The 57,671-nt window shown below is 41.4% G+C and carries 49 protein-coding genes, 2 tRNA genes and 1 pseudogene (2 of these 52 cut by a window edge); 27 read left to right on the top strand and 25 right to left on the bottom strand.

The window, feature by feature from the left end:
- A protein-coding gene (locus V7K35_RS22360) for a PAS domain S-box protein (RefSeq protein WP_335081717.1) crosses the window boundary here: on the top strand, nt 1–4,283 show its 3' portion. Its footprint begins 769 nt before the window's first position; only the last 4,283 of its 5,052 coding nucleotides appear in the window; its start codon lies off the left edge, out of view; the stop codon is at nt 4,281–4,283.
- Nucleotides 4,284–4,307: 24 nt separating this feature from the next.
- On the opposite strand, the gene V7K35_RS22355 is transcribed toward V7K35_RS22360, so the two are convergent.
- Nucleotides 4,308–4,916: a hypothetical protein gene (locus tag V7K35_RS22355; RefSeq protein ID WP_335081715.1), complete on the bottom strand. Its 609-nt coding sequence runs from the start codon at nt 4,914–4,916 to the stop codon at nt 4,308–4,310.
- Between the two features lie 140 nt (nt 4,917–5,056).
- Nucleotides 5,057–5,644: a thylakoid membrane photosystem I accumulation factor gene (locus V7K35_RS22350; RefSeq protein WP_335081713.1), complete on the bottom strand. Its 588-nt coding sequence runs from the start codon at nt 5,642–5,644 to the stop codon at nt 5,057–5,059.
- Between the two features lie 744 nt (nt 5,645–6,388).
- Here V7K35_RS22350 and V7K35_RS22345 point away from each other — a divergent pair.
- Nucleotides 6,389–7,726, top strand: coding sequence for a Mur ligase family protein (locus V7K35_RS22345; RefSeq protein WP_335081711.1), 1,338 nt, complete (start codon nt 6,389–6,391; stop codon nt 7,724–7,726).
- A gap of 133 nt (nt 7,727–7,859) precedes the next feature.
- Here the strand turns inward: V7K35_RS22345 and V7K35_RS22340 are convergent, their stop codons facing one another.
- Nucleotides 7,860–7,985, bottom strand: coding sequence for a hypothetical protein (locus tag V7K35_RS22340; RefSeq protein ID WP_335081709.1), 126 nt, complete (start codon nt 7,983–7,985; stop codon nt 7,860–7,862).
- Between the two features lie 46 nt (nt 7,986–8,031).
- On the opposite strand from V7K35_RS22340, the gene V7K35_RS22335 reads away from it, so the two are divergent.
- On the top strand, nt 8,032–8,847 hold the full coding sequence (locus V7K35_RS22335) for a type 1 glutamine amidotransferase (protein ID WP_335081707.1): 816 nt from the start codon (nt 8,032–8,034) through the stop codon (nt 8,845–8,847).
- Nucleotides 8,848–9,196: 349 nt separating this feature from the next.
- Nucleotides 9,197–9,622: pseudogene (locus V7K35_RS22330) on the top strand (Uma2 family endonuclease); the annotation flags it as partial.
- Here V7K35_RS22330 and V7K35_RS22325 read toward each other — a convergent pair.
- Complete coding sequence (locus tag V7K35_RS22325; RefSeq protein ID WP_335081705.1) at nt 9,581–9,853, bottom strand: hypothetical protein; 273 nt, start codon at nt 9,851–9,853, stop codon at nt 9,581–9,583. The pseudogene V7K35_RS22330 and the gene V7K35_RS22325 overlap by 42 nt on opposite strands.
- A 438-nt stretch (nt 9,854–10,291) precedes the next feature.
- Between V7K35_RS22325 and V7K35_RS22320 the strand changes: the two genes are divergently transcribed.
- Nucleotides 10,292–10,483, top strand: a complete 192-nt coding sequence (locus tag V7K35_RS22320) for a hypothetical protein (RefSeq protein ID WP_335081703.1) — start codon at nt 10,292–10,294, stop codon at nt 10,481–10,483.
- Nucleotides 10,435–10,650 (top strand): hypothetical protein, encoded by a 216-nt coding sequence (locus tag V7K35_RS22315; protein ID WP_335081701.1) that lies wholly within the window; start codon nt 10,435–10,437, stop codon nt 10,648–10,650. The genes V7K35_RS22320 and V7K35_RS22315 overlap by 49 nt, the downstream gene beginning before the upstream one ends.
- A 181-nt stretch (nt 10,651–10,831) precedes the next feature.
- Here the strand turns inward: V7K35_RS22315 and hetF are convergent, their stop codons facing one another.
- Nucleotides 10,832–13,336, bottom strand: coding sequence for a cell division protein HetF (gene hetF, locus V7K35_RS22310; protein ID WP_335081699.1), 2,505 nt, complete (start codon nt 13,334–13,336; stop codon nt 10,832–10,834).
- Between the two features lie 1,712 nt (nt 13,337–15,048).
- Between hetF and V7K35_RS22305 the strand changes: the two genes are divergently transcribed.
- The gene (locus V7K35_RS22305; RefSeq protein ID WP_273769266.1) at nt 15,049–15,372 is read left to right on the top strand and encodes a thioredoxin family protein; all 324 of its coding nucleotides are present in this window, start codon (nt 15,049–15,051) and stop codon (nt 15,370–15,372) included.
- Here V7K35_RS22305 and V7K35_RS22300 read toward each other — a convergent pair.
- Nucleotides 15,359–15,592 (bottom strand): hypothetical protein, encoded by a 234-nt coding sequence (locus tag V7K35_RS22300; protein ID WP_334795600.1) that lies wholly within the window; start codon nt 15,590–15,592, stop codon nt 15,359–15,361. The genes V7K35_RS22305 and V7K35_RS22300 overlap by 14 nt on opposite strands.
- Before the next feature lie 73 nt (nt 15,593–15,665).
- Nucleotides 15,666–17,516 carry a S8 family peptidase gene (locus tag V7K35_RS22295; RefSeq protein WP_335081697.1) on the bottom strand — a complete coding sequence of 617 codons (1,851 nt, stop codon included), beginning with the start codon at nt 17,514–17,516 and terminating at the stop codon, nt 15,666–15,668.
- Between the two features lie 121 nt (nt 17,517–17,637).
- On the opposite strand from V7K35_RS22295, the gene V7K35_RS22290 reads away from it, so the two are divergent.
- Nucleotides 17,638–18,072 carry a hypothetical protein gene (locus V7K35_RS22290; RefSeq protein WP_334795598.1) on the top strand — a complete coding sequence of 145 codons (435 nt, stop codon included), beginning with the start codon at nt 17,638–17,640 and terminating at the stop codon, nt 18,070–18,072.
- On the opposite strand, the gene V7K35_RS22285 is transcribed toward V7K35_RS22290, so the two are convergent.
- Nucleotides 18,066–18,260, bottom strand: coding sequence for a hypothetical protein (locus tag V7K35_RS22285; protein ID WP_335081695.1), 195 nt, complete (start codon nt 18,258–18,260; stop codon nt 18,066–18,068). The two genes, V7K35_RS22290 and V7K35_RS22285, sit on opposite strands and share 7 nt — an antisense overlap.
- A gap of 102 nt (nt 18,261–18,362) precedes the next feature.
- Between V7K35_RS22285 and V7K35_RS22280 the strand changes: the two genes are divergently transcribed.
- A complete protein-coding gene (locus V7K35_RS22280) occupies nt 18,363–18,503 on the top strand; it encodes a hypothetical protein (RefSeq protein ID WP_335081693.1) in 141 nt (46 codons plus the stop codon).
- A gap of 153 nt (nt 18,504–18,656) precedes the next feature.
- On the opposite strand, the gene V7K35_RS22275 is transcribed toward V7K35_RS22280, so the two are convergent.
- Complete coding sequence (locus V7K35_RS22275) at nt 18,657–21,062, bottom strand: choice-of-anchor D domain-containing protein (protein ID WP_335081691.1); 2,406 nt, start codon at nt 21,060–21,062, stop codon at nt 18,657–18,659.
- Between the two features lie 806 nt (nt 21,063–21,868).
- Between V7K35_RS22275 and thiD the strand changes: the two genes are divergently transcribed.
- The 4 genes from thiD to V7K35_RS22255 all read left to right on the top strand — a co-directional run bounded on the left by thiD (nt 21,869) and on the right by V7K35_RS22255 (nt 24,574).
- On the top strand, nt 21,869–22,690 hold the full coding sequence (gene thiD / locus V7K35_RS22270) for a bifunctional hydroxymethylpyrimidine kinase/phosphomethylpyrimidine kinase (RefSeq protein WP_335081728.1): 822 nt from the start codon (nt 21,869–21,871) through the stop codon (nt 22,688–22,690).
- 190 nt (nt 22,691–22,880) lie between these two features.
- On the top strand, nt 22,881–23,489 hold the full coding sequence (locus V7K35_RS22265) for a hypothetical protein (RefSeq protein WP_335081689.1): 609 nt from the start codon (nt 22,881–22,883) through the stop codon (nt 23,487–23,489).
- A 357-nt stretch (nt 23,490–23,846) separates the two neighbouring features.
- Entirely contained in the window at nt 23,847–24,185 is a 339-nt protein-coding gene (locus tag V7K35_RS22260) for a P-II family nitrogen regulator (protein WP_012410794.1), read from the top strand.
- 179 nt (nt 24,186–24,364) lie between these two features.
- Nucleotides 24,365–24,574, top strand: a complete 210-nt coding sequence (locus tag V7K35_RS22255) for a ribbon-helix-helix protein, CopG family (protein ID WP_335081687.1) — start codon at nt 24,365–24,367, stop codon at nt 24,572–24,574.
- A gap of 688 nt (nt 24,575–25,262) precedes the next feature.
- On the opposite strand, the gene rdgB is transcribed toward V7K35_RS22255, so the two are convergent.
- From rdgB to V7K35_RS22205, 10 genes are all read right to left on the bottom strand, one after another.
- Nucleotides 25,263–25,847, bottom strand: a complete 585-nt coding sequence (rdgB, locus tag V7K35_RS22250) for an RdgB/HAM1 family non-canonical purine NTP pyrophosphatase (protein ID WP_335081685.1) — start codon at nt 25,845–25,847, stop codon at nt 25,263–25,265.
- A 79-nt stretch (nt 25,848–25,926) separates the two neighbouring features.
- Nucleotides 25,927–27,363, bottom strand: coding sequence for a phosphoglucomutase/phosphomannomutase family protein (locus tag V7K35_RS22245; protein WP_335081683.1), 1,437 nt, complete (start codon nt 27,361–27,363; stop codon nt 25,927–25,929).
- A gap of 300 nt (nt 27,364–27,663) precedes the next feature.
- The gene (locus V7K35_RS22240) at nt 27,664–29,055 is read right to left on the bottom strand and encodes an EH signature domain-containing protein (RefSeq protein WP_335081681.1); all 1,392 of its coding nucleotides are present in this window, start codon (nt 29,053–29,055) and stop codon (nt 27,664–27,666) included.
- 13 nt (nt 29,056–29,068) lie between these two features.
- On the bottom strand, nt 29,069–29,755 hold the full coding sequence (locus tag V7K35_RS22235) for an OmpA/MotB family protein (RefSeq protein ID WP_335081679.1): 687 nt from the start codon (nt 29,753–29,755) through the stop codon (nt 29,069–29,071).
- Nucleotides 29,712–32,006: a hypothetical protein gene (locus tag V7K35_RS22230; RefSeq protein WP_335081677.1), complete on the bottom strand. Its 2,295-nt coding sequence runs from the start codon at nt 32,004–32,006 to the stop codon at nt 29,712–29,714. The genes V7K35_RS22235 and V7K35_RS22230 overlap by 44 nt, the downstream gene beginning before the upstream one ends.
- 25 nt (nt 32,007–32,031) lie before the next feature.
- Nucleotides 32,032–32,379, bottom strand: a complete 348-nt coding sequence (locus tag V7K35_RS22225; RefSeq protein WP_335081675.1) for a hypothetical protein — start codon at nt 32,377–32,379, stop codon at nt 32,032–32,034.
- A gap of 372 nt (nt 32,380–32,751) precedes the next feature.
- Nucleotides 32,752–33,228, bottom strand: coding sequence for a plasmid segregation centromere-binding protein ParR (locus V7K35_RS22220; RefSeq protein ID WP_335081673.1), 477 nt, complete (start codon nt 33,226–33,228; stop codon nt 32,752–32,754).
- 5 nt (nt 33,229–33,233) lie between these two features.
- A complete protein-coding gene (locus V7K35_RS22215) occupies nt 33,234–34,406 on the bottom strand; it encodes a ParM/StbA family protein (RefSeq protein ID WP_335081670.1) in 1,173 nt (390 codons plus the stop codon).
- 240 nt (nt 34,407–34,646) lie between these two features.
- Nucleotides 34,647–35,270, bottom strand: a complete 624-nt coding sequence (locus tag V7K35_RS22210) for a DedA family protein (RefSeq protein WP_335081669.1) — start codon at nt 35,268–35,270, stop codon at nt 34,647–34,649.
- A gap of 303 nt (nt 35,271–35,573) precedes the next feature.
- Complete coding sequence (locus V7K35_RS22205; protein WP_334795582.1) at nt 35,574–36,656, bottom strand: Gfo/Idh/MocA family oxidoreductase; 1,083 nt, start codon at nt 36,654–36,656, stop codon at nt 35,574–35,576.
- Between the two features lie 340 nt (nt 36,657–36,996).
- On the opposite strand from V7K35_RS22205, the gene queC reads away from it, so the two are divergent.
- Nucleotides 36,997–37,674: a 7-cyano-7-deazaguanine synthase QueC gene (gene queC / locus V7K35_RS22200; RefSeq protein ID WP_335081667.1), complete on the top strand. Its 678-nt coding sequence runs from the start codon at nt 36,997–36,999 to the stop codon at nt 37,672–37,674.
- 24 nt (nt 37,675–37,698) lie between these two features.
- Here queC and V7K35_RS22195 read toward each other — a convergent pair whose 3' ends face one another.
- Nucleotides 37,699–39,093, bottom strand: a complete 1,395-nt coding sequence (locus V7K35_RS22195; protein ID WP_335081665.1) for a hemolysin family protein — start codon at nt 39,091–39,093, stop codon at nt 37,699–37,701.
- 170 nt (nt 39,094–39,263) lie between these two features.
- Nucleotides 39,264–39,965 (bottom strand): hypothetical protein, encoded by a 702-nt coding sequence (locus V7K35_RS22190; protein WP_298919563.1) that lies wholly within the window; start codon nt 39,963–39,965, stop codon nt 39,264–39,266.
- A gap of 298 nt (nt 39,966–40,263) precedes the next feature.
- Between V7K35_RS22190 and V7K35_RS22185 the strand changes: the two genes are divergently transcribed.
- Nucleotides 40,264–40,336, top strand: a tRNA-Ile gene (locus tag V7K35_RS22185).
- Between the two features lie 224 nt (nt 40,337–40,560).
- Here the strand turns inward: V7K35_RS22185 and V7K35_RS22180 are convergent.
- Complete coding sequence (locus V7K35_RS22180; protein ID WP_334795579.1) at nt 40,561–40,992, bottom strand: hypothetical protein; 432 nt, start codon at nt 40,990–40,992, stop codon at nt 40,561–40,563.
- Between the two features lie 106 nt (nt 40,993–41,098).
- Between V7K35_RS22180 and pyrE the strand changes: the two genes are divergently transcribed.
- Entirely contained in the window at nt 41,099–41,722 is a 624-nt protein-coding gene (gene pyrE / locus V7K35_RS22175; protein WP_334795578.1) for an orotate phosphoribosyltransferase, read from the top strand.
- A gap of 412 nt (nt 41,723–42,134) precedes the next feature.
- Here the strand turns inward: pyrE and V7K35_RS22170 are convergent.
- A tRNA-Thr gene (locus V7K35_RS22170) sits at nt 42,135–42,206 on the bottom strand.
- A gap of 367 nt (nt 42,207–42,573) precedes the next feature.
- Here V7K35_RS22170 and argF point away from each other — a divergent pair.
- The 8 genes from argF (at nt 42,574) to V7K35_RS22130 (ending at nt 50,937) form a co-directional block, all read left to right on the top strand.
- Nucleotides 42,574–43,494 carry an ornithine carbamoyltransferase gene (argF, locus tag V7K35_RS22165; protein ID WP_335081726.1) on the top strand — a complete coding sequence of 307 codons (921 nt, stop codon included), beginning with the start codon at nt 42,574–42,576 and terminating at the stop codon, nt 43,492–43,494.
- Nucleotides 43,495–43,718: 224 nt separating this feature from the next.
- Nucleotides 43,719–44,324 (top strand): transcriptional repressor LexA, encoded by a 606-nt coding sequence (gene lexA, locus V7K35_RS22160; RefSeq protein ID WP_334795577.1) that lies wholly within the window; start codon nt 43,719–43,721, stop codon nt 44,322–44,324.
- Nucleotides 44,325–44,413: 89 nt separating this feature from the next.
- Entirely contained in the window at nt 44,414–45,892 is a 1,479-nt protein-coding gene (locus tag V7K35_RS22155; RefSeq protein WP_335081663.1) for a DNA phosphorothioation system restriction enzyme, read from the top strand.
- A 336-nt stretch (nt 45,893–46,228) separates the two neighbouring features.
- On the top strand, nt 46,229–46,402 hold the full coding sequence (locus tag V7K35_RS22150; protein WP_180277607.1) for a hypothetical protein: 174 nt from the start codon (nt 46,229–46,231) through the stop codon (nt 46,400–46,402).
- Complete coding sequence (locus tag V7K35_RS22145; protein WP_335081660.1) at nt 46,399–48,471, top strand: AAA family ATPase; 2,073 nt, start codon at nt 46,399–46,401, stop codon at nt 48,469–48,471. The genes V7K35_RS22150 and V7K35_RS22145 overlap by 4 nt, the downstream gene beginning before the upstream one ends.
- 202 nt (nt 48,472–48,673) lie before the next feature.
- Entirely contained in the window at nt 48,674–49,243 is a 570-nt protein-coding gene (locus V7K35_RS22140; protein WP_335081658.1) for a Uma2 family endonuclease, read from the top strand.
- Between the two features lie 160 nt (nt 49,244–49,403).
- Entirely contained in the window at nt 49,404–49,877 is a 474-nt protein-coding gene (locus tag V7K35_RS22135; RefSeq protein ID WP_335081655.1) for a DNA phosphorothioation-associated protein 4, read from the top strand.
- A gap of 79 nt (nt 49,878–49,956) precedes the next feature.
- A complete protein-coding gene (locus tag V7K35_RS22130) occupies nt 49,957–50,937 on the top strand; it encodes an HNH endonuclease (RefSeq protein WP_335081653.1) in 981 nt (326 codons plus the stop codon).
- 78 nt (nt 50,938–51,015) lie between these two features.
- Here V7K35_RS22130 and V7K35_RS22125 read toward each other — a convergent pair whose 3' ends face one another.
- On the bottom strand, nt 51,016–52,221 hold the full coding sequence (locus V7K35_RS22125) for an AIPR family protein (protein ID WP_335081650.1): 1,206 nt from the start codon (nt 52,219–52,221) through the stop codon (nt 51,016–51,018).
- Nucleotides 52,222–52,344: 123 nt separating this feature from the next.
- On the bottom strand, nt 52,345–53,943 hold the full coding sequence (locus tag V7K35_RS22120) for a DGQHR domain-containing protein (RefSeq protein WP_335081648.1): 1,599 nt from the start codon (nt 53,941–53,943) through the stop codon (nt 52,345–52,347).
- A gap of 188 nt (nt 53,944–54,131) precedes the next feature.
- Between V7K35_RS22120 and dndC the strand changes: the two genes are divergently transcribed.
- The 3 genes from dndC to dndD form a co-directional block, all read left to right on the top strand.
- A complete protein-coding gene (gene dndC, locus V7K35_RS22115; protein WP_335081645.1) occupies nt 54,132–55,805 on the top strand; it encodes a DNA phosphorothioation system sulfurtransferase DndC in 1,674 nt (557 codons plus the stop codon).
- A gap of 75 nt (nt 55,806–55,880) precedes the next feature.
- On the top strand, nt 55,881–56,501 hold the full coding sequence (locus tag V7K35_RS22110; RefSeq protein WP_335081643.1) for a Uma2 family endonuclease: 621 nt from the start codon (nt 55,881–55,883) through the stop codon (nt 56,499–56,501).
- A gap of 193 nt (nt 56,502–56,694) precedes the next feature.
- A protein-coding gene (dndD, locus tag V7K35_RS22105) for a DNA sulfur modification protein DndD (RefSeq protein ID WP_335081639.1) crosses the window boundary here: on the top strand, nt 56,695–57,671 show its 5' portion. 1,009 nt of this gene lie beyond the right edge of the window; only the first 977 of its 1,986 coding nucleotides appear in the window; its start codon is at nt 56,695–56,697; the stop codon falls past the right edge of the window.

The following is a 57,671-nucleotide window of genomic DNA, read 5'->3' as shown; positions in this document are numbered from 1 at the left end:
AAGACGAATCTCTGGCGTTGCTTAATGCTTGGGTTACTAGTTCACCAGTGGGGCTGGCTTTTCTCGATACTGAACTTCGCTATGTTCATGCTAATGAAGCGCTAGCCGCCATTAACGGTGTACCACAAAGTCAACATATTGGTCGTACCTTTAGGGAAGTACTACCAAAATGGGCAGCGCAAATTGAGCCTGTTTTTGAACAAGTAATGAAAACTAGGCAATCCTTGCTTAACCAGGAAATGAGCGGTGATTATCCGCCTGGGGTGTATCGTTATGCTCTTATCAGCTACTATCCAGTGTGTTTGCCCGATGGGCAGTTGTTGGGAGTAGGCATTAGTTCAATTGATATTACTCAACTCAAACAAACTGAGCAAGCACTGCAAGAAAGTGAAGCGAAGTTTCGCAGCGTAGTTGAGTCAAATATGATTGGTATTGGCTTCTGGGATAGAGACGGTAGGATTACAGAAGCGAACGATGCCTTGCTGAATATGGTGGGTTATACCCGTAAAGAATTACTTGCCGGAACACTTCGCTGGCAAGACTTGACTCCTACAGAGTACGTGCCACTCGATAAGCAAGCACTGACTCAATTTCAAGACAACCCCTTTTGCACACCCTATGAAAAGGAATATATCCGTAAAGACGGCTCACGCTTCCCGATTTTGATCGGTGCTAGCCATTTTAAAGGGACTATAGATCGAGGAGCTTTTTTTATTCTCGATACTACAGAGCGCAAGCAGGCTGAGGAAACACTCCGCTATATCGGCGAAATTAGTAGTGTACTCTCTACTTCGCTAGATTATGAACAAACATTACAACAGATTGCCAAAATTTCAGTTCCCCACCTAGCTGATTGGTGTAGCGTTGACATTTTAAATGAAGATGGTTCCATTCGCCGCCTACCTATTGCTTATGCAGACCCATCTAAATCGGAGTTGGCGCATAAACTTCAGGAGTATGTGACAAATTATCAGGTTGCAAGTGCAATTACTAGAGTACTGCAAACCGGGCAAAGCGAATTAATCTCAGAGGTATCTGACTCGCTATTAGTGGCAACTACTCAAAATCAGGAACACTTAGAACTTGTTCGGCAATTGGGGATGAAGTCTGTGATGATTGTGCCATTAATCGCACAAGGGCGAGTCTTGGGCTGCATCAGCTTTGTCATTGCTCAATCAGACCGTTGCTACGATCGCTCTGATTTAACTTTAGCAACAGATATTACCCATCGTGCTGCCTTAGCAGTGGAAAATGCGCGACTTTATCGAGATATCCACCAGGCTTTAGTCCACTATGCCGAATCTCTATCTCTTCTAGATGCGCTCTTAGGAGCTGCTCCTGTTGCAGTATGCTTTTTGGATCGGGAATTACGATATATCCGAATCAATCAAGTTTTTGCTGAGATTAACGGTTTGACCATAGAAGAACATTTAGGACGCAAATTTGGGGAAGTGTTGCCAAAGATGGCGGCTGAGTTGGAGCCACTCTTACAGCAGGTGTTGGATAGTGGAAAACCTCTGCTGAATGTAGAAATTAGCGGTGAGACAAGGGGGCAACCCAAACGTTACGCCTACTGGCTGGGCAACTATTACCCAGTCAACAACACAATGGGCCAAACGGTAGGAATTGGAATTATTCTGGCAGAAGTGACAGCAGCAAAGCAAACAGAAGTTGCTTTGCGGGAAAGCGAAGAAAGGTTCCGGGCAATGTTTAACCAGGCAGCTGTGGGCATTTCTCTAACAGCATTGGATGGACGATTTCTGCAAATTAATTCTGCTCTGTGCGAAATTACTGGGTATAGCCATGAAGAGTTAATTCAAATGAACTTTCAGGAAATTACCCACCCTGAGGACTTAGAAGTTGATTCGGAGAATGCTCGGCGAGTTTTGGCACAAGAAATTAGTGATTATTCCTTAGAGAAGCGCTATATCCGCAAAGATGGTTCCATTGTTTGGGTAAACCTAACTTCATCAGCAGTTTGGGATGTTAATCGACTTCCAAAGTATGCATTAGGCATTATTGAAGATATTAGTAAACGCAAACGAGTTGAAATTACACAAAACTTTTTAGTTGAAGCCAGCACCTTACTAGCCGCCTCATTGGATTATGAAATCACCTTGGAAAGTGTGGCTAATCTAGCAGTTCCTACCCTAGCTGACTGGTGTATTGTAGATGTTTTCCAGGAAGATTGGTCAAGTGAACAAATTGCGATCGCAATTGCTGATCCCACAAAACAAAATACTTTAAACGAAATCCAACGGCGTTACCCATCCCAAACCAGAGCAAAACAGCTTGTGCAGCAGCTAGGACTGGGAATATCTGTTTTTTATCCCGAATTATCTGAGTCTCATCTTGTCCAGATGGCTCAAGATGATCAACATCTGCAATTGCTGCGAAGTCTGGGTATTCATTCTCTAATGGTGATTCCAGTTCGTTCCCGTGGGCAATTATTTGGAGCAATCTCTTTTTTTACAGCCGAATCAGGTCGGCACTACAAACAGACAGATTTGGCAATAGCCGATGATATTGCTCGTCGGGCGGCGACAGCCATCGACAACGCCAGACTCTACCAGGAAGCTCAACAAGCAAAACAGGCAGCTGAACGGTCTGTCAATCGCACGCTACTTTTACAAAGAATAACTGCTGCCCTCTCGGAAGCGCTAACTCCGCAGCAGGTGGCTGATGTAGTGGTGAATCAAGGGATTGCCGCCTTGGAAGCCACTGCTGGTTCTGTTGTCTTACTTAATGAGGGAGGTACTACCTTAAAAGTTGTCCAAGCAATTGGTTATCTGCAATCACTCATAGATACCTGGACAAATTTTCCGCTCACTGCACCTAACCAAATAGCAGAAACAGTCAGAACTAAGCAGCCTATTTTTTTAGAAAATTTAGCAGTCATGAATGCTAAATATCCGAACTTAGCAGATGCTGTGGCTCTCACAGGGAATAATGCCTGTGCTTCCATTCCCTTGATAGCAGAAGGCAAAGTAATTGGGGCACTGGGATTAAGCTTTGCCACTGCACAAATATTTAACGAAGAAGACCGGGGATTTATGTTGACATTGGGCCAGCAGTGTGGCCAAGCGATCGCTCGCGCTCAACTTTACGAAGCTGAAAAGACTGCAAGGGCACAAGCCGAGACAGCCAACCGAATTAAGGATGAATTCCTCGCTGTCCTTTCCCATGAACTCAGAACTCCTTTGAATCCTATTTTAGGATGGGCAAAGTTACTCAGAACCCGCAAGTTTGACGAAGCCAGTACAATTCGGGCATTAGAAACAATCGAGCGCAATGCCCAGTTACAAACCCAATTAATTGGAGATTTACTTGATGTTTCGCGGATTTTACAAGGTAAAGTAAACCTAAATCTCTATGCAGTGGATTTGAGAGTGCCGATCGCAGCTGCACTAGAAACGGTGCGTTTAGCAGCAGAAGCCAAGTCAATTGAAATTCAAACAGTGTTGAGTAATGATATCGGCAAAGTTCTAGGCGATGGCGATCGCTTACAACAAGTTATGTGGAATCTCCTCTCCAATGCCGTTAAATTCACACCCACAGAAGGACGAGTAGAAGTGCGTTTAGAGCAAGTTGGGTCAGATGCTCAAATTCAGGTGATTGATACAGGTAAGGGAATCATCGGAGAATTTTTGCCTTACGTATTTGACTATTTCCGACAAGCAGATGCCAAGACAACCAGGATATTTGGCGGACTAGGATTGGGACTGGCAATTGTGCGTCATATAGTAGAACTTCACGGTGGTACAGTTCAGGCAGAAAGTCTGGGAGAAGGACAAGGGGCTACCTTTACAGTCAAACTACCTTTACTCAAAAATTCTGAGTTGCGAGTCAGCAGGGCTGAGGCTTCTCAACCAGAACTCAGTACTGAGGACACATTACTTGCTGGAGTGCAAATCCTGCTGGTGGACGATCAAGCTGATGTGCGAGAGTTTTTTAGCTTTGCGCTAGAACAATATGGAGCAACTGTAACAGCAGTTGAATCAGCCGCCCAAGCGCTGGAAACATTAGCCCAATCAAAGCCAGATATCCTGTTAAGCGATATTGGAATGCCCTTGATGGATGGTTATATGTTGGTGCGCGAGGTGAGAAAATTACCGCCAGAGTTAGGGGGGCAAATTCCTGCGATCGCTCTGACTGCTTATGCTGGAGAAATTAACTACAACCAAGCAATGGCAGCAGGGTTTCAAAAACACCTACCTAAACCCGTTGAAGTAGGGGATTTAGCTACAGCGATCGTCAGTTTGATCGGGCAAAATCAACCTTGAAGGATGACAAAGGGAAAGGTTTGATCAACCAATGGGGCGATTACCAGGATTGACTGCATGAATATATTCACTACCAGATCGCGGTCTTCCTCGTTTATAGTAGGCTTCTTCCGGTTTACCCCATCCTAACTGCAAAATCATTTCCAAAAAGTTAGAATTTTCCCACTTGCACAAACTTGCCCATTCTGTTCTTTGAACAATTCTCTCTACATCAAATGTGAGAATTTGTTGGTATTGTTTACTATTATTGAAGCTCAAGTATAAATCCATCCCCATAGAGACTTGATGCCAAAATTCGATGATGGAACTTTTAGCAACTTTTAATATCTCTAAGTCACTGGTGAGGGCTATTAGCTCAGTATTTACTTGGGGATAGTTCAACTTTTTATCTTTGACTGTTACCTCCCGCCAGATAATACCTGAAACTTGATTTTCTTTTTGATAGTCGTGAATTGCAGCTTTGAAATCTTGATAGGCTGTGAATTGTTGCAGCCCATCAGTTCTGATAAACTGGTCAATTACAGGATTGCCAGAGACTGTAATTTCTAATTTTAGGCGTTTTCCGTTGAGGCAAGCTTGGCGTTCGGCTGCCAAAATTTGAATTAGCTCCTGGGTGGTGTAAACCTTTGACATCAGAATACACTTTATACGGGACTATAGATTAACTTCCTAAATGGTTAACACAGATATTCTAATATTATGCTTTTACATCAGTAGAAATGTAGTAATAAGCACGAAAAGTTAAGGCAGACCAATTTGGTCTACCCCATAAGTTATCTAGCTAACTCACTACTGAACTCATTGAAAGCTCGCCGCTTGAGCATTGCTGTTTCTGTGCGTGGTAACAAATCAAATATTTTGCGAAATTCATCGTCTATATCTTCAAAAGGTACTTGACCCTTTTTATTCAAAACTACCTGACCTGATTTATTAAACACTAAGACTTGAGGAACAGTCCCAGAATAGTAATATCCTGGTTCTGTAGGGTCGTAGGTCTGTTTAGGTGGGATACTATCTACATTAATAGGCATAATTTCTGCTACCCGACCATAGAATTCCTGTACCCGTGAAATGGAAATGGCATATCTTTTGGAATCGCTGCTGTCATCCAGATAAAAGGCCAAAAATATGGGTTTATGTTCCGCTAAAGTCTGTGCAAGTGTCTGTCTGGGAGGAACCAATGAACCATTGCCAGCATAAACGACAAAGATGTTGCCATCATATAAATCATTATTGAGACCAGCATATGCAGGTTGCATACTTATAATGAAAAGACTTGCAAGCAACAACAAGCATTTGGACAGCAACCTTCGCCAGCCAGTAATTTGTTTATGTAAAAAAAGAAACTTTGTGCTATTCATCAAAAGGAACCTTGCAAGCTACTACTTGTCGTGAGTTTGTGCTGAATTCGGCAAACTGGGCTGGATATGTAATTATGCCCGCGCACTATTTTTTAAGATAACGCCTACTGAGATTATCTCTCGTAAGTGGGGAGTAGGGAATCCGGGAAGAGTTAGAACTTAAAGTGTTAGCGTCAAAGCCTCAAGTCTCGACCTCAAAGCCTCAAGTCTCGACCTCAAAGCCTCAAGTCTCGACCTCAAAGCCTCAAGTCCCAACCTCAAAGGCTTAAATCTCGACCTCAAAGGCTCAAGTCTCGACCTCAAAGGCTCAAGTCTTGACCTCAAAGCCTCAAGTCCCGACCTCAAAGGCTCAAGTTTCGACCTCAAAGGCTCAAGTTTCGACCTCAAAGCCTCAAGTCCCGACCTCAAAGGCTCAAGTGTCAGCCTCAAAGCCTCAACTTTCGACCTCAAAGCCTCAAGTTTCGACCTCAAAACCTCAAGTCTCAGCATCAAAGCTTCAATCTCTCATTTCTCCACTCCCCCCTCATCCCCTGCATCTTGATTTTCTTCCCTCGTTCCCCTCGTTCCCATGCAGAGCATGGGAATGCATTCATCGAGCCTCTGGCTAAATGTCTGACTGGAGGCAGCAGCCCCTAACTTGATGTCAAGGCTGGCTTTTTCAGCCAGGATTCGCTAAACTCACGCATATTAAATTTGCAATTAAATACTTTCAATTAGCAACCGCCAGAAGACTAGGATACCAATGTGGGAAACAAAATTCAATTCATAGATAGGCTGCGATTGGGTTTCGCGGTGTCAGTGGCAAAAAGTGTGACGTTTATAGTGCGATCGCTCCGTCTGGGTGCTGCTAGTGTATTACCAGGCTCGATTGCTCGTCGCATTGAACCCCGACTCTTACAATTATTGAGTCAGCAAGTTAAAAACGGGGTGATTTTAATTGCTGGTACTAACGGCAAAACCACTACAGCACTGCTTTTATGCACAATATTAGAACGCAAGGGTTATCGCATCGCTCATAATTCTACAGGTGCAAATCTAGAAAATGGCTTGATAAGTGCGCTGTTGGAAACCACCACTTTGTTAGGTACACTAAATGTTGATTACGCCATTTTAGAAGTGGATGAAAATATTGTCCCAAGAGTATTAACGCCACTCCAGCCGCGAATTATTCTCTGTTTAAACTTGTTCCGCGACCAACTCGATAGGTACGGAGAAGTAGACACAATTAGTAAGCGTTGGACAAAAGTTATTTCTACCCTACCACCAGAAACGGTAGTAATTCCCAATGCTGATGACCCAACTTTATCTAACCTCGGTCAGCAGTTATCTCAACGGGTGTTATTCTTTGGTTTGAATGAACCAGAACATTATTTAGAAGCTATTCCTCACGCTGTTGATTCTATCTATTGTCCCAAATGTGGACATTCCCTAGATTACAAGGGTGTTTATTTGTCTCATTTGGGAGATTTTACTTGTCCCAAGTGTGGTTTTAGTAAAAGTAAACCAACTCTCGAAAGTAGTGAATGGTCGCAAATTCTTGTTGGTTTGTACAACAAATATAATACTTTAGCTGCTGCTACTGCGGCTATTGAATTGGGAGTTGATCAAGCAACAATTAGAGATACTATTAATAGTTTCCAAGCTGCGTTTGGTCGAGCGGAAGATTTAGTAATTAACGGTAAACGGGTGCGGATTCTGTTATCAAAAAATCCCGTGGGAACGAATGAAACCATTCGCGTAGTTACTCAAAGCACAGATAAAACCACACTACTAGTATTGAACGATCGCACACCCGATGGCACTGATGTATCCTGGATTTGGGACGTGGATACCGAGAAATTAGTCGAACGTGGAGGGACTTTAGTAGTGAGTGGCGATCGCGTCTATGATATGGCACTACGTCTACGTTACAGCCAAAAGTCCCCTGAAAGTAACTTAAATTTAATAGTCGAAGAAGATTTACGACAGGCGATCGCAACTGCATTAGAGCATACACCAGAGAATGAAACTTTGCACATTCTCCCTACCTATTCAGCGATGTTAGAAGTGCGAGAAGTCCTGACTGGGCGGAAAATTCTTTAAATTGGGAACTGGGTATTGGGAACTGGGTATTGGGAAAAGGCACACACACAGAGGTGCAAAGGAGTAAAGGAGAGATTCTTTTAGGACTTACGCACACTCTACGATTCTTGGCGTTCTTGGCACGGCAGTTGCTTCAAGTCGGCAGAGCCGCCCAACGCACTGCCTCGTCTTGGCGGTTCGATAAATTAAGCTTTTCGGCAATTTTTGCGTAAGTCCTATCTTTATTACTCTCTGCTTCCTCATCTCCTCCAGTCCCCATTCCCCATTCCCCAGTCCCCAGTCCCTAGTCCCCATTCCCTAAATTTATGAGTTATCAAAATTTGGAATTAACAATTGGTTGGCTTTATCCAACACTGATGAGTACCTATGGCGATCGCGGTAATGTAATTACTATAGAACGTCGCGCCCAGTGGCGGGGATACGATGTTAAAGTATTACCCCTGGATCAAAATGCCACAGCCGCAGATATTAAAACTGTAGATGTAATAGTTGGTGGTGGCGCACAAGATCGTCAGCAAGAAATTGTCATGCGTGATTTGCAAGGCGCAAAAGCTGACGCCATGCGCGAGAAAATCGAAAATGGTACGCCAGGAGTGTTTACTTGTGGTTCCCCGCAACTGCTGGGACACTATTATGAACCAGGATTAGGACAACGGATTGAAGGTTTGGGAATACTCGATTTAGTTTCCGTGCATCCTGGTGAAAATACTAAGCGCTGTATTGGTAACTTGGTAATTGAAGTCACAGCCTCACGCCTGGCGCGAGATTTAAAAGAGATGACGGGTAGCACACCATATTTGGTAGGCTTTGAAAATCACGGCGGACGTACCAAACTGGGGAAAGTAGAAGCATTGGGGCGAGTGGTGTATGGTTTGGGAAATAATGGTGAAGATGGGACAGAAGGAGCATTTTATCAGAATGCGATCGCAACTTATTCCCACGGCCCTTTGTTACCAAAAAATCCTTTTGTCGCCGATTGGTTAATTCAAACAGCACTACGGCTAAAGTATCAGCAGGAAATTACCTTAGAACCTTTAGATGATAATCTTGCTGTACAAGCGCGGGAAGCGATGTTTAAGCGGTTGAAAGTCAGTTTACCTGTTGCTGCGGCGAAAGTTTAACCTTAGTTCGTTGATTAAGCCTCTCTCCGTTTCGGGGAGAGGTTTGGAGAGGGTTCAAATTTAACATCAAGCAAGGGGGTAAAGTATGACTCAAGCCTTAGAGGATGTTTGAAAAGTTCATAATGATGTATAAAATATTTTTTATCCCTCCCTAACCCTCCCCGATATATTGGGGAGCCACTGCGTTGGGCGGGCAATGCCCGACTTGTTCGCACAGCGTCTCCCCTTGGGAGAAGCATGTGGCGTGAGGGAACCGGATTTTTCTTGTTTCCCCCCAATATATCGGGGGGACTAAGGGGGGTAACAACGCAATTAAAATCACAGTTAACCACTTTTCAAACAATCTCTTATCCCTAAAGAATGCGTCATCAAGTCAGTTAATACTGATTCAGGTTATGAACCAGATGTAATCGTTCTTGATAGACAAGCTGTTATGAATGAACCTCGTTGGAAAAAAGAATCTATCATTACGCGGGGTAGTTCCGTCAAGTTGGTTGTAGAAGTTGTTTCAACCAACTGGAGTGATGATTATGCTTTGAAACTAGAAGATTACGAGTCTTTGGGCATTTCTTAATATTGGATTGTAGACTATCTAGGTTTAGGTGGTAGGCGGTTTATTGGCAATCCTAAACAACCAACTATTTCAATTTACCAATTAATTGAAGGTGAGTATCAAGTTAAGCAATTTCGGGGAAATGATCGCATTCAGTCGCTAGCATTGCCAGAGTTGAATTTAATTGCTGAACAGATTTTTCAAGCTGGAGAAGTCGTGTAAACAAGGGCTAAAAAAGTAAAAGAGTATTAAAGACTCGTTCACGAGTATCAAAGACTCGTTCACGAGTATCAAAGACTCGTCCGCGAGTATCAAAGACTCGTTCACGAGTATCAAAGACTCGTCCACGAGTATCAAAGACTCGTCCGCGAGTATCAAAGACTCGTCCACGAGTATCAAAGACTCGTCCACGAGTATCAAAGACTCGTCCGCGAGTATTAAAGACTCGTCCACGAGTATCAAAGACTCGTCCGCGAGTATTAAAGACTCGTCCGCGAGTATTAAAGACTCGTCCGCGAGTATCGAAGACTCGTTTACAAGGCAATCTAAGCTATTGGTAATGATAAATTATTTTTAGATTCAGTAAAAATTATTAACACTCGTGTAGTGTTACACAGGATAGTAGATTGCTTTGATATCTTGCAGCATTCTTAATTAGTAGCCGCGATCGCCTGGAAATCGAAGTTCTAGGAACCAATAGCCAAAGCCACTCAAGTAAACTAAAACCTAAGTCTAAAAAGAATTTAGTCCTCTTTAGAGGACTTTCGCTATTAGCTATAGGTTTCTAACCTGTGACGTTTGTTAGGATTAGTGCAAAATATTAGTGGTTGCGAGATTGTCCAGCGAATCAGGGGCATTACATATAACTTTCGTTGACAGGTGAACCTCAGTATGGCAAATACGCCTCAACGTTATCTTGAAAAAATCCGAGAAGCGAAAGAGAAAAAGCTGAAAGAATTAGATTTAAGCAATGATTGGCGTACTAATAACAAGAAAAAATTAACAGAGATTCCTGCTGAGGTGTTTGAACTGGAATGGTTGGAGGTTTTGGATTTAAGCCGCAACCAATTAACGACTATCTAGCTTTAACAATTATTGGCACAGCAATATTTATCGTCTTAATAGGCGTTCTACAACTCCGTCAAGATGACCGCCTTTCTGAGAAATTTTTTGTAGATTTGACAAAAATGGTATTGGAACAGTTACCTTTAATTAGTAATATTATTAAGCAGTTTCAAGGCAACAAATAAGAGGATAAAAAAATCCTATTTGAATTGTGAAAATTATGAAACCTCTTGCAAAAGCAACACACCGTAGGGGCACAGCAATGCTGTGCCCCTACAAACCGACTGTATTACATGGAATTGAGAACTGCTATTTAATCAGCTGCGATTCCTGCGGACAGCTTCGCTAACGCAGCACCACAACATCTTACTGTTCTTCACCTTTTTCCTGAAGGAGCGATCGCCAATCTGCGATCGCCTTCTCCGTCCACAGCCAATTTTTAGCTAATTTATCTACTTGGAAATTGACTGGATCAGACTTAACTACCAATTGTCGCAACTTGATCGCTTCCTTGAGATATTGTGTCTGCTTACCATTAGATTGACTAAGTGCAGATTTATACAATCCGAGAGCTAAACCAGCATAGGAAGTTAAAGCATCCTGAGGCACTGCTGCCTTTGTGGATCTTGATTGTGTGTTCTGCTCTTTGAGAGCTAAATTCAAAGCTTTGAACCAAGAATCATTACCTCGATTCAGATTGCCTTCTGTGTAGTAGGCAAATCCCAAGGCGTTATTATACAAAGGCGATTCTGGTTTAGCTTTTGCAGCAGTTTCCCAGTAACGGCGGGCATCATCGACGCTATAGTTATTGTCTCCAGTTTGCATAGACTGCCACGCTAATCGTCCCTTGTAAAAGTTAACAGATGGATCATCAGCTTGTTTATTTGGAATTAATTTTAAGGCAGTTTCAGCCGCAGCCAGTGCGCCACGATTGAGTAGTTCTTCTACAGCCAATAACCCACCTTCTAAGTCGCCCTGGCTCAATTTTTCAGTGGCGGTGGTGGTGACAATCCCAGTCGCTGCTGTCTGTAAGTCGATATTTTGCTGCTTTTGAATGGGTAGAGACTGGGTGGGAATTGCTGGTATGTTAGGTAGAGTTACCTGGTGTCGTTGCCACCACCAATTTAAACCGATCGCAGCTGCTAAGGCACTGATCCCCATAATACCCACAATCGGCCACAGCTTACGGCGTTGGGTACGAGGTCTTGGTGGAACTGGTTGCGGGGCTGGTTGCGAGCGCAAAAAATCAGCAGAATTTTGCCAATTTCCTTCAAGGTTCCCAGCAGTTGGAGGTGGCGGCGGTGGAACTTCTCCCCACAAATCTGCTTCCTCTTCTGGGGAAGTCATTTCCTCTGAAACCTGGCTTTGGTGAAGACTATTTTCTCGAATCAGTTCATCCGGTTCAGTTGGAGCTTTTTGGTTATCTAACTGACGAAATAAATCCGAAACTATAGCAGAATCTTCTTCATAGGTTGGGTCATCATACTCAATTTCATCAACGAGATCGCCCCAAGTATCGTCACCTAGCCAGTCCAACCCAGAAGAGTCATGTGCCAAACCAGAAGGGATCATTTGCTCCATTCCTAAAGGCATCTCGGTATCGTCTGCGATCGCAGAGTACATCGTGGAAGTTGCCCCTAAAGGCGAACTATACTGATTCAGCGACTCTGCACTTTCGGATAACTCAGTTTCCTCACTCAGAAAACCGTCAAATTCTGGCTGGAGATACAAAATCGGTAATGCCCAGTACATCTGGTGAGAACCATAGGCAGAAATTAATCCTTGACGCACGCGACTGACGCACAAATCTACTGGATATCCCTGACTCAAGTTGCGGTAAAATAATTGTGTGAGCGTCAGTGCCACTTCATCAGGAATCCGTTCTGACATCGCCAAAACGCTTCTGATTCCGCGCTTCACGAGACTTTCTGCTAAGTTTCGTTCACCAGTATCTCCAGAAGGATCGGATGCGGCTGTGTACGCCCCCAAGCAGGAGTTAAACACTGCCATTTGGATATTATTGTTGACGAGCAAACCTGCCAGATCGTCCCCAGTCAAGATTTCTGTTAAGCCAGTTCTGCGACTAACAAGATAAATTTCTCCACCATTGGAACCTAAGTTACTATGACCAGAGTAGTGGAGAACATGGTATCTGCCTTGTTCTAAAGCTTGCGTCAGTTCTTCCCGCCCTGGTTGATCTAACACAGTTAGTTCAATTTGTGGGAAACGATTGCTACCTTCAGCAAGTCGTGGTATACGCTGAAGTTCCGCTTGCAGTTTGATAGCTTCCTGTGTCTGTAAATCAAGGCGGACTTGATCTGAGGGGGAAGCAATTACCATCAATACTTTTACACCACCTTGTTGTAATGGTGTGGGCATATTTTGGGATCGCAAAGGGGAAACCCCCAAAATTCCACTTTGGAAGCGAGAAAAAGCCACATAAGGTCCAGTAGCCAAAGGGCGATCGCCTGCGTGCATCACTTCCCAAGGCAGACGAGCTAATCTAGTATCTTTTAGCCCCAGGCGCAAGCGTAGTACTTGTTGATGGTTCTGGGCAATACCTTGGGCGGTAATCCAACTATCTCTGAGAGTACCTTGAAATAGGGCGTTATAAAATTGTTGACCCAACGCCACCAAGTTAACAGAGTTTCTGGCGATACTGCTTTCGTGCCCACCAGAGGCGAATGGATCTCCTTGCAACACCGACTTCAACGGGTCATTCATCAAATGCCCAGCAGCGATCAACCAATCAGCTACAGGCCAAGTCACCAGTTCTTCTGCCAATGGCACCCCAGGCGCGACTTGTTCCGTCCGCACCAAGTAGTCATTTTGCCCTACAGGAGTTACCGAAATGTGGAATTCCTGGGTCACAGTTTCTCTTGTTCGCCTCCTAAATCTGGTTTGAAACGCGAGAGTTTCAAGTCGATTTTTCGCTCCCTCTAATAACTTAGATGCATCCCACCCCTGAATGTTTCTGATTCGGTGTTGTTTTGCTTTTTTTGCCTTTACAACTTTATCCGGATCGGATTACTTGGGACTAGAACACTTAATTGGTAGATGCACCTTGATCTTCAACTCCCCTAGTTGGCTAACACCCACTGGGGGTTTTTTTCAATTTTGGCAAACAACAGCAACTTCTGACGCAGATATTCTCTACCAGAAAATAGTGCTTAACCCTAGAATACTTGATTAGTAGATGGATGTCCCTTGATCTTTAACTCCCCTAATTCAGTTAATATCCACTCTTGTTTTTTTTGACACACGACAACAATCAATTTTCTAATAAATTTATCCGGAACATGGTGGTTAAACCTAGAACACTTAATTGGTAGATGCACCCTGATAACTAGCTCCCCTGGTTGGCTAACACCCACTGGGGGTTTTTTTATGAAGAAAGTAAGCAGCAATCATCTCTGACGCATCAATTTTTTAAGGCAGCGCACTGGTTATTTAATTGGTAGCTGTGACCTGATAACTAGCTCACCTAGTTGGCTAACACCCGTTGGAGGTTTTTTCTGGTGGCTAAACAACAACTTTAACCTCTGCTAATTTATTCGCTAGCTACCCATTTACTTTAGAAAAGATTATTGGTAGATGCACCCTGATAACTAACTCCCCTGGTTGGCTAACACCCGTTGGGGCGTTTTTTTCTAGTTGCCAAGCTACGCCTGTCATAGACATTGCCATCAACTCTGATTTTTACCATTTTCTCAGGAAGATACTGCTGCCCCTAGAAAAAATTACTGGTAGATGCACCTTGATAACTCACTCCCCTAGTAGAATAACACCATCTGAGAGTTTTTATTTAAAAAAATAACTAACCTTTGTACAAATTTATCCGGAGTATGGTGTTCAACCTGAGAACATTTAATTGGTAGATGCACCCTGATAACTAACTCCCCTGGTTGGCTAACGCCCACTGGGGGGTTTTTATTTAAAAAAATAACTGACCTTTGTACAGATTTATCCGGAGTATGGTGTTCAACCTGAGTACATTTAATTGGTAGATGCACCCTGATAACTAACTCCCCTGGTTGGCTAACGCCCACTGGGGGTTTTTTTAGCGTAGCGGCTTATCGTTAGACATCGCTCTAGCATTTCCTACCGATGTAACAGAAATGCACCACTACTCTTGTTGCTACTGTTGGTAGACCTTGAGTATCCTCCTGTTGCCAGGATAGAGCATAAGCTGCTCACTCAATTCCTGAATCGCTTTCTTTTTATTGTGAGCTAGAGATGCCACACCAAAATGATTGCTATGATATTTAATCACATTCTTAATTTTTTTTCTATATTTTCGCATTTAACTGTTTGTCTGCCAGCAATCACTGCTTTCAACTTCAGAATCAGACCTTCATCGCCGACTACATTTGTATATTTCTCGTTCCCAGGTTCAGCCTGGGAATGCGATACTGGAGGCTCTGCCTCCCAAAAAATTGCCTTCCCGTACTAAAAGCAGGGAAGGAAGAAAAGATATTAAATCATGATTTCAGCCTTAAATTGACACTAATGACCAGCTATATGGTAATATTTCATAGCATTATGCTAAAATAGCTTGCCTAAAATCAAAGAGTCGCCAACCCATGAGTTTAGCTGTAATTAAGTTCTCTTCAGAAGAGTGCGGCATTTGCCACAAAATGTCTTTTTATGACAAAAAGGTGGCTGAAGAACTGGGTTTAGAATTTATCGATGTGAAAATGCAGGATACAACTGCTTACCGCAAGTATCGCAAGATTTTATTAACTCAGTATCCTGATAAATCAGAAATGGGATGGCCTACTTACATCATCTGCAATTCTCCAGAAGGAGAATTTCTGATTGTGGGTGAGGTAAAAGGAGGTCATCCCAAAGGGGAGTTTAGAAGCCGTCTTCAAGAGGTTCTGAATTCCACAGCTAATCAGAATTAATTACCTCAAAAGATTTGACCTCTAAGACAGATCCAATCATGGCAGTTGTCATGATATCTTCACGCACCTGTCCTTTAACTTTTGCTTTTTGTCCAGCTTTGAGTAAGTCTTTATCTGCCCCTTTAAGGATTTCGTAAGTAACACCCTCTTCTGTGACTAAAGCCCATGCGCCTGTGCCAATATCACGGCGTTGAATTGTACCTGTAAGTGTAATGCTCATAAACAGTGCTAAGTGGGGGAATAGGAAATTAAAAGTTAGGAGTAGAGACGCGATTAATCGCGTCTCTCCCCTTCTATGCTATTTTTTCTTCGTTTTTCAATGCTAAACGAGCAAGTCCATAACAGATTAGGGCATTGGTGATGAGGAAAAGGCGTGCTAAGTGACCACTTCCCAAACCCCAAACAGCTGGATCGAAAAACGCACTTACCGTCAAGCAAGCTGCGACACCTAAGGTTGAACCAATGGCAAACCATTTCCAACTAGGATGTCCCAGCAGCAATGCCATTAACACAATGGGAATCAGTACGCTGGCAAACAGGGGATTGAACGCATTAGTTCCCTGGAGGGTATTGCCTAATTCGGGAATTGAACTGCCCAAAACCCGGAAAGGCCACTGGGGAAGGTCAAAGATATATATTCCCTTGAGGAAGAATAACCCAGAACTGCCGGCAATTAGTCCACTAGATAAAGACCAACTCCAAGTGAAGGGGAAGTAAACCCGTAAAAACCAAGCCAGTAGATAGGAACCAACTACCATTAAAATCTTGGGTAAGAGTGCGATCGCACCACCATCAATCCAAAAGCCAGGGTTAAGATAGCCGCTATCTCGTAACCATCGAAAGAAATCTGGGAAACTAATTTGTCCCGCAAAGGCTAGTTTGACTGCTGCTTCTGCATTGAGTTGTCCAGCGCCATAATAGTTCAAACCATCATCCTGGATAACTCGCGCCGACTGCTTGAGGACTTTTAAAACTTCATCTGGTTCTTTGATGCCAGCAGCTTTGATTAATGCCGCAACACCAGCAACGTGTGGGGAAGCCATGCTTGTACCCTGGAAGCCCAGAAATACGCCTTCGCCGTTATCGTCGATAGTTTCTTGCAGAATCTTACCAGCTTCACTACCACCAGGAGCAGAGATATCTACCCCAGCACCAAAGTTAGAATAAGGTGCTTTTTCCCCATCTGGGCCAATTGCCGAAACGCCGATGACATAGGGATAGCGGGCTGGATAGCTTGCCCCATTGGTATTTTCATTCCCCGCTGCGGCAATGATAACTACACCTTTTCTATGGGCATACTCGATCGCTTCTTTCATCAACTTGCTTTCACCGCTACCACCTAAGCTCATATTAATTACATCTGCGCCTTTATCAGCAGCAAATTTAATTGCTTCAGCAATATCGGCAACAGTACCGCCACCATATGAACTCAGCACCTTTAAGGGCATCAGACTGGCTTCATAGGCAATTCCAGCTACGCCATATTTGTTATTTGTGGCTTGGGCAATAGTTCCAGCAACATGAGTGCCGTGGCCGTTATCGTCTTTGGCTTCTTCTCGGTCGTTAACAAAATCATAGCCTTTGACGAATTTTGTCTCATATAAGTCCCGCACCTTAGTAATCCCGGTGTCAATTACTGCAACTGTGATGCCACTGCCTTTAGTTTGACTCCATGCGCCTTCAATGCCAATTTGGTGCAAGTTCCACTGCTTGCTGTAATATTGATCATTGGGACCAGTTAATGAAGGGCTTGTCTCATCATCATCTTGGGGTCTGAGAAATTCTCCTAACCAAGCTGCTTTACCTGGTTGGGGAATCTTTTTATAAATGTAATTTGGCTCAATAAATTCTGTAACTTGGGTAAATTGAGATTTTTTCAATTCTTGAAGTCGCTGGCGATCGCCTTTGACAATATACACATTATCTTTTTTGGAAAACTTGTTGTCTAATTGGGGTGTAACGTTGTACTGTTTGGCGATCGCTTGCAAATTCTGTTCCACCACAAGTGATGGAATATCTTCCCGAAAATCAAGCAAAATCGTCTCAAACTCTCCTTTAGTTGCCATTCCCTGGAAATTCAGGAAACCAAATATGGCAGATCCCAGCCCAATGACAAACAAGCACAATAATATAAGTTTTCTCATATTAACTCATCACCGCTTTTTGCCAGTTTGCTCACTACCATAGCTTATCTCCATCCTTTATGGGTGGATTTTGCACTTTTAGTTACAAGTTTCACTTCATTACTCAGGACTTTTTTAACCGATGGAACGTGGTCTTTTGTGGTTGCCCCTATTAGTAATGTTTTTCTGGTTGACATGGCAAGGCTCGAAAGAGTATCAAAAAGTTGAAGCCTATCGCACTTGGGCAGAGCAATTTGAACGGGCTAAGTACGATATTTATGCTGTATTAGGTCAAAAAGGCAACAATCTAACCTGGGGAAAACCCACACCTAAAGGGCCTATTAAACTAGAAACATTCTCTTTGCTTGATGTCAAACAAATCCACCTTTTAGTCGATGACAAATCAGTTGATGTAGAAAATATACCCAATAAAGGTCGTTCCATAGAATTAGAATTTCTATTTTCCGAATCTACTAATTCAGTGCGCGTTCCATTTACAGAAATCCCTTTGGCGGCGGAATGGGGTAAGTTTTTACAGGGGGTATTAGAAGATTTGCGATCGCAACAAAATCAGTAGTTATTTGGGAACTGCAAAAAATAAATTATTGCAACTTCTTCCCCTTTTGCACCTTGTCCGTTTGCAATGGGATGTTTTTTATTTGTTTGTGTGGTTAGTTGCGGTGGTGTAACAATATCAAAGCTTAAAAAATATATCAACAACCAAAACAGCCCAGCAATGAATATCGAGCCATGACCGATATTCATTCTGGGCTGTAGACGGGTAACAGTCGTTCTCGTCTGGCATCCCCACAATCACAAGACGGGATGTGGGGCTTCTACTATTCTTGCTAAAAGGCTTCAAGGGAAATGAGCGTTTCCAGTGGAGCGATCATTGATGAAGAACTTGTATTGTTTGGAGTCCATGTGTGCGATCATGGGTGGCGGCAGTTTGAGTGGCTGTCACTGTCGTTATATCTGCGATATCGAGGGGTAAATCTGTCTCCCTAAGTGAATAAAAGTTGCGGTCACTTTGACAGGGATTAAAGTGGAGAGAAACCCCATAAAATCAATTTAGGTGCTCAATACTAAATCTTTTCTCTTTAATTATTCCCCTACACACTTATACCCGCTGTGACGAGGCTTGGTCATTGGAAAACACAATTAACTTATAGTTATAAAAGTTGTAGAAGCCTGAGCTAAAAGCGTTGTCGCATTAATCCCATCCAACTTCGCCAACACTTGATTGTCAGAACTATCCACAATGAAGGCTTGACTTCCTTGTTTTTGTATCAACAATTGACCAAACTGGAGACCACCTGACAACGCAATCTTGTCCTTACCCAGTTCAAAGTCAGTAATGGTGTCCGTGCCCTCACCAGAAGCTAATACAAAGGTGTCATTATCATAGCCCCCAGTCAGCACATCATTACCTTTACCACCGTAAAGCCAGTCGTTACCTGCACGCCCGTAGAGTTGGTCATCGCCAAGACCGCCGAACAGGGTATCGTTACCGTTATCGCCGTAAAGCACGTCATTGCCACCATTGCCGTAAAGCCGATCATCACCACTTTCTCCCCAAATCTGATCGTCTGGGTCACCTCCGTAAAGTTGGTCATTTCCTGAAGTACCCTTTATGGCAACAGCAGGTCCAACTGTACCCTTAATAGCAAAGTCAAAGGGGCTTTCGTCACTATCGTTGTTGTCTAAACTGAGGCTACCACCATAGCTACCGACTTTAATGGTATTGAGTGCCACCGATATGGTGGTGGAAGCATTAACAGCCACGCTAGATGCAAGAGTTCCCACCAAACTAAATCCGTCGGGAAGTTTGAGATTACCCAAGTTGAGTGCGGCTGTACCGATGTTCTTAATAGTAAAGGTTTTGGTCAGGGTGTTACCAGCAGTGGTGTAGCCAAAGTTAATGGCGCTGGTATTGCCATCTGGAATATTAAATATGCCATTGAGAACTTGAATTTCTGGAGCAGGAGCGGGTTTAATTGTGCCACTAATAGCAAAGTCAAAGGGGCTTTCGTTACTATCGTTGTTGTTTAAACTGAAGTTGCCACTATAGGTGCCGGGTGTAGTGCTATTGAGTGCCACCGCTATGGTGGTAGAAGCATTAACAGCCACGCTAGCTGGAAGAGTTCCCACCAAACTAAATCCGTTGGGAAGATTGAGATTACTCAAGTTGAGTGTGGCTACACCAGTGTTCTTAATAGTAAAGGTTTTGGTCAGGGTGTTACCAACAGTGGTGTCACCAAAATCAATGGGGTTGGTGCTCTCATCTGCAATATCAACTGTGCCATTGAGAACTTCAATTTCTGGAGTAGGAATGGTGCTGCGGGCAGCTTCATATGCACCAATATCAGTCCCTACAATGCCATTACCATCGCCATCCTGGGGAATAATTTTAGTGATGCTATTGAAGGCATCGGAACCAGTATCGATCGCAGGACTTCCAAGTTTGAGCCGAAAGTTACCATTCGCTGCATCAACAAACAACGGGTCTTTATTTAAAATATTTCTTGATCCTGGGGCATTAAATCTTCCGTTGTAAGCAAGGTTATTGTTAAATGAAACATTACTAGAATAAATGATGTCGCCGGTAGACCCTCCTGTTCTTGCATACATAATATTGTTATAGACCCGAACATCTTTAGCACCGTTAAGAAAAATTTCTCCCTTTGGGATTATTTGTGAGTTGTGGTAAGTTGTATTATTTACAATATCTACAGGGTTTTCTCCTTTGTAAATCTGAATAGCTGCCCCACCATTGTTGTAAATTAAGTTGTTGCTGATTAAGGCTTTCCCTGTGTAGGCAACATTTCCAATATAAGAAGTGTCAAGCATTATTCCATGACCCTCAGTTATTTGTTCTGCTTGATACCAAGGGACTAATTGTTGATTATCAAAAGAAGTATTTCCTTGGATAATTACTTTGTAATCTTTTACATTATTATCTGAGTTCCAAAGATGCCCTACTGTGATTCCTTGAGTTCCGTAGGGTGAATACCAAGAGTTTCCAGAAACGATATTGTTTGTTATTGTAATATAATCAGCTTCTCCTGCACCAATCCCGCCTCCTGGAAACTTAGAAACCTTGTTATTATTAATTGTGATATGGTGTGACCGTTGAGTTGGACTACTCTTGTTAATGTTAATACCATTTCCAGCTGTTGCTGGGTTATCCAAAATTTTTTGTTGTTGGAGCGCATATTCTTTTGTAATTTCATCTCGTGCTCCTACCAATGTTAAGCCATCAATTACTACGTATGAAGAGCCTGTAATTGATATAGCATTCCAATTGTTGCTGTGTGCTTCTATAACAGGTTTTTGATCATGATATGCAATAAATGTGATCGGCGCATCAGCCCTACCCTGCTTATTTCCAATACTCAGGATATTAGCAGAAGATGAGGTGTAAGTACCATTCATGACGTAGACGGTATCACCTGCCTGCACCAAGTCTGCGGCTTTTTGGAGGGTGCGAAATGCCTCTCCTTCCTTCAAGCCATTATTTTTTTTATCATCGCCTGTTCCAGAAACGTAGTATGTTTTGCCAGCCATAGGTTTACTCCGAATATATATAAGGGCAATTGGTAGTACACTCTCAGCAACAAACTCAGTTGCTAAGTAGTTATTTGAATGGGTTATTTGTCTGGACTATTCAAGACAGTCACAGTTGTCCGATCGCGATTTGAAATCGCGTTGGTCTTAGAAACGCTATTGTCAAACTGAAAAATTTTTATTCTGTCAACCGTTGATGGTTAAACCAGGGGTATCGATACCGTCAATCGTCAGGGTTTTATTAAGGGTGATCGAACAATTTGCACGCAGACAAGGCAGCGCAAAGCCAAAGATATTTCCTGTCATCTCTGCGTTTTTTGAGTGGTCAAAGTTGAATTGGTTGAAACCTTAATAGGTTTACCCTTTAACTTAAGGGAACTAAATGTAACAACTTAGTTGAACTTGTTGTAAACGGTGTAATTGAGCCTTGTGAACTTATGTATTAAATTTATCCTTTGTATAGGCAAACAAAATCAGTGAATATTCTGAATATAGTTATTTTTTTTACAGCAATAATTAAAAACTACGGAGGCACCCTAGTGGAGTCCTGTTAATTTCCAGAGTGATATGGGAGTGGAGAGCGCTTTGTGAGAGGATTTGATGAAGTTTCTCTAAAAATTTTGAAATAAGCGATGCCTTCTTTACCAAACGCCCCGCTACCGCTAACAGCACTTTCAAGTCAGATTGTCGTAAATTTTTGTGGTTGCGATCAGGAAGCAGGCTGGAAGGAAGAGGGTTTTAGCCTAGTTCATCAATCTTTGAGATATTTTGGTTTGATTGCGCCAACTTACTTAATCTTCATAACTATGAACACTGAAATAAGCTCCAGAATACCCGTTGCTTTAACCATTGCTGGCTCAGATAGCGGTGGCGGCGCAGGAATTCAAGCTGATTTACGCACCTTTGCTTTTCACTGCGTCCACGGTACTAGCGCTATAACCTGCGTCACGGCACAAAACACTCTAGGAGTGAGCAGGGTTGATGCCATGCCAAGAGAGGCTGTTGTGGCGCAAATTCAGGCAGTAGTTGACGATATTGGCGTACAAGCTGCCAAAACGGGAATGTTGCTCAATCAGGAAATTATCTTTGCTGTCGCCCAGCAGGTGGAAGCTTTACAAATCGATAATTTAGTAGTTGATCCAGTAATGGTGTCACGTACGGGGGCACAATTGATTGATGATGATGCTGTGAAGACTCTTTGCCATGCCCTGATTCCTAAGGCAGTTCTCATCACGCCCAATCGCTATGAAGCCCAGATTTTGAGCGGTTTACAAATTAATTCCTTGGAGGATATGCAAGCCGCTGCTGAAATTATCCACAAGACTTTACGGACGAAGGCTGTTTTAGTTAAGGGCGGAGGTATGCAGGGAGATATGCGTGGTGTTGATATCTGGTTTGATGGGGACAAATTGGAAGTTTTGACTTGCCAGCAAGTAGAGACAAAAAATACCCACGGCACTGGTTGTACCCTATCGGCTGCGATCGCTGCTAATCTGGCTAAGGGAAAAGACTTGTGGCAAGCGGTGCAACAGGCAAAGGAGTATGTCACTACTGCACTCACTTACGCCCTAGATATTGGCGAAGGGCAAGGCCCTGTAGGACACTTCTTCCCATTGTTACGAAATTAACCTCGTGGTTAGTTATCAAGCTGTTGACTAACTATTGACTACTGACTACTTACCATATCCAAAATGTAAATAAGAAATTTTTGCCCTTTCGGCATTTTTCTATTATTCTTGGGCATAGTTTCAGGGCTGACTATCTCTGTTAGCATCTCTGTACGATCTAATTACCTTGATTTTTAATACCAAGCCCCCGATGCGAACAACCATAGGTTCTGTTCACAGAAATTCGCCAACACCGACTACTCAAGCCCACCCTGCCTCTGTACCATTATCTGTATACAGGGAATTGTCAACAGAGTTGCAAGCAACACAGGCGAGGCTAGATGCACTCACCACCAAAAATCAGCAATTAGTACAAGAAAATCAACTATTACGCCAAGAAATTGCCAAAGTTGTTGAGTCTTTTTCTCACCTGCAAAAGTTTGTGGATTCCCATGCTACGCCTAGTTATCACCAAGTCCCCCAAGCTCCTGGCTACGTGAAAAGTGGTGCCAAACAGCCAGTAACCCAAGCGCGTCCACCTCAGCAGGTTTCTCGCCCATCTCCACCTGTTATCCCCAAAGCCCCACCCAAAAAAAGCCACCGCCAAAACTTTTCTACACCTCTAATGGAAAGAAATTTCCCGATACCAGAACCAGTTTTTATAGAAGAGCAACAAGTAAGTTATTATTCCACTACTGAGCCAGATGCCAAGAGACTTAATGGCTGGTGGTTAATTATCACCATCTTGTTAATTATGCTTACTGCCTTTAGTGCTGGATATTTCGTTGTGCGTCCCTTGTTTGAACATCAGAAACGTTAGTCGACACTCCCACAGCTAGCAGCAGCAGGGTTTCGGGCTACCGAGCAATTTCTCTGCAATCACTCTTTAAATATCTGAGTATATCTGCCAAATGACGGAATTTATTTATTTTTAGATTGTAAAAGCTATAAAAAATGCTAACTTGACAGCAACTTCTTTATGTTAAAACCTCAAAGATTATCCAATTTATAAATCCTTGCCGCTTCTCATGTCCCAAACCCTTAGGCAAAGCATCTACATTTTAAAAAAGTGGTAATTATTACATATGTTTTAGGAAAAGCACTACTAGTTACAGCTTCAGACAGCGGATCTGGTTAGATATATAAACGAAGCTAGTAGAAGTCAGGAGTTAAGAAGATGAAAAAAGTAGAAGCTATTATCCGCCCATTTAAGCTAGATGAGGTAAAAATTGCCTTAGTTAACGCTGGTATCGTTGGCATGACTGTTTCTGAAGTCCGGGGGTTCGGACGGCAGAAAGGCCAAACTGAACGGTATCGCGGTTCTGAGTACACGGTTGAGTTTCTCCAAAAACTCAAAGTGGAAATCGTAGTTGACGACAATCAGGTTGATATGGTAGTGGACAAAATTATTGCCGCTGCCCGCACTGGTGAAATCGGCGATGGTAAAATTTTCATCTCGCCTGTTGAACAAGTGATTCGGATTCGTACCGGGGAAAAGAATACAGAAGCAGTTTGAGTGCTGATAAGTTTCTGAACTATATGCCTATATATGACTCAATAAGTCATATATAGGCATATTCTCATATCCTACTGGCTACAAACTACGACAAAAACTAGCTTTACTCTTGATACAGGACATATGTACTATGTAAATTTGATATATAATCTATATATAAAAACAGAGGTAAAGATGTTTTGAGCAAAAAAACTTTAATCACGCTTAACTTGTCGGATGCTGAACTTGAGCTACTAAATAGTCTTAGTGAAAAAAAGGATATGAATAAGTCAGCGGTGTTACGGCAAGCTTTACGGATGATGGGGCTAATTGAGCAACGTATAGAGCAAGGTGAAAAATTTTACTTTGAAACTGTAGACGAGAAGAAATCTGAACTTATACTTATCTAGCTTAATTCAAACTTGTGAGTTGTTGCCTTGAATGCGATTGTTAAGCTACCCTTATTCCGTGTTAAAGACTCAGCCTTAGTTGAAGCAGAATTATATAATTTATCTTCTAAACATATTTCAGACTTTGAAACCTTTTGGAAACATTCCCGCACTTCGTGCCGCTACGCGAACGTAGGGAAGGGGGTCCCACTGTGTTAGGTTTCCGAAACTTTGATGTTACGAAAAATACTTTTCAAACAACCTCTAAGAGTCACAACTAATCTCGATAATACAGATATTGCTTTGAGTGCAATTAGCCTTCCTAAAGAAGAACATTATCCCTATACATGTACTCATCTAGCCAAAGTTTTAAATATACGGAATCATGATGTTCTTCAGAGAATAAAAATCTTAGATTTACGTAACAATCCAATTTACCATATCTGTATTCCTGCTGGAAAAACCAGCTGCATAAATAAATGGTCTGAAGCGACTCTTCAAAAACTTAGGGAGATAATTGCTTAACTGCACAATAAAGGTAAACAGCATTTGCACTTTAAAAACTTGTGGTAAATCACTTTTAACTTTGATACCACAAGCCTTTGTTATATTTTCCTTAATTGCTATATTTAGTCTGACTATTCAATAACGCCAAAACTACTAATTCTCAGATAGCTTTTCATTTATTAAATCAGTTTTTTATCCTAACTCAGGACTCAGGACTAGACAATGTGTATAGTTGGGGAAGTAAAGCAGCAAAAGCCTTACCTCGATGGCTAATTGACCCCTTCAACTCCCGTGTCATCTCAGCAAAGGTCAATTGCAACTCTTGCACATAAAAAATTGGATCGTAGCCGAAACCATCATCACCACGCGGTGTATGGAGAATTTCGCCGCGACAAATACCTTCAGATTGTAATACGATCGCACCATCAGGACGAGCGATCGCTACTGCACAAACAAATTGAGCTTGCCGATTGACTTCGTTATCTAATTCCCTCAATACCCTAGCAATCCGTTCTGAGTCGGTTTTGGCATAACGTGCAGAATACACTCCTGGTGCGCCATTTAGGGCATCTACTTGCAAGCCCGAATCATCAGCAATTGCCCAGTTTCCTGTAGCTTTAGCAATTTGTGACGCTTTCAAACAAGCGTTGGCGGCAAAGGTTTCGCCCGTCTCTTCAATTTCCAATTCTTCAGGTTTTAGGGTTAATTCCCAACCAGAATTTTCCAGGTAAGCTTGCATTTCCCGCAACTTACCGGGATTTCCTGTAGCTACTACAAGTAATGTCATGAATTACGAATTATTAGTTAGGAGTTAGAAGTTATGAGTTAGGAATTAATAACTCCTAACTCTCAACTCCTCACTAATTTTACCCCGCCCACTGTTTCGCCCAAGCAAGAGTTTGATGCACTTGCTCAATTGTCGGGGCTTCGCAGTATAAGCGTAAAACTGGCTCGGTACCGCTAAACCGAATCATTAACCAGCTTTTATCAGCGAGGCGGTACTTGTAGCCGTCAATTGTTTGGCAATCAATCACTGGTAACCCGGCAATTTCCGTTAAGGGTTGGGTTTGCAGTTGTTGCAAAAGACGCGATCGCACTTCCATACTTGCTAAGGGTAAATCGATGCGATCGTATGCTGAACTAAACCCTGTTTGTTTCTGCAAGTGGCGATAATACTCACCTAAATCCAAACCAGATTCGACGATCGCCTCTAGAACGTATAATGCTGACAACAGTGCATCGCGTTCGGGAATATGGCTGCCATAGCCGATTCCTCCCGACTCTTCGCCACCTAGCAACACTTTTGCTACTAACATTCTGTCAGCGATGTATTTATAACCAACTGCTGTCTCAAATACTGACAGGTTATGTAGTGCTGCTACAAGCGGCATCAAGTCGGAACCACTAACAGTTTTGACTATTTCACCAGTAAAGCCGCGCCTTAAGGTTAAGTGGTCAATTAATATCGGGATTAATACTTGGGAACTTAAGAAGTTAGCTTCTCCATCCACGGCTGCAATGCGATCGCAGTCTCCATCAAATACCAACCCCACTGTTAAACCTGATTTATCGGTTTCTCGGTGAGTCTTGATGACTTCAAATAGCTTTGAAAGGTATTTTGGTAATGGTTCCGGCGCACCACCACCAAATAGGGGATCACGTTCGCTGTTGATTTCTTTGACTTGATTGCCTAGTAGTTTCGCCAATCCACCGGCAGCCGCGCCATGCATGACATCAGCAAATAACGTTAGTTTGCCAGAGGCGATCGCTTCTCGAAGTTTGGCAATATCAACTTTACCTTCTAATGCTTCTGTATAACTGGGCCAGGGATCAAATTTCTCTTGCTTACCTGGGGTAGCTGCTAGTGGTACTCCCACCGACAACTGCGTTTCTATCTCTTTTGTGACTTCTGGCGGCACCGACCCACCAAAATAACCCTTGACTTTTAAACCCAAATATGCACCTGGATTATGGCTGGCTGTAATTACCAGTGCCCCTAAAGCATTAAGTTGTTTTGCTGCCCAACTATAAGCTGGGGTTGGAGCATAGCTCTCGCTCAGTAGCACATCAAATCCGACAGCGGTGACAGTATCGGCAACAGCACGAGCAAAGTCTTCGGCCATGAATCGGCGATCGTAACCGACAATTATTGTCCGGCTACCCACCTTAGAAAAATACGTATCATATAATACTTTTGCGGCGACTGGCGCGACCAGGGCTAGGCGTTCAAAGGTGAACTCGTCACCAATAACGCCCCGCCAGCCGTCTGTACCAAACTTGATTGAGTTAGCTACAACTGGCATCTAAGTATCCTAACTTTCTACTTGAGGATTCTATCATTTATACAGTGTATAAAGTAAAAAAAGAATATAGTATTAACATTTACTAGTGATAAGCTATGGCACATACGCAGCACATCTTTTCGTGTTGGTTGTTGACTGTTGACGGTTCACATTTAATATCAACAGTCAACAGCATAAGTAACTGTGCTATTTCAAAGCGAAATGGTAAATCTTAAGTAGTGGTGTGGCAAGACTAAAATGGTGTAACCAGAGAGGTGAGAGTATGAAGTTGTACATCGCGTTCAAATACTATTTCTAACATCACACGTAGGCTCTAGCTTCCCGTTCTATACGTTCAATTTCTATTTTCCAGCGCTCAAGCTTGTGTTGTCGCTCTTGCAATTGATATGCTGTAGGGTTTCTGGAAGGCTGGGTATTTGGATTAGGCAGAATTCCATGATTTTTAAGCCAAGTGGGAGAAAATTCCTGTACCTGCCAAAGATAAACATGATCGTGCTTATCGCCACCCAGACAACGAATCCGCTTGACTGAAAGTGTTGATTTACCAAAAAGGATTTGCTCATTTCTAGAATTTTTCGGAAACAGGCGCGTCTCACTACCTCTTCCACGAAAGAATTCGACTACAAACCACTCACCAAAATCGAATATACAAACCTCTGTCGGGTCGCTACCATCATCCTCTAGTAAATCAACATCACCTTGAATTTGATACCCTATGGCAATTTGTGATGTTTTCGGTAACAAGATGCGAAGGCGTTCAAAGCGGTTACTGTAATTAGCCCAAAAGTCCCTGCGACTACATAGCCGATTTGACTCAAAGTTTTGTAAATCGAGCCTGTTCAATATGAGATTTACTAACTTTTGGAAATCACCATAATTGATACCTCCAATCCAGTCTCGAAGTTTTTGCCTTGCTGGATCTGAAAGTTTATACCAATTTTCACCATTTATATAGTTGTTTCGCAGCCAATCAACCAGTAATGAATGATTGGTTGCTATATCATTGGAAACATTAGTTAGCAAATAATTAACAGCCTTGATTTGCTGACTATTTGACATTTCATCTAAACAAATTAACAGCCATTTAACCTGCTGATGATTTGGAAAACTAATTGTAGTAAAATATGGGGTTATCTCTTCTATAAAATCAGTGAATAATGGAATCCAAACAGGTAAATAGTCTCGAATGTTGTTTAACAATCCAGTTCGATTAACACGCTTTTCACAAGCAATTTTCGCCAGTTCTCTACCTGCTTGTGTAGTGCGAAGCGCCTTAATAATTTTAACTGGTAAGAGCTGACTAATTAAGTCAGAATTAGCAAAGACATCAAAAGATTCAACTAGAGACTGTGCTAACACCTGTTCTTGCCGATCGCCATAGTAAAGAGCTAAACGCCACAATAACTGATGTTGCAACCAGAAGTTAGAAATTGCTACCTTCCAAATAGCTGCTGATGTTTTGCAGGATCGGTCAATATTTTGCTGATCCCACTGTGGTTTAGCATGGATGCAGTAAACCCAGTCTAATTTGCTTACTTCATCGGCTTTACCCTGTTCAATAACTTCCAATACTTTATCAACACTTGGTATTGATATTGTTATATCTGGTAAGTTAATTGCAAGCTGAATAAGTTGATTAGGGCTATACTGGGGAGTTTTAGGTAGAGAAGGAATGGAAAACTGAAAATTCAAGATTGCTTCTCCTTTAAAGAGAGGTTTTTACCATATCTTTTTTTAACTCATCACTGCGAAACTGAAAACGGAAAACTACTTTACGATCGCCTGGATTATCACGTTTCTTATCAGATTCAATTTCTCCTCGACCAGCAGCTAATATTTTCTGGCTTAAAGGTGCTTTGGTAGGGAAATTCATATCATAGAAAATGTATTTGTAAACTGATGCTGACCGCAATAAGCTCAGTTGTAGATTGGTTTTGTTGTCTCCATCTGAGCTAGTGTGACCTTCTATAACTACGCGGCTAATTTCCTTTTCAAATTCGGGTTTGGAGAAAATAACACCACTGTAAACAGGAATAAAGCTGCGTAGGAAGGCTTTACCTTCTGGTTTCAGTTCTGTACTTCCCTTGGCAAAAAGAATTGATTCTTGGATACTGACATCCCCGGTTTCTGGGTTGACTTTGACATTGATATTGTTGCTTTTCATTTGTCCCACAACATTACCAATTACTACCCGTTTTGGTGCATCCTTTTGTGCAAGCTGGAGTAGTGTTGTGATAAATAGCAACGCAAAAAACATTAGTAAACTAGACATCATATCGGCAATAGACAGATAGATACTAGAGTCATCATCCTCTATAATCTCTGCATCAATTTCACCTCTGATAAAATCATCCATGATTGCTTCCACCATTACTAAATTGGCGGTTATCATGTGCAGCAGCCAGCACTTCTGCTGTCTGTAGTAAACGTCCGCAAACTCTAGACATAGAAGTATCTGCTTGCTGGAAAAAGTTTAACTGTGAGTCAACAGTCCTTTGCATAGAAACTTCAAGATGACCCTGCCAAGACTGAAGGCTATTGTCAAATTTTTGATTCAAATTTCTGTATGAATTGTCCACTCTTTGCACTTGTTCACCAATATCACGAGCGAGCTCTTGTAGTTGCATTAGTCGTTGTGCATCGTTTAATCCAGATGCACTAACTAATCTGTTAATTTGTTCGACAGACTCCTGAATTTTAGTCATACTTTTGTCTACTTCTCCAGTCAATTTACTACGTCTTCCAAATTCCTCTCTGAAGACTTGATCGAGATTGTTCACAACCCCAGATAATCCTTCCTGTTGTTTGCCTAGTGTCCCCTCAAGTAAGTAGTTTTGTTCTTGAAAGAATGTCTGTAAATTCGCTTGATATTCTTGCCGGAATCTTGTCAAATCTTCCTCTACTGTTTGGCGGGTGGCTGTGAGTGTTGCGTCGATATTTCCTAAAGTAGCCAGAAGATTATCCTTCGCATCATTCATCAATCCAGAAGCTTGATCGCCCACTGTTGTTAGAGTATTAGTTTGCTCACGAAAAGTTGTATTTGCTTGGGTGAGAATTTGGATAATTCCAGTCCGAGTAGCTTGAAGTATCTGCTGTTCTACTGCTGCGCGTTCTTGTAGCGCTGTTTGCAGTTCCTCTCGAATTCCTCGGAAGGTAGCAGCAGCTTGCACTGCACTAGCTTCAAAAGCACTTCGCTGGGCTGTCATTCCGTCAATACTTTGAATTACAGCTCGATTAATTTCATGGGCTGTTTGTTGTACAACTCCCGTAGTTTCAGTTTGGAATTGGCTCAAAGTTTGTCCCATATTGTTGGCAAATCCTTGAAGCATCTCCTGTTCTACTGCTGCGCGTTCTTGTAGCGCTGTTTGCAGTTCTTCTCGAATTCCTTTGAAGGTAGCAGCAGCTTGCACTGCACTAGCTTCAAAAGCACTTCGCTGGGCTGTCATTCCCTGGATACTCTGATCTACAGCTCGATTAATTTCATGAGCTGTTTGTTGTAAAACACCTTTTGTATCTGTTTGGAATTGATTTAGAATGTCTCCCAAATTGTTAGCAAATCCCTGAAGTTCTACCAAAGTCTCTTTTTGAAAGTTCTGAATTGTCAGGATAGAACTTGCCAAACTTTGAGAGATACCACCGAGTTCCTTATGCAGTATAAGAACTGCGGTGGAAGCTTGCTGAGTTAACTCAGCACTTTTATCTAATCGATCTGCAATAGGTTCAAGTACCTGAATTCGCAGATCCTTAATGAGTTCTTCTAAAACTTTCTGTCCCTGATTTTCTTGGAGTTCCCGAAGTTTTTTCTGTTCTTTGAATATTGCTTCCAAGGCTGGGAACATCTGCTGGCCTACAGCTTTACCAATAGCTTGGGCTGACAACTGATTTAAACCTGTAAACTGTTCTGCAATACTCCTACCTACAGCTTCACCAATGCCTTCTGCATTTAATTGCTTTAGCCCAGTCAAATTTTTTGCTACAAGACCAAGTGCTTCAGCTATTTCATGATTGGCATTATCTGCCGTTTTTAAAGTGGCGATCACCTTCAATTTCTGACGCAAACTATCACGCCGTTTCTGCCGTAGCGAATCACACCCAAACAAAACTAGAGTAAACAAGCTACCAGAACCAAGCCCAATCATGGAGGTGGAGAAAGCTGTTTTCATTCCCACCAGTAGCTCTTTACTAGCAGTCATCAATTCTTGGGTATTTTCTGTAGATAAATTAATTCCTTGAAGTCCCTGCTGTATACCATAAAAGGTTCCTAAAAGACCAATGGCAGTACATAAGGTTGTCACGAAACGTAAGGAACTACGAGGTGTTGGATGGGTTAAGACAGATGGATACTTTACAAGTACAAAATTACCATCCTTTTGCGCTTGTTGACTAATTCTTATTCTGCTTATATCATCGGTTCCTAAATGCTCTGCTAACCATTTGCGGACTTTGTTTGAAAGCTTTACATTTTTATCCTTTTTCAAATTATTCAAAAATTTAATTGTGGCTTCAGTTGTGCCACATTCTAATAGCCAATACAACCATAATGTGTAAAGCTCGACAAGAATTGCGAATAATAACACAAAAGCAATTGCCCAATGAAAAGGCTCATTATGCCAAATAATGCCCCAAACTTTTGCTATTTCCATGCTGCACCCCTGTTGTTTATCTGAGTTATGTCTTTTTGAATTCCTCTAATTCTTGAACTGTAAGAACTTCTTGAGCTATCCGCATTGGAAGATGTTCTGCATAAAGGCGATTTCCTATACATTTTCGGAGACGTAAGCTGTAAAGCGGCTCACCCTCTGCTTCTTTGTCCTCAATTAAATAAACTTGTTTTGGTGCATAGCTTCGCAACAAACGTACTTGCAAACAAGTTTTTAAATCCCGCGAAGAAATAGATAAGTGCGAATCTTGTCCAAACAATTCACAAGCTACTTTCCAAGCGTGATTAACGGCCACAATCTCTTGAACTAACTTTCCAACAGAGGGATACAACAGTTCCGTAGTTTCATCAGTCAATGCTTTTATCCTACTTACCTGCACTTTAGTGAGTTTATTGTTCCCAAATATGAAAACTTATTTAACTTTTTTACTAAAGCTATGGTAATAAGATAAATTTATGATGAAAAACCGCTTTCTGAGCATTGACAAATTAAGACTTACGCACGAAGCCTGAAATTTAAATTTCCCCAAGCAATCTTTAAAAACGGGATTTGGGTATCTGAGTGCGCAACTCTTGGGAGATTAGGCACTGGAGTTTCATTACCAACGCCAACATACACAAATCTCAATATTTTTATTATTTATATATAAACATTAATAATCCTTAATAGTGAATACTATTAAGGATTGTTAACATGAGCAAAAACTGCTCATAAACCTGATTGTTCCTTAAAAATCATCGAGAAACTGACTAAGGCGACTGATTACGGGGTCAACCTCTTGAGGAGGGGTAGCAACAGTATAAGAAGTATTATTTACTACTTCTAATTGACTTGGAGACGGAATGAACGAGCGATCGTTGACTATGAGCGCCAATTGTGCAACTTGTTGAGAAAGTTGCAGAAGATGATGTTCCATCGCCTCCAAACGATTAGATCCCTTGGCAAAAAAACGTTCCTCAAGTCCAGCCACTTGACGTTGCAGTTCACCAATTTGTTGTTCAATCGGTGTTGTTGCTGCTGTTTGTGGAGCAGGTTGTACAGCCGGTACACATAAAGATTGCCACAAGGCTTCTTTACAGAGGTCACTGAAAGTCTTGTCTGGTTGTTTTTCCAAATAACTTTCTACTTGCGCTAACAAGCTTTCATCAGCAAGCTCTGGGTTGAACGTGACGGATTTAACTACCTTTTTTGACCATTGGAACATCAGCTTTATGCCCTAGCAGCGCGATTGGAGGATAATTGTGCCTCTCCATAAATATACTGCCCCAAAGCATTCGCCTGTCGGGAAGGTGCTGCTAAATGAGCATTAATCTTTGCTTCTTTGAGCAGACGTTGAACGTCGTCCCAGAAGAACTCACCACCCCCGCCAGTGAGAATCACATCGGTGACGCGTTCTGGCAACCAGGCTAGCACGCGGCTACAGATTTCGCGTGAAAACATCTCTGTGAGGTTGGGAAGAAAATCGTCTAGGTTGGTGGGCTTGCTAGCACCTTTAGGACGGTAATAGCGTTCACCTCTGGGTTTGTTAACAGTGGAAATCAGCGCTAGAGATTGACTATCTGCTCCCTCGATTTCGGCGGACACCAATTCATAAAACTTATTCATACCGAAGTCTTCGCTCTTAGAAGCACCTCTGGCAAAACGGAAGTTATCTACCATCAGAAGATCGACGGTTTGATGTCCAATATCGACGATCGCTACCGATATTTTTGTAAAATCGGGACTGCCAGGGCTTTTTTTCGGTTGAGCTTCAGACCACAGTAGGCTGCCGTAGCCCTCTGGCATTACCCATACCTTACTGACGTTCAGCGACACAGATTCGCCTCGGAAGTTCAACACATGAGGGCCACCTACTTGGCTAATCAACTGGGCTTTTTCCTTTTCAAATTGCTCTAAGGAAAGAAAAGGCAGACCTAGTACAACTGAGATATCGTCTTTGAGTTTGAAGTACCCAGCACTTGCCAACACTTTTACCAGTGCAGCTTCTACCTTAGATTGTCCAACTCCTAAATTCGCTCCAAAATCTGCTGCCAGTTGACCAACAGCATATCCATTTCCTTGATACTCTAGCCACAAATCCATTAAGGGGTCGGTAGCCCTGGCTTCAAAAACACCGCCGCGTACCTGTTCTATTGACATCTGCTTCACGTTGGCAGGTACGAACACCACATTGTTTGGTTCACGACTCACACAAGTTTTTGTGGAAGTTCTGCCTAAATCAACACTGAGAATAGTTTTCCCAGAACCACCACCTGCCTTGTTGGGATTGGTAATGGAAGAATTATTAACAGCATTTATGGGAGTCGTCGATGCTAACGGCTGCCTATTCATGGGTATAGCAGCACTATTCATCGGGTTAGCGGCGGAAGGTTGGTCTGTCATGAAAGCTCCTAGTTCAAACTTAACTGTAAAAAGTTGTCATGCTCATCTTACAAAAATGCGAGCAACCAGAAATTCTAGGTTGCGTCAAGTGTAGCTAGAAATATGCCAAAAATTAATTCCGGCGATACCTCCGATAAGCTTATGCCTTCGCACATCTAGTATTATTTGGCATAGTGTAGGCGAATTTTGGCCAGATGTAACCCCTGCTTTCACTGCTTTCAAACCAAAAGCGTCCGTGTTTCATCTTCTAGTACGTTTTAATTGGCGCTTGAATATCCAAAAAACAAATGCTAAAACAAAACCCCCAAGTACGATTTTGGATACAGGAGCAAGGTACTTGTCCACAAGTTCATACTGACTACCCAATATGTATCCTGAGTATGTTAGCAAACCCACCCAAACAGCGCTACCTAAGGTTGTGTAAAACAGAAATGGTAGCAAGGGCATATTGCTGATCCCTGCGGGAACAGAAATCAAGGTGCGGATTCCCGGTACAAGGCGACCAATTAATACTGCTTTTTTACCTTGTCGGTCAAACCACTCTTTGGCTTTGGTGATATCTTTACTGGATATAGCCAGCCATTTACCATACTTATCAGCCCAAGCTTTCAAACGGGTTTCGCCAAAAAGCTTACCCGGATAATACCAAATAATTGCGCCCAATACAGAACCAAAAAGTCCTGCAAAAAACACACCAATGATATTCAGCTTTGCCCCTTCTGGTTGATATGGACTTGCTGTAAATCCAGCCAGTGGCATGATCAATTCTGAAGGAATGGGGGGAAAAAGGTTCTCTAGAAACATTAGTAGAGTAATTCCCCAATAGCCAAAATAGTTGATAGTATTAGTTATCCATTCAAGCATTGAGTCAATTCCTGAAATTGCTGCACTGCTCTAGCCCTTGAAATTGAGCGAGAAATCGCTCACTACGAACCTCACAAAATTAATGAAACGAACCACTAGGTTTTGTTTTCTAATTTTTGAAATCCCCCTTTGTCGGTTTTTTAAAAGGACTAGGAAGGATTTAAAGATTTGATATCAAGTTTAAAAACATACTTTAGGGTTTTCTTCTCAGGTTGGGGCTGTAATGGAGATGAGGCAGAAAAAAAAGACAAGGGAGAAAATTTTACCTTGTCCCCCTCATCCCCCTCTGCCCCTCTTTTTGTTCTAGGCTGTCGGGGTCAACGATTGTACTCTTGGTTCCGATTGCCAATCTAATGGATTCCAAACTCGATCTTCTAGCGCCATCTGCTCAATCAAACTTGCCAGTCTCAGAGCTTTGAGAGCTTGTTCACCACCTACTGAGGGTTGATTGCCACCATGTACACAGTTGACAAAATGTTCTAATTCTGCGCTTAAGGGTTGAATATTGCTGGTGTAGACTTTTTCAATCACACCATCTTGCCTATAAAGTAGTTGTCGGTGGTCGGTGAGACAATTGGCACTAGTTTGTCGGTGAATCAAAATTTCATTCTTGAGAAAATCTGCTTCAGTAAATGAATTTTTGCAATGGGCGACAATCCGGCGAATTTTTCGGTGGGTGACTTTACTAGCAGTCAGAGTAGCAACAATACCATTGGCAAACCCCAAGGTGGCAGTTACGTAATCTAAATAACCAGAGTCCAGGGCACGAGTACCGCTAGCAGTCAATTTCGTTACTGGGGAAGCAGCTAATTCCAAAAGTAGGTCGATGTCATGGATCATTAAATCCAGCACAACCGAAACATCGTTTGCCCGATCTGAGTAAGGACTCATCCTGTGGGCTTCTAGCGCCAGCAATGCCTCAGTTTTCAGCACTTGGCTCAGTTCTTTAAAAGCTGGATTAAAACGCTCAATATGACCTACTTGCAGGATACATCCAGACTCAGCTGCGGCATTTACTAAAGACTCTGCCTCAGAAATACTGGCTGCGATCGGTTTTTCAATCAAAACATGAATTCCCGCTAACAGACAGTTGATGCCCACGGCATAGTGCAGACGGGTGGGAACAGCTACACAAACTGCTTCCACAAGGGGTAGCAGGTCACAGTAATCTTCAAAAAAACGCACCTTGTAGTTGCTGGCAGTTTCTAACCCTCGCTCAACGTTAATATCTGCCACTCCGACTAGTTCAACATCTTTCATTGAACTCAGCACGCGAGCATGGTGTTGTCCCATGTTACCCACTCCAATCACGCCTATGCGGATCGGTCGTGGTTGGTTGCGCTGTGTATATGGATTCGGTTCTGCCACTGACATGCTATCTTGCACTATTATTATCTCCTCAACCACCAAATTTAGAGACGCTACGGCCGTTGGCGTTTATACTCGAAAGCCAGTTACGATCCGTCTAAAACCATCCAGATGGTAACATAGAGCCTATGTTTATGAAGAATTTCAAAGTTTGTGATCGGTTCCCGTAATCCAGATATCTTTTGTATAGATAGTTCGGGTTTGCTTTGTATTTTGCACTTTCGACAAAAAATATATGTCTTTTTATTAACTTGAAAAAATTCAATCAGACCGAAGTCTAAATTCTCCTCGACATTGCTTCCTGGCATCTTGATTAAGGTGTAATTTGGCGATTTGAAATCCAAAATTTGCAACCGAAATGAAAGCTGTAATTCTGTTATCTGGGGGATTGGACTCTTCCACAATTCTGTATAAAGCCAAGGCTGATGGCTGTGAATGTCATGCTATTTCCTTTGATTACCAGCAGCGACACCGACGAGAGTTACAGTCAGCCTTTAGCGTCGCTCAAAAAGCTGGGATCGTGAAACATCAGGTGGTTAATTTTGACTTACGACAATGGGGCGGTTCGGCACTTACCGATGACGCCATTGATTTACCCCAAGAGCGATCGCTCGATGAAATGTCTCAAAATATTCCTGTAACTTATGTTCCGGCTCGTAATACCATCTTTTTAAGCTTTGCTCTTGGTTACGCCGAAGCGATCGCAGCAGAACGTGTCTATATCGGCGTCAATGCCTTAGATTACTCAGGATATCCTGATTGTCGCCCCGACTATATCCAAGCAATGCAAGAAGTATTTCGCCTTGGAACCAAACAAGGGCGTGAGGGACAACCAATTAATATTGTTGCACCCCTAATCAACCTAAAAAAAACCGAAATCATCCAACTGGGGAACCAATTGGGAGTTCCTTGGGAGCTAACTTGGTCTTGCTATGTCGGTGGAGATGTCGCCTGCGGCGTGTGTGATTCTTGTCGCTTGCGGCTAGCAGCTTTTGCCGAATTGGGACTCGTTGATCCACTAGTGTATGCTTCTTGAGTTAGAAGTTTTAATTCCTAACTCTTAACTCTCAACTCCTAACTCTTCTAAGCGTTGCAGTTGAATTTGATGCAGCCGTGGACCAATAATTGACACCACAGTGAATTCAAGATTTTCATAACAAAAGGTTTCGCCTTTGTCAGGAATTTTCTGTAACTGATACAGCAAAAAGCCCCCTAGTGTTTGGTATTCTCTTGTCAAGGGCAAATTGAGATGCAAAACTTCGTTAAGGTCTTCGAGGTTGATCTGTGCCTGCACTAAAAACTTCTGCTCATCTAACATCTGAATCAGTAAGTCGTCGCTGCTTTCAGGAACGCTGGCGTCGCCAATGATTTCGGCAATGACATCTTTGATTGTCACTAGTCCCACAGTAGAGCCAAATTCATTCACTACCATGACCATAGCTGGTTTCTCTTGCTGCATCAGTGGCAAAAGTTCACTCAAGGGCGTGTGTTCTGGAACAAACCGGGCGGGACGCATCCAAGATTGGATCTGTGTCTCTAAACTAAGCTTTCCTATAGCCAAAGGTTGTGCCAAGTCTTTAAAATAAACAATGCCGCGAACATCGTCCAAAGATTCACCAATCACGGGATAGCGAGAGTAACCAGTAGAAGCCATTTCTCTAAGTAATGTCTGGAAGGTAGCATCTTTTGGCAGCGCGATAATACTGGTACGGGGGATCATCACATCTTGGGCCATTACATCCCCAAACTCAAAGACATTATTGAGCAGTTCTCGCTCCGCATGCTGTAAACCAGTAGACCCCCATTCTGTAGAGATAATCAGTTGCAATTCTTCGGGAGTCACAGGTGGCCTCCAACCTTGACCTGTGTATTGGATGCCAAAAATCCGCAAAAAGCAACGAGTTGATTGATTGAGAATCCAGATGAAGGGGCCAAAAAAACGCACGATCGCTTTTACCGAAGGCCCCAAAAACCTAGCTAGCTGTTCTGAGTACAGCATGGCTAAGGATTTGGGACATAGTTCTCCGATCACAATTTGCAAATAGGCAATCAAGAAAAAGGCAATGGGAATTGATAGAGAATGCGCCAGGAAGGTAGTCATGCTACTTGGTAAAGGCCAGGATTTTAACCATGCATTCACTAGCACGACAATCGTACTTTCTCCAATCCATCCCAGTGCCAAACTAGAAAGGGTAATACCTAACTGGGTGGTAGATAGCAGTCGGTCAATACTACGTTGTAGCATTTCCACAGCGATCGCTGGAATATCCCCAGCCTTAACTAGCTGGTGAATACGCGATCGCCGCACACTTACCATCGAAAATTCCGCCGTCACAAAAAAGGCATTTATGGCAATCAGTAGTAGCACTGACAACAACCGCAGCGCCACGTCTGTCCAAATTAAATTAGGAAAACCACTCACTGCCAAAGCTCGTGTAAAACTCACGCCCTCCATTCTGGGATTTTGGGATTTTGCGGAAAGTCTGAGCGCCGATTTCCGGCGAATAACTTTCCAAGACGGATTTTGAATTAGGTTTTGGGGATTAGGGATTAGGTAAATTGTCTAGTACCATGTGCCCAATCTAAAATCTAAAATCTAAAATCTAAAATCTAAAATTGTCTCTTCTACCTTTCTACAGGAATATTCGATGCTTCTAGCTTCAATTTTTGAGCGGGATAATCAGTCAGAGCGAGTGATATCTTCTTGACATCATCAAGTAAAGCTGTAGGAATGCTCACTGTACCGGAAAATGTTGGTCCATTTGCAGGCAATTCTGTTGGTAAACCCTCTGTACTAGCACTCAGGGTTCGTCCTTTATCATCGGTAACATCTAAAAAACTATACAGGAAGCGCACAGAATCCTTACCTTTGTTCTGCATTTTCACTTTCAATAGTAAATCACCACCAGAGTAGCGGACAGATTGCACAGCCATAGTTACACCTTCGCTCTGGGCAGTAACTGGAAAACCTGGCTGGGGTTTTTCTTCAACCACTTGTGGGGGTTTTTCCTCTGGCTTCTGCTTGCTGCTATTGGTTTCTTCATCATCTTCCTCTAGCTTTTCCGATTTAGCAGCCTTGGTTTTACCGTCAATTCGCGCCTTGACAATTTTCAGGATCTCTTCCTCTTTTAATAGCACTAGCCCTCCCTGTTGGGAGCTATTTGTCTTATTACTGGCAAATTTGGTTGTGGGACGCCCATCTGGTGTGGTAACGCCTTTAAGTGCTGAACTCCCCAGTTCAAACCCCAAAAACGCGCTCACAGAACCTGCTCCCATCATCAGGATTAACAAAATCAAAGTAAGAAGTACAGTAGAATTTATCTTCATCGCTGACAAGCTATCACAAAAGAATGCTGGTCTATTTAAGGATAGTGAAGCTTTTGACCTCAATCCTTAAAGGAACTTAATCAATATTAGTTTGCACTATATTCATTCATGATCAAATTATGTAGTATAAAAATCTGGTAAACTATTGTTGAGTATTCACAGGCGATAAATCTGTGCTATAAGTATACAATTGGCTAAACTCAATGTATGAGGAATTTTCCTCATTAGAATTAGCAAATAAGGTTGACCTAAGAGTTGAAGTAATTGACTCACAGGAAGCCGAAACCCAAGGGAACACGCGCCTTTGGCCGATTGGGGAGGCAGCGAACTCATAATTCGCCTTCAGGCTGGTTCGATTCCAGCAGGGCGCACTGAATCAATAAAAAGCAGTAATGTGTTGTATTACAAGATACTCAATGATAATTGGGAAATAAGTAATACTGAATTATCTTGAGCATTGACATCCTGGTTCAACTTCTCCAGTCAGGATTTAATGAGTGCTGAGTTATGAGTCTTAATTAACTCCTCACTTTTTCCCATCCTTAAAACTTTAGGCTAACCTCACTTTTAATTTTTAACTCTCCACTCAGCACTGTTACCGAGGTGGTATTTCAAACCGGAATTCAGTCCCTACTTTGAGTTTGTTGCTATTGAAACGAGGAGACATCATCAGCGACGTGTCATAAGGATTTGGTAAATCAAGAGTACGAATATAAGGATCGTTGCCAACTTGCTGAGTCAGGACATCATGATATAAAGTGTTAACCAACTCAGCATCGTGGGCAATTTCATTTTCTGGGAAGGAACCACCAAAACTGGAACCAGATCCTAGAAATGAGTCTAGCTGACGCTTGAGGCTACCATTTTCGTAGAAATTGCGATCGTGACGAAAAAAAGCTCTTTCAAATACATCATTGGTAGTTTCATAATTGGGTGTTGCGGTTTGGGCAGATGCAACAGAGGGAAAAGCAATACAAGCAGCAAGCAGCACCAAGAAACCACCAAAGGTTTTTAATTTTATACGCACGTTTCTGACTCCTCAATTTTTGTTTTAGGCGAATCTTAATTTATGCTTAAGTTCAGAACTCTGATGAGTTCAACCTTTGGTGTAGCACAACTTTTAATGTTTTGTAATGACGTATCCTACTGAAACTCTTACCCACTCAGATATTTGGGCAACCACTGCTGATTTGACCACTTTGCGCCACAAGTTACTAGATTTATTTTGCCAGCTTGCTTATCAAGAGGGTGATTTTCTCCTCTCTTCTGGGCTACGTAGTTCTTATTACGTCAATAAGACACAGGTAACACTCCATCCTCAAGGCGCTTTGGCAGTTGGACGCTTGCTATTTCCTTTGTTACCCGTAGATACACAGGCTGTAGGTGGTTTAACATTGGGGGCTGACCCAATTGTGACAGCAGTGAGTGTAATTTCTGTTTATGAAAACCGACCGATACCAGCGCTGATTATTCGCAAGGAAACCAAGGGTTATGGGACGAAAGCTTATATAGAAGGCCCCAGTTTACCAGAAGGTGCAAAAGTAGTAGTTTTGGAAGATGTGGTAACAACTGGGCAATCTGCTCTGAAAGCGGTTGAGCGTCTTAAAGATGCAGGTTATACTGTAAACCAAGTAATTTCACTGGTAGACCGACAACAGGGAGGAGGTGAGCTGTACCAGTCAGCTGGGTTGAAGTTTGAAACTTTGTTTTCGATTCAGGAAGTTCAGGAACGCTACCGACAACTTGCGAATTCATGAACAATAGGACTTCTACTAATTCGTAATTCGTAATTAAGAATTACAAATTAGTAGAAGTCCTTAATATGAAACAATCGGTGTCGGCTAATACCAAGCCTTTTTTGTTGAGTGGTGGATTAGTCAGTGTAGCGATGGTTCTGCTTCATTAAATTTACCGCTTGCCGCAGTCAAGCTTTAATAGGATACTTATTGGCTTACTTAGTAAATTGTGATTTTAACTTTGGTAATTTTTGTTTAATTACATGGAAATAATTTCTTTTAGCTTCGTTTAAGGATGCGATCGCAATCTCTTACTCTTAGAAACAGCCTAAGCGCATCTAAATTAGACTTGACAAAAAACATCGTTTATGTATACACGGAAAATTATTATTTTATCGTTTGTGACGATAAATAATAACTCGACATTTGTGAAGGCCAGCAGCGGGATTTGAACTCGCGACCTTCCGATTACAAGTCGGATGCACTACCACTGTGCTATGCTGGCGGGTTTAGCGATCGCTCTAAAATAGCAACCACAATTTCTAATTGTACCATAACAAACTTATTTGTCTAGCTATAATTCCTAAAAAATATCTCCTTCTTCCTAAATTAGGCTAAAAGACCAGATATTTTGGGAATATCACTGCTTTTGTGCCTCCTAGATGGTTTAAGCTGCGTAGCAATTGTGATTAAACAGAAAAAAATCAGTGATTCTGATCACTGATAAAGTTGATAAATTAATATTCTTAACAAAAGCTAACTCAAATTCTGGGCTGGACGCAAAAATATCTGGTACAGGTTTAAAACTGTATTTTTTTGATCCGGCTGGTAAAGCAACAGAAATATATAATTGTTCTTTACACATCGGAAGCATGGCAGCGTTGATCGGACGAGATTTATTAAGTCTAGCGGACATCAGTCCTACAGAACTTCAAGAACTCCTGCAATTGGCAACTCAACTTAAATCACAACAGCTGAAGTTGCAGTGTAATAAAGTTTTGGGGTTGTTGTTCTCCAAAGCCTCAACTCGCACGCGGGTAAGTTTTACTGTGGCGATGTACCAACTGGGTGGACAGGTAATCGATCTTAACCCCAATGTCACTCAAGTTAGTCGTGGGGAACCTTTGCAGGATACGGCGCGGGTGTTAGATCGATATTTGGATATTTTGGCAATTCGCACTTTTGCACAGCAGGAATTGGAAACTTTTGCTCACTATGCGAAGATTCCGGTAATTAATGCGCTTACCGATGCAGAACATCCTTGTCAGGTATTAGCGGATTTATTGACGATTCAAGAAGGCTTTGGCACCCTAGCCGGGTTAACTTTAACCTACGTGGGTGATGGAAATAATGTAGCTAATTCTCTGATGTTGGGCTGTGCTTTGGTGGGGATGAATGTTAAAATTGCTACCCCTAGCGGATATGAGCCAGATTCTAGGATTGTAGAACAAGCAAGAGCGATCGCTAATCACAAAACTGAAGTTCTCCTCACTGATGATCCAGAATTAGCCGCTAAGGGAGCTGCTGTACTTTATACTGATGTTTGGGCGAGTATGGGGCAAGAAGCAGAAGCAGGCGATCGTCTGCCTATTTTCCAGCCTTACCAAATTTCCGAGCAGCTATTGAGGCTTGCTGATCCAGAGGCAATTGTTTTACACTGCTTACCAGCCCATCGTGGTGAAGAAATTACCGGATCTGTTATTGAAGGTTCCCAATCACGAGTTTGGGAACAGGCAGAAAATCGCCTCCACGCCCAAAAGGCTTTACTTGCCAGTATCTTAGGGGCAGAATGAAAAAAGACGCGATTAATCGCATTTGTACAGGAGTTAGGAGTCAGAATAGCTAGTGTGCAATTGGCTCCTAACTACTATCTTGATAGAAAATCCAAAATAAATGGGTAAAAGGAAAGAGAATATTGTTTCTTTTGCCTTTCATATTTTTACTTTTCTCTTGTTATAGGGAGTTTTTTGTAGTACTAATGTTCTAGAGACATTTATAATTACTTCCCGCTTTCTTTATGGAACGTCTAACAGAAGCTCAACAAGAACTTTACGAATGGTTGGCAGAATACATCCGATCGCACCAGCATTCGCCTTCAATTCGGCAAATGATGCAAGGGATGAACTTGAAGTCACCAGCACCAATTCAAAGTCGCTTGGAACATTTACGTACTAAAGGATATATAGAATGGACTGAAGGCCAAGCGCGAACCATTCGGATTTTGCGTCCTGTAAAGCAAGGTGTACCAATTTTAGGGACGATCGCTGCTGGTGGTTTAATAGAACCATTTACTGATGCTATAGATCATCTAGACTTTTCTAATTTCTCATTACCTCCCCAAACCTACGCTTTGCGGGTAGCTGGCGATAGCATGATTGAAGATTTAATCGCTGATGGCGATGTAGTATTCTTGCGTCCAGTAGCAGAACCAAATCATTTGAAAAATGGCACCATCGTCGCCGCCAGAGTTGATGGATTCGGTACCACTTTAAAACGTTTTTATCGCCAAGGCGATCGCGTTACCCTCAAACCAGCGAATCCTAAGTACAATCCTATTGAAGTTAATGCTATGCAAGTACAGGTGCAAGGTTCACTCATTGGTGTTTGGCGTGGTTACAACTGAGTAATGGGGATTGGGGACTGGGAAAGATAAATACTGATGCCCAATGCCCATTAATTAGGGTTCATGACCACCTTTGTGCTTAACATTTTATGTACGTGACGAAAAATCCAGTGCAGCAACTGCCCACTTTCCGGTTGAAATTACCATTTGCAAGGGAAAGTAAGGGCAGTTATAACACGCAACCATTACCAGGATGCCCAAGGATGCCTCTGTCTCTGCAATTGCGGCAATATCAGCGACAAGCCATCGCTAGCTGGTTTACCAACAATGGCAGAGGGACGCTGAAAATGGCTACTGGTAGTGGTAAAACGATTACTGCACTAGCGATCGCTTGTGAATTATATCAGCAGATTAATTTACAAGTGTTGTTGGTGGTGTGTCCCTATCGCCATCTCGTCACCCAATGGGCGCGAGAATGTGAAAAATTTAATTTGCAACCCATTTTAGCTTTTGAAAATTTACGCACTTGGCAAAGTCAACTTTCTACGCAAATTTATAATCTGCGTTCTGGTTCTCAACGCTTTGTTACTGTCATAACTACGAACTCTACTTTAATTGGAGATGGGTTTCAGTCTCAACTCAAATATTTTCCTGCCAAAACTTTAATTATTGGTGATGAAGCGCATAATTTAGGCGCACCCAAGCTAGAAGAAAGTTTACCGCGCAGTGTTGGGTTGAGACTGGCTTTATCTGCCACACCGGAAAGATATTTTGATGATTTTGGTACGCAATCTCTATTTGATTATTTTGGCCCAGTTCTCCAGCCAGAGTTTACATTGAGGGATGCGATCGCTCAAGGTGCTTTGGTACATTATCTTTATTATCCGGTGTTGGTAGAGTTAACTGAAGCAGAGAGTATTGCCTATTTAAAGCTAACTAAAAGAATTGGGCGATCGCTTCTTTATCGAGATCGACAAAATGGCGAAGCGGGAAGTTTTGAAGACAATGAAGATTTAAAGCCGTTGTTGATGCAAAGAGCAAGATTAATTGGTGCAGCGGAAAATAAATTAAATGCTTTGCGAGATTTAATGATCACTCGCCGCAAAACTACTCACACTCTTTTTTATTGCAGTGATGGTTCCCAAGAGGCGGGACAACGTTCATCCCTACGCCAACTTAAAGCTGTTGCCAAAATTCTCGGAGTAGATTTAGGCTATAAGGTAAGCACCTATACGGCTCAAACAACTTTACAAGAAAGGGAAATATTGCGCCATCAATTTGAAAGTGGGGAATTGCAGGGTTTAGTAGCAATTCGTTGTTTAGATGAAGGTGTCGATATTCCGGCAATTAAAACTGCGGTAATTTTATCAAGTTCTGGTAATCCTCGCCAATTCATTCAACGACGGGGGCGGGTTTTACGTCCTCATCCTGCTAAGGAACGCGCCACTATATTTGACATGATTGTTTTGCCACCAGATTTAGATAGAGAAACTATAGAAGTTGAGCGTAATCTGTTAAAAAAGGAATTACGTCGCTTTGTAGAGTTTGCTGATTTAGCTGATAACGCAGGGGAAGCAAGAATGAAGTTACTTGATTTACAAAAGCGATATGGTTTATTAGATATTTGATGATGAACTATATAGTTATATTATTTTGTAAAATTTTTCTAGTTTTGAAAAAAGAAGCATTAAGTATGAAATAATATAATTATGAGTTTGATTATAATGGGATGTGAGTAGGTTTAAAAATTTTACTTATATTCTATTATGATCTAAGTTGTTAATATTAATAATACCAGAAGACAATTAAATAATAAAGTCTTTTTTCAAAGAAAATTATAAACTTGAAAAATTTGAAAAAATAGTTTTTGCAAAATTAAAGATAACTTTAACAGTGGCTTTACGGAGGTAAATGTACTACTAGAGAAAGTTAAAATATAGAAAAGCTATATTTCCAAACCGAAGATGTCACAAGAGGCGAATATCGATGATGTGCAGGAGCCAATAACTAGCGCTCCGCCGGAAGTACGGCAAATTATTGAGCGGGTATGGAAGCTGGAAAAAGGCAGGCTAGATAAGAAGATTAACAGCCATATAAATGATAATATTTTGGACATTATTAAGGAGGAGGTGCGATGAAGCTGACTTCAATCAAGCTATGCAACTTTCGCTCCTTTTATGGTACGACACCAGAGATGATTCTGGCTGGGGGAGATGTTGACAACACGACGATTATTCATGGTAATAATGGCTCTGGAAAAACTAGTTTACTGAATGCCTTTACGTGGGTATTGTATGATAAATTTAGTGCAGCGTTTGCATCTATAGAACAGTTGGTGAATAAGCGTGCGATCGCAGAAAATCAAAAAGGTCAGGCTGTAGAATGTTGGGTAGAAATTGGCTGGGAACATGAAGGTAAACGCTATCGAGTTAAACGCGCCTGTCGGGGTTACAAAAACGAAAGTGACTTTGATGCTGGCAAAACTCAATTAACCATGTGGGTTAGTGGGGACGATGGTAAATGGAATATACCAAATCAGCAACCAGACGATATAATTAATCAAATTTTACCAGCTACTTTACATCAATATTTTTTCTTTGACGGAGAACGAATTGAAGAAATCGTTCGTTCTGACAAAAAAGCTGAAATTGCCGAAGCTACAAAAATTTTCTTGGGTGTGGAAGTAATCAACCGTTCCATCAGACATTTGGGAGATGCTAAAAAAACTCTAGAAAATGAGTTAAAAGCTATTGGTGATTCTGAAACTAAACAACTTTTACGACAGCAAGAAAAGATAGAGCGAGAGCGTGAACGTATTACCAAACGGCAAACAGAAATTAAAGAAGAGTTAGAATATCAACAAACTTTCAAAAAAGAGACAAGTAACCGTTTGCGAGAACTGAGTGCTGCTAAGGAATTGCAACAAAGATGGCAGGATTTAGAATCTCAGAAAGTGGCGAATCAAGAAGAATATAAAAAAACGAAGGAAGCGCTGAAGAAAGTTATCTCCGCGCGGGGTTATACCGTTTTACTCTCAGAAACTACATCCCAGTTTCGAGGAATTATCAATGATTTGAAGCAGAGAGGCGAGTTAACATCAGGAATTTCGCGGGAATTCGTGAATGATTTACTCAATTCTCAGCGCTGTATTTGTGGCGCAGAATTACACGCAGGTAATCATTCTCATACTCATGTGAGTACTTGGTTAAATAAAGCCGGTTCTTCGGCGGTGGAAGAAACTGCAATTCGGATGAGCGCTCAAGTAGATGAAATTGATAAGCAAGCAATAGGATTTTGGGAAGAAGTTGATAGAGAACAAACTAGGATTAATCAGTTAAGGCAAAGCATATCTCAAATTGAAGGCGATTTAGACAATATTCAAGAACGGTTGCGAAAAGATGCTAATGAAGAAATTAGCAGTTTACAAAAACGGTTAGATGAAATTGAAAGTAAAATTGATGAATTGAATCGAGAACAGGGTGCAAATCAGCAGCAAATTGCTCAACTCACAACTGAAATTGAAGGTTTAAATAAACAAATTGCTAAACAAAAGCTGAATGAAGACAAGCAAACTTTAGCACAGCGACGGATTAATGCTACTCAAGATGCAATTGAACGCTTAACAGAAGTCCGAAATCGTCAAGAGCAACAATTTCGCCTACAACTAGAAAAGCGAGTGCAAGAAATATTTACAGAAATTTCTGTAACACCATACATTCCTAGAATTAGTGATAAATATGAACTGACATTAGTAGAAAATACCACAGGTGTAGAAGCACCAGTTGCAGCATCCACTGGGGAAAATCAGATTCTCAGTTTATCTTTTATAGCCAGCATCATTGACAAAGTACGAGAATGGAGTGAGAAGCGGAAAATGATGATGATTCCCGATAGTAGCACTTTCCCAATTGTCATGGATTCACCCTTCGGTAGTTTGGATGAAAGTTCGCGGCGACATATTGCGAAGACAATTCCGCAATTAGCGAATCAGTTGATAGTTTTAGTTACTAAGACTCAGTGGCGGGGTGAAGTTGAAACAGAGATGACACAGAGAATTGGTAGAGAATATGTGCTTACGTATTATTCATCTAAGCCGGATTGCGAACAAGATTATATTGAGTTGGGTGGCGAAAGATATCCTTTGGTGAAACAAAGTCCGAATGAGTATGAATATACTGAAATTATCGCGGTTGAACGGGATAGGTAATTACAGCAGTTTTGATGTCTTTGAACCACATCTGTCATAAAGAAGTAGGCGCAAAGGTTTTTAACAGAACTGACGTAAAATACTTCTCAAATTCTTATTCTCTGTGTTCTCTGTGCCTCTGTGGTTTGATTTCCCGTTACCTGTACATAAATCTGATTTTAGTTACAGTTGAGAAAAGTGGCTTTTGAGAAGGAATAAGATTATGGTTGCAAGTCCAGACAAAAATTATATGTCTCCACAGGAATATCTGGAATGGGAAGAACGCCAAGAAATTAAATATGAATATATTGATGGTGAAGTTTTCGCCATGATTGGGGGTACTCTTCCCTATAATAATATTGCTCTAAACTTCGCTTCAGCGTTAAAAAGTCACCTGCGAGGGAGTGGGTGTCGTGTGAATATGGCGGATGGAAAAGTAGGTGTATCGGAGAAGGGGCCTTTTCATTATCCTGATGTTGTGGTGAGTTGCGATGAACGGGATAAACAAGCTATTCAATTTCTCCAATATCCTTGTTTAATTGTTGAAGTTCTGTCCCCAAGCACGGAAGCTTACGACCGAGGTAAAAAATTTACGCGGTATCGTCGTATTCAGACTTTGCAAGAATACGTCCTCATCGATGCTGAAAAAATTGCTTTAGATTGTTTTCGGTTAAATGAGAGAGGACTGTGGGAGTTACATCCTTATGAAGCTGGGGATGAGGTTCATTTAACTAGTGTTGATTTCCACTTTCCGATTTCTTTAGTTTATAAGGATGTTCAATTATCAATTTAAATTTCACGCAAAGGCGCAGTGCCAGGATGGACTATGTTAGTGGATCATTTGTTTGTTTAAGCGATCGCCTAAATACTAGTATAATCTGCGTAGGTGTAGCCAGGCGTAGGCATCGCTTGTAACTTTCGGTTAAAATAGCGACAATATAGATATTAATATCATGGCTGAAACTGGCAGAATCAGGGTTGCTAAAGATAAGGCTGAGTTGGTGAAAGATTTAACATCTTCAGATGGTGGAACAGGGCCTTTTAATACTTTTGCTGATGTAATTGTGTTTGCAGCAGCTTTGGGCGCAAAGCATAAAAGGCGGGTGGCTTTGGGAGAGATTTGTAAAAGGGAACCGTCGCCAATACCCCAAGAACAGTTTATAGTCAGGGGATATAATACGGTAATAAATTTAATAGCAATTGCTGAAACTCAAGATATAAAAGTTTTATCTCTCGAAGAAGGAAACAATAACGAAAACCGTAATTATATTTTTGAAGAATATGCCAATGGTGGACTTGAAATCTTACAATCAGAAATCCGGGGTGCAGTAGATTATTCTGAAAGGATTTTATTGATTCTCAGTTCTGAAAGGTTTCAAGATAACTCCCAAGAAGAGGATTTTGATTTAAGCAAATTTCTTTCATAAATCACTATCAATCCATATTTAATAATTACCAAAATACTGAGAAAACACTTGTGATTTATATTTAAACTAAAATGAAACAATGAGTAAAGCACAACAGCCACCAAGTCAGCTAGGTTTAGTTTATTATTGTGAATGTTTCTCTAATCTTAAGGTATATAAAACCCAAAAAAAGGGTGATGCTCTTAATAAACCCATATTACTTTTATCTATAATTGACCTAATTACCCAAGATTTAATAACAGATAATCGCATCACCATATCAGATGAATTAATTGATACCTTCAAGAAGTATTGGGAAGTACTTGCTTCTAATACTTTTAAGGGAAGTGATTTTGCCCTTCCTTTTTTTCATTTAAAAAATGATCGGGGTAAATTTTGGTATCTCAAGTATAGTTCTGAATATGATGGTGGTCGTCCGCAAACAATTCCCAGACTCAAGGAAGATGTTGACTATGCACATTTGGATGATGAACTATTTAATTTAATTCAAGATGAAATTTCTAGGCAAATATTAATTGATGCACTTGTTTCAGCTTGGCTGCCATCTGAAGATAATACGATTGAAAATTTTTTAACCATTAACCAAAATTTTCAAGATGTCCCCTTAAAAATAGAAAAAACCATTGAGTCTAGTAACTTAGATACTAATCCGAGATGGAAGTTAAGAAAAGCACTAATTAGAAATGCTTTTTTCAGGAAAGCAATTGTAAATATTTATGATTATAAATGCGCTTTTTGTGGGCTTAAAGTTACTAAATCTGTAATTCAAAATATCGTTGATGGCGCACATATAAAGCCATTTTCAGAATTCTATGATAGTAGAATTCATAATGGAATAGCACTTTGCAAAAACCATCATTGGGCATTTGATCGCGGTTGGTTTGCTGTAGATGAACAATACAAAATTATAGTTAGTAATGATTTGGAAGAAGTATCTCCCCATGCTAAAGCTATGAAAGATTTTCATGGTGAGACAATAATTTTACCAAATATAGAGCAACACTTTCCAGAATTGGAAGCACTTCAATGGCATCGCCAAAACATATTTCAATCAAGATGAAATAAATATCAAACTATACCCAATATAAGAGTTTAACTGTCAGTATGAGTATAGTTATTAACGCTCAGATAAGTTTAACTATTCAGTTAACTTCAACATGGGAACTAAAAGAAGGTTAGACCATGTTGAAGCAGAACGCCCAAAGGCAGCTGGATTTCCCCTCCCCTCATTTCTGTAGGCAGTTAACAAGTTATTCAGGAGGGTGTTTCCCATCTCATCCCATAACTTTTCTACAGGACTCTCCCACTTTCCATCTTTGATAAATACACGGAAGGCTGCAAGAATAGGAAATACAAAAGTAATGGGAAGGGTGTGATTAAATTGCTTACCTGTGATGAACTGATAAGTCTTTTTTTCAACACCGTTTAGCTTACTCAGCCCTTTTTGCCGATCATACTCATCACGAAGACACTCCTCAATATAGAGGACATCTTTAAGTAAAGGCACAATCTCACTAAAGTCTTCTTTTTTCCAATTCTTAATGAGAGTTCCGTATGCAGAGCAAGTTGCACTAGGATTTTTAGGTGAACCGTCTGAACCTCGCCAGGGATACAACTTATTATTAATGCAAGCAAGGCGACGAACCAAATCAGTCACATCGAATTGCTTATTTTCGCCCTCTCTGAAAGCAACATAAGGTTTACATCCAGCAGGAAGGTATTCTCCGATGATGTCCCAATCTTTAGCTAGGTTTTTAAGACTAAACTCCTCAACACTCTCACTAGTATTACGATACCTACTGATATTTGATATTTCTTCTTGGCTGATGTTGACCAGCACAAAAATTTGCACACTAGCATTTTCCAACTCTGAGAAGTCAGCCTTACCAGTTTGTTGGTTAAGTTTTGGTTTAGATCCTTTTGATTTTAATTTATCGTAATGACTGCGGGCTTTTGTGATAGCAGTGTAAGTGTGCCCACCATTTACGATACCATTACCGATGAAATTGTCTTCCTGTGCTTCCTCAGGACTAACAAGTAAAAGCTCAACATCAAACCCTCCGCCGGTGCCATGACCTTTAACCTGTATTGAGTCTGCAACAATTAAAATTCCATTGTTGTAGAAAATAAACTCTTCTGGCTTTTGTGCCAGAGTAGTCAACATACTTTTTACAGTCCGCCGATTTTCGTTGGCTAGTCTGGCATTGGGATCTAAAGGCAAACCTTGAGGTACTTCGCATAGAGGAACTGTCAGATTCCAAATTACTCGACTGGACTCTTTATCCTCTTTGTATGCTTTACAAGCAGCAGTAGCGAAGAAAGGAGCTGTTATTTTTGTAGCCATTTATTTTTCCTGCGCTCTACGGAACGCTTTGCTTATGTTTTATGCCCAACTGGACACTCACAAAATTATACACTTGTACTTTGGCTAAATGCAACTACAGAAACGTCATTTTATATACAATTCTTACAGTACAGGTGGAAGTCCCACTTGCTTGGGTTCAACAAACTTGCCATCAAAACCTATAGTTTTATCTTCCACAGTCCTAGCATCCGCTAAAGCCTTACGAAGTTCAGCACGTTCCATCTGTTCCTGAATTCCATCCAGAATATAAACCAATAGCTTCGCTGCCAAATCTCTTCCAGCAACCTGCACCCGCTTTTTATTTGGGTCATACAAAACCCCATACCAAAGAGATTGGGGATATTCCATACCACTAAAACCACCTTGCTGGTCAAACTTTCGCAGTTTCTTAAAAATATCTGCCAGGGAAAAACCTTTTTTAAATACCAAAATTCCTAAAGCTTGCGCTAATGCAACTTGAGCAACTGGACGGAAAAGCATATTTCCTTCACCTCCATCCTTCTCAAAGCTGAAGCGCCGTAAAGCTGGTGTATCCTCGTGTTCTAAAATTTTATAACTGGAAAGACTAGCTAAAGAATCAAATAGCTTGCTGAATTCCTTAATTCCCTGCTCAAGTTCTTCATCCTCTGGACGCATGGGAATTAGACCTTTTTCCAAGGGTTTCCAGTGAGGGAACTTTTGAGCCAAATATCGCTCAGACATATCTTGTAGAGCTTGCAATGTCGTCAAAACTGTAGAATTGGAGGCTACTGTTGCACTATTCCAATTGACGCGGGGATTGCGCTCTTGTCGTTGTTCTAATAATGGATGTGTAACTGCAATTTTTCTAGCAACGATCGCAAAACCATCATCTTCATTCAACTGTGTTAGTTGCCCTTTAGTCAAGGGTGCAGCCATCAGGTTAACATGAACAAAAATCGACCTCACCCTCCGCCTCGCCTGGGTGCGAGTTTCCCCAGCCGCTACCGCACAGATGAACTCAATACCAATTTTTTCTTTGGGTAAATTTTGCAAGTAAGCAAGGTCTACTTGGTACTTTTCTATCAAATCATTGACTGTAATAAAACTATCATCAGCACCTTTATCTTTTTTATAGCGCTGGAGTTTGCGAGTTTTAATTAACTCTATCAACCCCTGTACACCCATTAGTCGGTGTTGACCATCTAGCGCATAAATAGTTACATCATCCTCAGAAATATTCAGCAGACCTACTTTAGCGTCTTTATCTAGGGGGATGAAATCAGTAGTAGACTTGGTAGCGCGTCCTTCACTATCCCACTCAGCAGCTTTAGGATTATCCACCCACGGTTGATTAATTGCTACTAGCACTGGCGGAAATTTGTGATTTTGTCGAGCCGCTAAATACTGCACTAGCGGTGCTTGACGTGACCAATCAAGGGGACGCTGCTGAATTTCATCAATGGTATCCGCGTCAATCTCGACATTATTAGTCTCTGAATTATACTTTTTTTGAAACAGAGGTAAGCCAGAGGCGAAGTGAACCCGACCTGCAAACCATTCCAAGGTAACAGAACTAACATAAGCCTCAGTATCGCCCATCTCGGTTTTTTGAACGAGAATCTGATCTTTTCTTCCTAAAAACTTCTCTAGGAGTAAAGCTAGTACCTGTTTTTCCTTGTTTTCCCGTTCCTGGTATTCTCTAGCGATGTCAGCCGTTGGGTCAGATGCACTATCTTTCATGTTAAATTTTAAAAACAGAATAGGATTATGTCGTTTAATTATCCAAAAATTTGGATATTAGTAGTAAAGTTTTTAAAAACTTTTTTTAAACCCACCTCCGTGGGTTTTGTCTGTATAGCCGCGAATTCTATTTGCCTTATTCGCTATTCGCCGGGATATTATGCCAGTGTTTCCATAGAGAAGGAGAAATGACTACAGCACAACAACCAGAAAATAAAGCGAAAAATGCGGTCTTGGGGTTTCCCCAAGAGGAGCAATTTTTCAAGACAGGCCAGCAAACACGTACTGTAGCAGAGTTAGTGGACTATATCCAAGCTCTCACCACTGAAATTCAAGAATTGTATTGTTTAGATGAGATACCTTGGGTGGTGGGCTATTCGGGCGGCAAAGATAGTACTGCTACCTTACAGCTGATCTGGAATGCGATCGCAGCACTCCCTAAGGAAAAGAGAACTAAAACAATCCATGTTATTACAACTGATACGCTGGTAGAAAACCCTGTGGTCTCTGTTTGGGTACGTAACTCTTTAGAACAGATGAAAGTCGCTGCTAAAGAGCAAGAAATGCCAATTGAACCCCATTTGCTTTATCCTGCAATTAAGGATACTTTTTGGGTAAACTTAATTGGAAAAGGCTACCCAGCACCGCGAAACAGATTTAGATGGTGTACTGAACGCCTGAAAATTCAACCATCTGACAGCTTTATCCGTGCAGTTATTAGGTCTAGTGGTGAAGTAATTCTTGTCTTAGGTACACGCAAGGCTGAAAGTTCTAAACGTGCTGCTACGATGGCTAAACATAGAGAATCGCGGGTACGTGATCACATAAATACTAATCCCAACCGACCTAACTCATTGATTTATCTTCCTATTGAAGATTGGCGTACTGATGAAGTTTGGATTTACTTAAATCAGTGGCAAAATTCTTGGGGATATAGCAACAAAGACTTATTTATTATGTATCGAGGTGCAACAGCCGATAATGAATGTCCACTAGTTGTTGATACTTCTACTCCTAGCTGTGGTGATTCCCGATTTGGCTGCTGGGTTTGCACAATCGTTAGTAAGGATAAATCGATGGAAGCGATGATCCAAAATGATGAAGAGAAAGAATGGATGCAGCCTCTATTAGATATCCGTAACGAACTAGATATTAAAGATGACTGGGATAAGAGAGATTTTAGAAGAATTTGGGGAGATGTTCAACTATTTGAGCGTAATAAAGATGGGGAAACAACTATTGAACCAATACCTGGCCCTTATACCAAATATTGGCGAGAACATTGGCTCAGACGATTATTAGAAGCGCAAACCAAAACCCGTCATACAGCGCCAGAAAATATGCGCGATATCACCTTAATTACTCTAGAAGAAATGAGCGAAATTCGCCGCATTTGGTTAGAAGAAAAACACGAATTTGATGATAGCTTACCCCGAATTTATCAAGAAGTGACAGGGGAAGAATTTCAAGACCCCCGTCCTGGTGCTGACTATAGCCTACTAGGCCGTGATGAATGGATAGTATTAGAAGAAATCTGTGAAGGTGACGCGATGCACTTGGAACTCATGGCGAAATTGTTAGACACAGAACGCCAGTATCGCAAAAAGACTCGTCGCGTGGGAATATACGAAACGCTAGAAAAATGTTTTAATACGAGTTCACGTTCTCCAGAAGACGCGATTAAAAATGCTCGATTGAAACGCGAATTAAGCGAAGCAGTTAGTCAAGGCGACGTTGCAAAAGTCAAGCAGATGACTTTAGGCGATGTTGCAACAATCAATGAGGTAGATGAAGGTGAAAGTGAAAATGATGAAGAGGTAACTTGGGCAAGTATGAAATTTAAAAAGGAAAACTCAGAATAATAGAAGACGGGAGTTAACCAAACTACTTAAAGAACGCTTGGCAAAGTTGGGTTATCTTAAAACAAACGAGGTTCTATGATTCAAGCCATACACAAATTAGTAAATTTTGAAGATTTTGCAGCTTGGCGGCCTGAGGGTGGGAGATACGAATTACATGATGGCGTAATTGTTAAAATAGCACAACCAGTGGGAGATAATGAAGATGTTGTTGGTTTTTTGGCGCTAAATATATCTATCGAAATTGGGCGACAAAAACTTCCTTACTTCATTCCAAAAACTGTATTAGTCAAGCCATCTGAAGGTGAATCAGCTTATTCCCCAGACATTTTAATAATCAATCGACCAAATTTAGTGAATGAGCCTTTATGGAAAAAAGAATCAACTGTATCTCAAGCTACATCTACTCCCTTAGTTATTGAAGTTGTTAGTACTAATTGGCGAGATGATTACTACAAAAAATTAGCTTATTATGAAGCTATAGGTATTCCTGAATATTGGATTATAGATTATGCGGCTATAGGTGCTAAGAAGTTTATTGGCAATCCTAAGCTGCCTACTATATCCATTTATCAATTAATTGATGGTGAGTACCAAGTTACTCAATTTAAAGGCGATAGCCATATTGTCTCGCCTACTTTCCCAGAATTGAATTTAACCGCCGAACAGATTTTTCAAGCTGGAGGTGTGCAAAGCTAGCCACGCTTACGAATACCGAGACAGATACAATCACATTTCTTAACACTTAGTGATGGTATTATTTATATTTCATAGATAATAATTTCTCTCAATGCGTCAGACAAAACCATCTAATTAATTTTATCTGATTCCTTTCATCACAAACTTTCTGCTTTTGCGATCGCTGTCGAACTCATGTTAATCTTAAAAATCAATGATATTTCTTGAACTCGTTCTACAAAACTTTGGCCCCTACAGTGGTAAACAGGTAATTAATCTTAACCCAAAAATTGATGAGGAAACCTCACACCCAATTATCCTTTTAGGTGGTATGAATGGCGGCGGAAAAACCACTCTTATGGATGCGATTCGTCTCGCCCTTTATGGCCCCCGTGCCCAATGTTCTACCCGTGGTAATTTAAGTTATAGCGATTTTCTCAACCAATGTGTTAACAATAAAATTGATCCAGTTGCAGACACCCGAATTGAGTTGCTTTTTGAACATATTGAAAACGATAAACCAATAAAATACCGTGTTGTCCGTAGTTGGGTAAAAAATCCTAAAGATGGCAAAGATACGTTAGGTATTTTGGGTGACAGTGATACATGGCCTGATGCTTTAGTTAATATATGGGATGAATATATTGAAAATCTCCTGCCATTAGGTATTTCTAATTTATTTCTCTTTGATGGTGAACAAGTTAAAGAACTTGCAGAACAGGAAACACCACCACCAGTTGTAGTAGATGCAATTCGTGGACTTTTAGGGCTAGAATTGGCAGATCGTTTAGCAGTTGATTTAGATATCTTAGTTAACCGTAAACTTAAAGAAGTTGGTAATAGTAAAGATTTAGCAAATTTAGAGGAAATTGAAACTAGATTAACCCAACAGCAAGAAGATTATCAAAATACAGAAGAAAAAGTAGAAATTCTCAAAAATCAGGTAGAAGAATTAGAACAAAAGCAGCAAGAAGCCTTTGATAAATTCATTTCTGAAGGTGGGAAGATTGCAGCAGAACGCAATCAACTAGAACTACAACAGGATACAAAAACTGCGGAAATTGAACAAGTACGTCAGTCGATGTGTGAATTAGCGGCTGATGTTTTACCTTTGGCATTAATTCCTAATTTACTTACTCAGGCGCAAACACAGGGAGAAAAGGAATTTCGCCATCAACAGGTACAAATTTC

The organism is Nostoc sp., from assembly GCF_036917275.1.
Taxonomy (GTDB): Bacteria; Cyanobacteriota; Cyanobacteriia; order Cyanobacteriales; family Nostocaceae; genus Nostoc.
Note: the sequence above shows the minus strand (reverse complement) of the source record. Positions and strands in the feature narration are given on the sequence as shown.

What these genes read in the sequence shown, in the direction of transcription:
- V7K35_RS22285 (WP_335081695.1), bottom strand. Translation starts at nt 18,260, where the DNA reads ATGAATATCGGTCATGGCTCGATATTCATTGCTGGGCTGTTTTGGTTG.
- V7K35_RS22215 (WP_335081670.1), bottom strand. Translation starts at nt 34,406, where the DNA reads ATGACAGACCAACCTTCCGCCGCTAACCCGATGAATAGTGCTGCTATA.
- V7K35_RS22245 (WP_335081683.1), bottom strand. Translation starts at nt 27,363, where the DNA reads ATGCCAGTTGTAGCTAACTCAATCAAGTTTGGTACAGACGGCTGGCGG.
- pyrE (WP_334795578.1), top strand. Translation starts at nt 41,099, where the DNA reads ATGACGTATCCTACTGAAACTCTTACCCACTCAGATATTTGGGCAACC.
- V7K35_RS22120 (WP_335081648.1), bottom strand. Translation starts at nt 53,943, where the DNA reads ATGAAAGATAGTGCATCTGACCCAACGGCTGACATCGCTAGAGAATAC.
- V7K35_RS22305 (WP_273769266.1), top strand. Translation starts at nt 15,049, where the DNA reads ATGAGTTTAGCTGTAATTAAGTTCTCTTCAGAAGAGTGCGGCATTTGC.
- V7K35_RS22155 (WP_335081663.1), top strand. Translation starts at nt 44,414, where the DNA reads ATGTACGTGACGAAAAATCCAGTGCAGCAACTGCCCACTTTCCGGTTG.
- V7K35_RS22125 (WP_335081650.1), bottom strand. Translation starts at nt 52,221, where the DNA reads ATGGCTACAAAAATAACAGCTCCTTTCTTCGCTACTGCTGCTTGTAAA.
- V7K35_RS22230 (WP_335081677.1), bottom strand. Translation starts at nt 32,006, where the DNA reads ATGGAAATAGCAAAAGTTTGGGGCATTATTTGGCATAATGAGCCTTTT.
- V7K35_RS22295 (WP_335081697.1), bottom strand. Translation starts at nt 17,516, where the DNA reads ATGAGAAAACTTATATTATTGTGCTTGTTTGTCATTGGGCTGGGATCT.
- V7K35_RS22315 (WP_335081701.1), top strand. Translation starts at nt 10,435, where the DNA reads ATGGTTGGAGGTTTTGGATTTAAGCCGCAACCAATTAACGACTATCTA.
- V7K35_RS22320 (WP_335081703.1), top strand. Translation starts at nt 10,292, where the DNA reads ATGGCAAATACGCCTCAACGTTATCTTGAAAAAATCCGAGAAGCGAAA.
- V7K35_RS22190 (WP_298919563.1), bottom strand. Translation starts at nt 39,965, where the DNA reads ATGAAGATAAATTCTACTGTACTTCTTACTTTGATTTTGTTAATCCTG.
- V7K35_RS22195 (WP_335081665.1), bottom strand. Translation starts at nt 39,093, where the DNA reads ATGGAGGGCGTGAGTTTTACACGAGCTTTGGCAGTGAGTGGTTTTCCT.
- V7K35_RS22130 (WP_335081653.1), top strand. Translation starts at nt 49,957, where the DNA reads ATGAGTAAAGCACAACAGCCACCAAGTCAGCTAGGTTTAGTTTATTAT.
- V7K35_RS22210 (WP_335081669.1), bottom strand. Translation starts at nt 35,270, where the DNA reads ATGCTTGAATGGATAACTAATACTATCAACTATTTTGGCTATTGGGGA.
- V7K35_RS22280 (WP_335081693.1), top strand. Translation starts at nt 18,363, where the DNA reads ATGAGCGTTTCCAGTGGAGCGATCATTGATGAAGAACTTGTATTGTTT.
- V7K35_RS22110 (WP_335081643.1), top strand. Translation starts at nt 55,881, where the DNA reads ATGATTCAAGCCATACACAAATTAGTAAATTTTGAAGATTTTGCAGCT.
- V7K35_RS22300 (WP_334795600.1), bottom strand. Translation starts at nt 15,592, where the DNA reads ATGAGCATTACACTTACAGGTACAATTCAACGCCGTGATATTGGCACA.
- V7K35_RS22265 (WP_335081689.1), top strand. Translation starts at nt 22,881, where the DNA reads ATGCGAACAACCATAGGTTCTGTTCACAGAAATTCGCCAACACCGACT.
- V7K35_RS22235 (WP_335081679.1), bottom strand. Translation starts at nt 29,755, where the DNA reads ATGATAACCGCCAATTTAGTAATGGTGGAAGCAATCATGGATGATTTT.
- V7K35_RS22335 (WP_335081707.1), top strand. Translation starts at nt 8,032, where the DNA reads ATGAGTTATCAAAATTTGGAATTAACAATTGGTTGGCTTTATCCAACA.
- V7K35_RS22340 (WP_335081709.1), bottom strand. Translation starts at nt 7,985, where the DNA reads ATGGGGACTGGAGGAGATGAGGAAGCAGAGAGTAATAAAGATAGGACT.
- lexA (WP_334795577.1), top strand. Translation starts at nt 43,719, where the DNA reads ATGGAACGTCTAACAGAAGCTCAACAAGAACTTTACGAATGGTTGGCA.
- V7K35_RS22355 (WP_335081715.1), bottom strand. Translation starts at nt 4,916, where the DNA reads ATGTCAAAGGTTTACACCACCCAGGAGCTAATTCAAATTTTGGCAGCC.
- argF (WP_335081726.1), top strand. Translation starts at nt 42,574, where the DNA reads ATGGCAGCGTTGATCGGACGAGATTTATTAAGTCTAGCGGACATCAGT.
- V7K35_RS22350 (WP_335081713.1), bottom strand. Translation starts at nt 5,644, where the DNA reads ATGAATAGCACAAAGTTTCTTTTTTTACATAAACAAATTACTGGCTGG.
- dndC (WP_335081645.1), top strand. Translation starts at nt 54,132, where the DNA reads ATGACTACAGCACAACAACCAGAAAATAAAGCGAAAAATGCGGTCTTG.
- V7K35_RS22145 (WP_335081660.1), top strand. Translation starts at nt 46,399, where the DNA reads ATGAAGCTGACTTCAATCAAGCTATGCAACTTTCGCTCCTTTTATGGT.
- V7K35_RS22260 (WP_012410794.1), top strand. Translation starts at nt 23,847, where the DNA reads ATGAAAAAAGTAGAAGCTATTATCCGCCCATTTAAGCTAGATGAGGTA.
- queC (WP_335081667.1), top strand. Translation starts at nt 36,997, where the DNA reads ATGAAAGCTGTAATTCTGTTATCTGGGGGATTGGACTCTTCCACAATT.
- V7K35_RS22275 (WP_335081691.1), bottom strand. Translation starts at nt 21,062, where the DNA reads ATGGCTGGCAAAACATACTACGTTTCTGGAACAGGCGATGATAAAAAA.
- V7K35_RS22140 (WP_335081658.1), top strand. Translation starts at nt 48,674, where the DNA reads ATGGTTGCAAGTCCAGACAAAAATTATATGTCTCCACAGGAATATCTG.
- thiD (WP_335081728.1), top strand. Translation starts at nt 21,869, where the DNA reads ATGAACACTGAAATAAGCTCCAGAATACCCGTTGCTTTAACCATTGCT.
- V7K35_RS22290 (WP_334795598.1), top strand. Translation starts at nt 17,638, where the DNA reads ATGGAACGTGGTCTTTTGTGGTTGCCCCTATTAGTAATGTTTTTCTGG.
- rdgB (WP_335081685.1), bottom strand. Translation starts at nt 25,847, where the DNA reads ATGACATTACTTGTAGTAGCTACAGGAAATCCCGGTAAGTTGCGGGAA.
- V7K35_RS22220 (WP_335081673.1), bottom strand. Translation starts at nt 33,228, where the DNA reads ATGTTCCAATGGTCAAAAAAGGTAGTTAAATCCGTCACGTTCAACCCA.
- V7K35_RS22150 (WP_180277607.1), top strand. Translation starts at nt 46,229, where the DNA reads ATGTCACAAGAGGCGAATATCGATGATGTGCAGGAGCCAATAACTAGC.
- V7K35_RS22135 (WP_335081655.1), top strand. Translation starts at nt 49,404, where the DNA reads ATGGCTGAAACTGGCAGAATCAGGGTTGCTAAAGATAAGGCTGAGTTG.